54 protein-coding genes, 1 pseudogene and 1 riboswitch are annotated in these 54,967 nt (G+C 73.2%); of the genes and pseudogenes, 23 read left to right on the forward strand and 32 right to left on the reverse strand.

Annotated features, from left to right (window positions below):
* Positions 1-177 precede the first annotated feature (177 nt).
* Together ACGF5U_RS27305 and ACGF5U_RS27310 are read left to right on the forward strand one after the other, a co-directional pair.
* Positions 178-762: a heme-binding protein gene (locus ACGF5U_RS27305; RefSeq protein WP_392716955.1), complete on the forward strand. Its 585-nt coding sequence runs from the start codon at positions 178-180 to the stop codon at positions 760-762.
* 22 nt (positions 763-784) lie between these two features.
* Positions 785-2,179: a M1 family metallopeptidase gene (locus ACGF5U_RS27310; protein WP_392716805.1), complete on the forward strand. Its 1,395-nt coding sequence runs from the start codon at positions 785-787 to the stop codon at positions 2,177-2,179.
* 22 nt (positions 2,180-2,201) lie between these two features.
* Here the strand turns inward: ACGF5U_RS27310 and ACGF5U_RS27315 are convergent, their stop codons facing one another.
* Positions 2,202-2,714: a GNAT family N-acetyltransferase gene (locus tag ACGF5U_RS27315; RefSeq protein ID WP_392716803.1), complete on the reverse strand. Its 513-nt coding sequence runs from the start codon at positions 2,712-2,714 to the stop codon at positions 2,202-2,204.
* A 60-nt stretch (positions 2,715-2,774) separates the two neighbouring features.
* Positions 2,775-3,350 carry a TerD family protein gene (locus ACGF5U_RS27320; RefSeq protein ID WP_392716801.1) on the reverse strand — a complete coding sequence of 192 codons (576 nt, stop codon included), beginning with the start codon at positions 3,348-3,350 and terminating at the stop codon, positions 2,775-2,777.
* Positions 3,351-3,566: 216 nt separating this feature from the next.
* Between ACGF5U_RS27320 and arfB the strand changes: the two genes are divergently transcribed.
* A complete protein-coding gene (gene arfB / locus ACGF5U_RS27325) occupies positions 3,567-3,995 on the forward strand; it encodes an alternative ribosome rescue aminoacyl-tRNA hydrolase ArfB (protein WP_392716799.1) in 429 nt (142 codons plus the stop codon).
* A gap of 77 nt (positions 3,996-4,072) precedes the next feature.
* Here the strand turns inward: arfB and ACGF5U_RS27330 are convergent, their stop codons facing one another.
* Complete coding sequence (locus ACGF5U_RS27330; RefSeq protein WP_392716953.1) at positions 4,073-4,636, reverse strand: flavin reductase family protein; 564 nt, start codon at positions 4,634-4,636, stop codon at positions 4,073-4,075.
* Between the two features lie 436 nt (positions 4,637-5,072).
* On the opposite strand from ACGF5U_RS27330, the gene cdgB reads away from it, so the two are divergent.
* Positions 5,073-6,791, forward strand: coding sequence for a diguanylate cyclase CdgB (gene cdgB / locus ACGF5U_RS27335; protein ID WP_392716797.1), 1,719 nt, complete (start codon positions 5,073-5,075; stop codon positions 6,789-6,791).
* A 66-nt stretch (positions 6,792-6,857) separates the two neighbouring features.
* Positions 6,858-7,808: a CBM35 domain-containing protein gene (locus tag ACGF5U_RS27340; RefSeq protein WP_392716795.1), complete on the forward strand. Its 951-nt coding sequence runs from the start codon at positions 6,858-6,860 to the stop codon at positions 7,806-7,808.
* A 12-nt stretch (positions 7,809-7,820) separates the two neighbouring features.
* Here the strand turns inward: ACGF5U_RS27340 and ACGF5U_RS27345 are convergent, their stop codons facing one another.
* The 5 genes from ACGF5U_RS27345 to ACGF5U_RS27365 all read right to left on the reverse strand — a co-directional run bounded on the left by ACGF5U_RS27345 (position 7,821) and on the right by ACGF5U_RS27365 (position 13,294).
* Positions 7,821-8,681, reverse strand: coding sequence for a ketose-bisphosphate aldolase (locus ACGF5U_RS27345; RefSeq protein ID WP_392716793.1), 861 nt, complete (start codon positions 8,679-8,681; stop codon positions 7,821-7,823).
* A gap of 355 nt (positions 8,682-9,036) precedes the next feature.
* Positions 9,037-9,975 carry a 1-phosphofructokinase family hexose kinase gene (locus ACGF5U_RS27350; RefSeq protein ID WP_392716791.1) on the reverse strand — a complete coding sequence of 313 codons (939 nt, stop codon included), beginning with the start codon at positions 9,973-9,975 and terminating at the stop codon, positions 9,037-9,039.
* A 160-nt stretch (positions 9,976-10,135) separates the two neighbouring features.
* Positions 10,136-11,281 (reverse strand): N-acetylglucosamine-6-phosphate deacetylase, encoded by a 1,146-nt coding sequence (gene nagA / locus ACGF5U_RS27355; protein ID WP_392716789.1) that lies wholly within the window; start codon positions 11,279-11,281, stop codon positions 10,136-10,138.
* Entirely contained in the window at positions 11,281-12,219 is a 939-nt protein-coding gene (locus ACGF5U_RS27360) for an ROK family protein (RefSeq protein WP_392716787.1), read from the reverse strand. The genes nagA and ACGF5U_RS27360 overlap by 1 nt, the downstream gene beginning before the upstream one ends.
* A gap of 112 nt (positions 12,220-12,331) precedes the next feature.
* The gene (locus ACGF5U_RS27365) at positions 12,332-13,294 is read right to left on the reverse strand and encodes an SIS domain-containing protein (RefSeq protein ID WP_392716785.1); all 963 of its coding nucleotides are present in this window, start codon (positions 13,292-13,294) and stop codon (positions 12,332-12,334) included.
* A gap of 203 nt (positions 13,295-13,497) precedes the next feature.
* Between ACGF5U_RS27365 and ACGF5U_RS27370 the strand changes: the two genes are divergently transcribed.
* The 3 genes from ACGF5U_RS27370 to otsB all read left to right on the forward strand — a co-directional run bounded on the left by ACGF5U_RS27370 (position 13,498) and on the right by otsB (position 16,333).
* A complete protein-coding gene (locus tag ACGF5U_RS27370; protein WP_392716783.1) occupies positions 13,498-14,778 on the forward strand; it encodes an ABC transporter substrate-binding protein in 1,281 nt (426 codons plus the stop codon).
* A 341-nt stretch (positions 14,779-15,119) separates the two neighbouring features.
* Entirely contained in the window at positions 15,120-15,407 is a 288-nt protein-coding gene (locus tag ACGF5U_RS27375) for a DUF3263 domain-containing protein (protein WP_392716781.1), read from the forward strand.
* Positions 15,408-15,472: 65 nt separating this feature from the next.
* Entirely contained in the window at positions 15,473-16,333 is an 861-nt protein-coding gene (otsB, locus tag ACGF5U_RS27380; protein ID WP_392716779.1) for a trehalose-phosphatase, read from the forward strand.
* A 50-nt stretch (positions 16,334-16,383) separates the two neighbouring features.
* On the opposite strand, the gene ACGF5U_RS27385 is transcribed toward otsB, so the two are convergent.
* Both ACGF5U_RS27385 and ACGF5U_RS27390 read right to left on the reverse strand, forming a co-directional pair.
* Positions 16,384-17,769: a trehalose-6-phosphate synthase gene (locus ACGF5U_RS27385; RefSeq protein WP_392716777.1), complete on the reverse strand. Its 1,386-nt coding sequence runs from the start codon at positions 17,767-17,769 to the stop codon at positions 16,384-16,386.
* A gap of 44 nt (positions 17,770-17,813) precedes the next feature.
* Positions 17,814-18,779: a glucosyl-3-phosphoglycerate synthase gene (locus ACGF5U_RS27390; RefSeq protein ID WP_392716951.1), complete on the reverse strand. Its 966-nt coding sequence runs from the start codon at positions 18,777-18,779 to the stop codon at positions 17,814-17,816.
* A 131-nt stretch (positions 18,780-18,910) separates the two neighbouring features.
* Positions 18,911-19,054, forward strand: a riboswitch (SAM riboswitch).
* Here ACGF5U_RS27390 and thrC point away from each other — a divergent pair.
* The 5 genes from thrC to ACGF5U_RS27415 all read left to right on the forward strand — a co-directional run bounded on the left by thrC (position 19,039) and on the right by ACGF5U_RS27415 (position 25,175).
* Positions 19,039-20,427 carry a threonine synthase gene (thrC, locus tag ACGF5U_RS27395; RefSeq protein WP_392716775.1) on the forward strand — a complete coding sequence of 463 codons (1,389 nt, stop codon included), beginning with the start codon at positions 19,039-19,041 and terminating at the stop codon, positions 20,425-20,427. (Overlaps the previous riboswitch by 16 nt.)
* 43 nt (positions 20,428-20,470) lie before the next feature.
* Positions 20,471-20,746, forward strand: coding sequence for a MoaD/ThiS family protein (locus ACGF5U_RS27400; protein WP_392716773.1), 276 nt, complete (start codon positions 20,471-20,473; stop codon positions 20,744-20,746).
* A gap of 417 nt (positions 20,747-21,163) precedes the next feature.
* Positions 21,164-21,367: a cold-shock protein gene (locus ACGF5U_RS27405; protein WP_031073244.1), complete on the forward strand. Its 204-nt coding sequence runs from the start codon at positions 21,164-21,166 to the stop codon at positions 21,365-21,367.
* A gap of 525 nt (positions 21,368-21,892) precedes the next feature.
* Entirely contained in the window at positions 21,893-23,515 is a 1,623-nt protein-coding gene (gene groL / locus ACGF5U_RS27410; RefSeq protein WP_392716770.1) for a chaperonin GroEL, read from the forward strand.
* 211 nt (positions 23,516-23,726) lie between these two features.
* Positions 23,727-25,175 carry an alanine/glycine:cation symporter family protein gene (locus tag ACGF5U_RS27415; protein ID WP_392716767.1) on the forward strand — a complete coding sequence of 483 codons (1,449 nt, stop codon included), beginning with the start codon at positions 23,727-23,729 and terminating at the stop codon, positions 25,173-25,175.
* Positions 25,176-25,297: 122 nt separating this feature from the next.
* Here the strand turns inward: ACGF5U_RS27415 and ACGF5U_RS27420 are convergent, their stop codons facing one another.
* From ACGF5U_RS27420 to ACGF5U_RS27430, 3 genes are all read right to left on the reverse strand, one after another.
* Positions 25,298-25,471: a hypothetical protein gene (locus ACGF5U_RS27420; RefSeq protein WP_392716765.1), complete on the reverse strand. Its 174-nt coding sequence runs from the start codon at positions 25,469-25,471 to the stop codon at positions 25,298-25,300.
* 105 nt (positions 25,472-25,576) lie between these two features.
* The gene (locus ACGF5U_RS27425; protein ID WP_392716763.1) at positions 25,577-25,765 is read right to left on the reverse strand and encodes a DUF397 domain-containing protein; all 189 of its coding nucleotides are present in this window, start codon (positions 25,763-25,765) and stop codon (positions 25,577-25,579) included.
* Positions 25,746-26,588, reverse strand: a complete 843-nt coding sequence (locus tag ACGF5U_RS27430) for a Scr1 family TA system antitoxin-like transcriptional regulator (RefSeq protein ID WP_392716761.1) — start codon at positions 26,586-26,588, stop codon at positions 25,746-25,748. The genes ACGF5U_RS27425 and ACGF5U_RS27430 overlap by 20 nt, the downstream gene beginning before the upstream one ends.
* A gap of 118 nt (positions 26,589-26,706) precedes the next feature.
* On the opposite strand from ACGF5U_RS27430, the gene ACGF5U_RS27435 reads away from it, so the two are divergent.
* From ACGF5U_RS27435 to ACGF5U_RS27445, 3 genes are all read left to right on the forward strand, one after another.
* Positions 26,707-26,922, forward strand: coding sequence for a hypothetical protein (locus tag ACGF5U_RS27435; RefSeq protein WP_392716759.1), 216 nt, complete (start codon positions 26,707-26,709; stop codon positions 26,920-26,922).
* A complete protein-coding gene (locus tag ACGF5U_RS27440) occupies positions 26,919-27,143 on the forward strand; it encodes a hypothetical protein (RefSeq protein ID WP_392716757.1) in 225 nt (74 codons plus the stop codon). Before ACGF5U_RS27435 ends, ACGF5U_RS27440 begins: the two co-directional genes overlap by 4 nt.
* A gap of 169 nt (positions 27,144-27,312) precedes the next feature.
* Entirely contained in the window at positions 27,313-27,606 is a 294-nt protein-coding gene (locus tag ACGF5U_RS27445) for a hypothetical protein (RefSeq protein WP_392716755.1), read from the forward strand.
* 66 nt (positions 27,607-27,672) lie between these two features.
* On the opposite strand, the gene ACGF5U_RS27450 is transcribed toward ACGF5U_RS27445, so the two are convergent.
* The 3 genes from ACGF5U_RS27450 to ACGF5U_RS27460 form a co-directional block, all read right to left on the reverse strand.
* Positions 27,673-29,235, reverse strand: a complete 1,563-nt coding sequence (locus ACGF5U_RS27450) for a PTS transporter subunit EIIC (protein ID WP_392818926.1) — start codon at positions 29,233-29,235, stop codon at positions 27,673-27,675.
* 45 nt (positions 29,236-29,280) lie between these two features.
* Positions 29,281-30,225, reverse strand: coding sequence for an N-acetylmuramic acid 6-phosphate etherase (gene murQ, locus ACGF5U_RS27455; protein WP_392716751.1), 945 nt, complete (start codon positions 30,223-30,225; stop codon positions 29,281-29,283).
* A gap of 82 nt (positions 30,226-30,307) precedes the next feature.
* Entirely contained in the window at positions 30,308-31,273 is a 966-nt protein-coding gene (locus ACGF5U_RS27460; protein ID WP_392716749.1) for a MurR/RpiR family transcriptional regulator, read from the reverse strand.
* Between the two features lie 58 nt (positions 31,274-31,331).
* Here ACGF5U_RS27460 and ACGF5U_RS27465 point away from each other — a divergent pair, with 58 nt between their 5' ends.
* Positions 31,332-31,688 carry a hypothetical protein gene (locus ACGF5U_RS27465; RefSeq protein ID WP_392716747.1) on the forward strand — a complete coding sequence of 119 codons (357 nt, stop codon included), beginning with the start codon at positions 31,332-31,334 and terminating at the stop codon, positions 31,686-31,688.
* Positions 31,685-31,963, forward strand: a complete 279-nt coding sequence (locus tag ACGF5U_RS27470) for a DUF4031 domain-containing protein (protein WP_392716744.1) — start codon at positions 31,685-31,687, stop codon at positions 31,961-31,963. The genes ACGF5U_RS27465 and ACGF5U_RS27470 overlap by 4 nt, the downstream gene beginning before the upstream one ends.
* Before the next feature lie 25 nt (positions 31,964-31,988).
* On the opposite strand, the gene ACGF5U_RS27475 is transcribed toward ACGF5U_RS27470, so the two are convergent.
* The 3 genes from ACGF5U_RS27475 to ACGF5U_RS27485 form a co-directional block, all read right to left on the reverse strand.
* Positions 31,989-33,200: a Cmx/CmrA family chloramphenicol efflux MFS transporter gene (locus ACGF5U_RS27475; RefSeq protein ID WP_392716949.1), complete on the reverse strand. Its 1,212-nt coding sequence runs from the start codon at positions 33,198-33,200 to the stop codon at positions 31,989-31,991.
* Between the two features lie 228 nt (positions 33,201-33,428).
* A complete protein-coding gene (locus ACGF5U_RS27480; protein ID WP_392716742.1) occupies positions 33,429-34,088 on the reverse strand; it encodes a hypothetical protein in 660 nt (219 codons plus the stop codon).
* 221 nt (positions 34,089-34,309) lie between these two features.
* Positions 34,310-36,583 carry a heavy metal translocating P-type ATPase gene (locus ACGF5U_RS27485; protein ID WP_392716740.1) on the reverse strand — a complete coding sequence of 758 codons (2,274 nt, stop codon included), beginning with the start codon at positions 36,581-36,583 and terminating at the stop codon, positions 34,310-34,312.
* Positions 36,584-36,768: 185 nt separating this feature from the next.
* Here ACGF5U_RS27485 and ACGF5U_RS27490 point away from each other — a divergent pair, with 185 nt between their 5' ends.
* Complete coding sequence (locus ACGF5U_RS27490; protein ID WP_392716738.1) at positions 36,769-37,461, forward strand: copper homeostasis protein CutC; 693 nt, start codon at positions 36,769-36,771, stop codon at positions 37,459-37,461.
* A 142-nt stretch (positions 37,462-37,603) separates the two neighbouring features.
* Here ACGF5U_RS27490 and ACGF5U_RS27495 read toward each other — a convergent pair whose 3' ends face one another.
* On the reverse strand, positions 37,604-39,634 hold the full coding sequence (locus tag ACGF5U_RS27495; protein ID WP_392716736.1) for a HelD family protein: 2,031 nt from the start codon (positions 39,632-39,634) through the stop codon (positions 37,604-37,606).
* A gap of 303 nt (positions 39,635-39,937) precedes the next feature.
* On the opposite strand from ACGF5U_RS27495, the gene ACGF5U_RS27500 reads away from it, so the two are divergent.
* Complete coding sequence (locus ACGF5U_RS27500) at positions 39,938-40,144, forward strand: hypothetical protein (RefSeq protein WP_392716734.1); 207 nt, start codon at positions 39,938-39,940, stop codon at positions 40,142-40,144.
* Here ACGF5U_RS27500 and ACGF5U_RS27505 read toward each other — a convergent pair.
* From ACGF5U_RS27505 to ACGF5U_RS27520, 4 genes are all read right to left on the reverse strand, one after another.
* Complete coding sequence (locus tag ACGF5U_RS27505) at positions 40,131-41,792, reverse strand: DNA repair helicase XPB (RefSeq protein WP_392716732.1); 1,662 nt, start codon at positions 41,790-41,792, stop codon at positions 40,131-40,133. The genes ACGF5U_RS27500 and ACGF5U_RS27505 overlap by 14 nt on opposite strands.
* A gap of 210 nt (positions 41,793-42,002) precedes the next feature.
* A complete protein-coding gene (locus ACGF5U_RS27510; RefSeq protein ID WP_392716730.1) occupies positions 42,003-42,128 on the reverse strand; it encodes a hypothetical protein in 126 nt (41 codons plus the stop codon).
* A 52-nt stretch (positions 42,129-42,180) separates the two neighbouring features.
* Complete coding sequence (locus tag ACGF5U_RS27515; RefSeq protein ID WP_392716728.1) at positions 42,181-42,303, reverse strand: hypothetical protein; 123 nt, start codon at positions 42,301-42,303, stop codon at positions 42,181-42,183.
* A 107-nt stretch (positions 42,304-42,410) separates the two neighbouring features.
* Positions 42,411-45,254 (reverse strand): helicase-associated domain-containing protein, encoded by a 2,844-nt coding sequence (locus ACGF5U_RS27520; protein ID WP_392716726.1) that lies wholly within the window; start codon positions 45,252-45,254, stop codon positions 42,411-42,413.
* Between the two features lie 68 nt (positions 45,255-45,322).
* Here ACGF5U_RS27520 and ACGF5U_RS27525 point away from each other — a divergent pair, with 68 nt between their 5' ends.
* Positions 45,323-46,291 (forward strand): hypothetical protein, encoded by a 969-nt coding sequence (locus ACGF5U_RS27525; RefSeq protein ID WP_392716724.1) that lies wholly within the window; start codon positions 45,323-45,325, stop codon positions 46,289-46,291.
* A gap of 22 nt (positions 46,292-46,313) precedes the next feature.
* Here the strand turns inward: ACGF5U_RS27525 and ACGF5U_RS27530 are convergent, their stop codons facing one another.
* From ACGF5U_RS27530 to ACGF5U_RS27540, 3 genes are read right to left on the reverse strand one after another with little or no spacing between them, the layout of a single operon-like run.
* The gene (locus tag ACGF5U_RS27530; RefSeq protein ID WP_392716722.1) at positions 46,314-47,153 is read right to left on the reverse strand and encodes an ABC transporter ATP-binding protein; all 840 of its coding nucleotides are present in this window, start codon (positions 47,151-47,153) and stop codon (positions 46,314-46,316) included.
* On the reverse strand, positions 47,150-48,220 hold the full coding sequence (locus ACGF5U_RS27535; protein WP_392716720.1) for a FecCD family ABC transporter permease: 1,071 nt from the start codon (positions 48,218-48,220) through the stop codon (positions 47,150-47,152). The genes ACGF5U_RS27530 and ACGF5U_RS27535 overlap by 4 nt, the downstream gene beginning before the upstream one ends.
* Positions 48,217-49,218, reverse strand: a complete 1,002-nt coding sequence (locus tag ACGF5U_RS27540) for a FecCD family ABC transporter permease (protein WP_392716718.1) — start codon at positions 49,216-49,218, stop codon at positions 48,217-48,219. The genes ACGF5U_RS27535 and ACGF5U_RS27540 overlap by 4 nt, the downstream gene beginning before the upstream one ends.
* A 324-nt stretch (positions 49,219-49,542) precedes the next feature.
* Here ACGF5U_RS27540 and ACGF5U_RS27545 point away from each other — a divergent pair, with 324 nt between their 5' ends.
* Positions 49,543-50,229, forward strand: coding sequence for an HAD family hydrolase (locus tag ACGF5U_RS27545; RefSeq protein WP_392716716.1), 687 nt, complete (start codon positions 49,543-49,545; stop codon positions 50,227-50,229).
* On the opposite strand, the gene ACGF5U_RS27550 is transcribed toward ACGF5U_RS27545, so the two are convergent.
* On the reverse strand, positions 50,163-50,456 hold the full coding sequence (locus ACGF5U_RS27550) for a hypothetical protein (RefSeq protein ID WP_392716713.1): 294 nt from the start codon (positions 50,454-50,456) through the stop codon (positions 50,163-50,165). The two genes, ACGF5U_RS27545 and ACGF5U_RS27550, sit on opposite strands and share 67 nt — an antisense overlap.
* 173 nt (positions 50,457-50,629) lie before the next feature.
* Here ACGF5U_RS27550 and ACGF5U_RS27555 point away from each other — a divergent pair, with 173 nt between their 5' ends.
* The gene (locus ACGF5U_RS27555; protein ID WP_392716710.1) at positions 50,630-51,013 is read left to right on the forward strand and encodes a cold-shock protein; all 384 of its coding nucleotides are present in this window, start codon (positions 50,630-50,632) and stop codon (positions 51,011-51,013) included.
* A 178-nt stretch (positions 51,014-51,191) separates the two neighbouring features.
* Here ACGF5U_RS27555 and ACGF5U_RS27560 read toward each other — a convergent pair whose 3' ends face one another.
* From ACGF5U_RS27560 to ACGF5U_RS27575, 4 genes and pseudogenes are all read right to left on the reverse strand, one after another.
* The gene (locus ACGF5U_RS27560; RefSeq protein WP_392716708.1) at positions 51,192-52,043 is read right to left on the reverse strand and encodes a 1,4-dihydroxy-6-naphthoate synthase; all 852 of its coding nucleotides are present in this window, start codon (positions 52,041-52,043) and stop codon (positions 51,192-51,194) included.
* A 176-nt stretch (positions 52,044-52,219) separates the two neighbouring features.
* A pseudogene (locus ACGF5U_RS27565) lies at positions 52,220-52,867 on the reverse strand (futalosine hydrolase); the annotation flags it as partial.
* Between the two features lie 7 nt (positions 52,868-52,874).
* Positions 52,875-53,351 (reverse strand): DUF2771 domain-containing protein, encoded by a 477-nt coding sequence (locus ACGF5U_RS27570; RefSeq protein WP_392716706.1) that lies wholly within the window; start codon positions 53,349-53,351, stop codon positions 52,875-52,877.
* 46 nt (positions 53,352-53,397) lie between these two features.
* A complete protein-coding gene (locus ACGF5U_RS27575) occupies positions 53,398-54,747 on the reverse strand; it encodes an MFS transporter (protein ID WP_392716704.1) in 1,350 nt (449 codons plus the stop codon).
* Positions 54,748-54,967 lie beyond the last annotated feature (220 nt).

Consider the following 54,967-nt stretch of genomic DNA (forward strand, 5'->3'; position numbering starts at 1 on the left):
ACCCGATCGGCGACGCGAAACCGCAGGTCAGCGCCGGATCATCGCAGTGCGGGGCGAAACGGCGCCCGTCCCCGACCCACGTTCCCGACCCCGGCACCGTCCCCGACCCCGGCACCGTTCCCGGCACCGTCCCCGACCCCGACCCCGACCCAGACCTGGGAGCCATCCGTGAAGACCCTGAAGAACGCCAAGAAGCTGTCGCTGCCCGCCCGTGTCCTGACCGGTGCCGCCGTCGCCGCCGTCCTCGGCGCGGGGACCTTCGGCGCGGTCTCCGCGAGCGCCGCCCCCGCCGCGCCCGCCGCGCCCGCCGCGGCCCCCGCCGCCGCGCCGCAGAGCGCCGTGACCGCCGACCGCCACCTCCGTCAGACCACGCACCTCACCGTCGACGCCGCCACCCGGGCCGCGCGGGCGGCGCTGGACGCGGCGGAGAAGGAGGGGCAGCGCGTCACCGTCGCCGTCGTGGACCGGAACGGCTCCACCGTCGTCACCCTGCGCGGTGACGGCGCGGGCCCGCAGTCGTACGAGTCCGCCGTCCGCAAGGCGTTCACCGCGGTCTCCTGGAACGCGCCGACCTCCGAGCTCGCCAAGCGCCTCCAGAACGCGCCGAACCTGAAGGACATCCCCGGCACCCTCTTCCTCGCGGGCGGTGCCCCGGTCACCGCGCAGGGCGCGCCGATCGCGGGCATCGGCGTGGCCGGCGCCCCCGGTGGCGATCTGGACGAGAAGTACGCACAGGCCGGGGTCGCCGCCCTCGGCCGCTGAGCACCCCGCCTACGATCACCGGGTGAGGTCTCATCTCTCGGCGAAGGCGACCGCGGTGACCGCCGCCCTGCTGCTCGCCGCCACCAGCGGCGGCTGCACGGGCGGCGGGGTGACGGGCACGCCGGGCGCGGCCGGGCTGCGCGATCCGTACTTCCCGAGGCTCGGCAACGGCGGCTACGACGTCGGCCACTACGACCTGACCCTCGCCTACGACCCGGCGAGCGGGCGGCTCGACGGCACCGCCACGATCACCGCCCGCGCCACCCAGGACCTGAGCGCCTTCAACCTGGACCTGGCAGGACTGACCGTGCGCGCCGCGACCGTCGACGGCGCCCCCGCCTCCGTCCGCAGGGCGGGGCACGAGCTGACCCTCCGGCCCCGTGAGGACATCGGCGACGGCGACACCTTCCGTACCGTCGTCCGCTACTCCGGCGAGCCGCGCACCATCACCGACCCGGACGGCTCGGACGAGGGCTGGCTGAAGACCGCCGACGGGGCGGTGGCGCTGGGCGAACCGACCGGTTCCATGGCCTGGTTCCCCGGCAACCACCACCCGTCGGACAAGGCGACGTACGCGGTCACCGTCACTGTCCCGAAGGGCCTCCAGGCGGTGTCCAACGGCGAGTTGCGGGAGCGGCGCACCGACGCCGACGGCCGTACGACGTTCGTGTGGCGGTCCGCCGAGCCGATGGCGAGCTACCTGGCGACGCTCGCCGTCGGCGCGTACGACATACGGACCTCCCGCACCCCGTCCGGCGTGCGCGTCCTGACCGCCACCGACCGCACGGTCACCGAGGACAGCGCGGCGCTCCTCGCCCGGCTGCCGGAGCTCCTGGCCTGGGGCGAGGAGAACTTCGGCCCGTACCCCTTCTCGTCCGCCGGTGCGATCGTCGAGCGTGACGAGGACGCCGGATACGCGCTGGAGACCCAGACCAGGCCGGTCTTCCCACGGCACACGTTCACGCCGTCGATCCTCGTGCACGAGCTGGCCCACCAGTGGTACGGCGACTCCGTCACGCCCGAGTCATGGCGGGACATGTGGCTCAACGAGGGTTTCGCGCAGTACGCGGAGTGGCTGTACGCCGAGGACTTCGAGGACACGCCCGCGCAGGACAGCTTCGACGAGGCGTTCGAGGACGACGCGAACTGGGCGTTCCCGCCCGCCGAGCCGCCGTCCGCCGAGGACATCTCGGGCGACCCCGTGTACTACCGGGGCGCGATGGTGCTGCACCGGATCCGCCTGGCCGTCGGTGACGACGCGTTCTTCGGCCTGCTCCGCGGCTGGCCGGCGAAGTACCGGCACGGCAACGCCTCCACGCGGGACTTCACCAGGTTCGTGGAGGAGGAGACCGGCGAGGACCTGACGGAGCTGTGGGACGTCTGGCTGTACGGGACGGACAGGCCCGACACGCCGTGAGCCGCCTGCCCGCGCGCCGAGCTCAGAGGGCCTTGCGCATGACCAGGCAGTCCCGGCCCAGCCGCAGGTCCCTGCGGCGGTCGAACTCCCGGTAGCCGAGCGTCCGCCAGAAGGCGATCGCCTTGCGGTTGTTGTCCAGCACGGCGAGCTTCACCCCGGTACGGCCGCGTTCCCGGAACCGCTTCTCCACGATCTCGGCCAGCTCCCGCCCGAACCCCATCCGGTGGTCTCGCGCGTGCACCATCAGCAGCCCGATCCACGGGTCCTGGTCGTCCGGGTCGGGGTGGTGCCCCAGGGTCACCGAGATGCCGATCACCCGGCCGGCCGAACGGGCCAGCAGCACTTCCGCGTCGGGCCGCGCCAGCTCGTCGGCGAGCGAGGCGGCGACCTGCTCGGGCCGGATGTCGTCCGGATCCGGGAATTCCCCGCTGAGCTGCTGGAACTCCTGGTTCGACGCGTACAACTCGGTGAGTTCGGTGAGGAGCGGCCCCGGTAGGGCAGCCTCCTCGCCGAGCTCCAGCGGTTCCACGATCATGCGGCCACAGTAGGGCCCCGGCGGGTCGATCGCCGCCGGGGCCACTCCATGCCGGTCGGATCAGACGTTCACGCCGAAGTCGCGGGCGATGCCCTCGAGGCCGGAGGCGTAGCCCTGGCCGACCGCGCGGAACTTCCACTCGGCGCCGTTGCGGTAGAGCTCGCCGAAGACCATGGCGGTCTCGGTGGCGGCGTCCTCGCTCAGGTCGTAGCGCGCGATCTCGGCGCCGCCCGCCTGGTTGACGATGCGGATGTAGGCGTTGCGGACCTGGCCGAAGTTCTGCGAGCGGTTCACCGCGTCGTAGATGGAGACCGGGAAGACGATCTTGTCGACGTTGGCCGGGAGGCCCGCGAGGTTGACGTTGATCTGCTCGTCGTCGCCGCCGCCCTCGCCGGTGCGGTTGTCACCGGTGTGCACGATGGTCTGGTCCGGCGTCGCCTTGTTGTTGAAGAAGACGAAGTGCGCCTCGGAGGCCACCTTGCCCGACTGGTCGACACCGATCGCCGAGGCGTCGAGGTCGAAGTCGGTGCCCGTGGTCGTACGGACGTCCCAGCCGAGGCCCACCGTGACGGCGGTCAGGCCCGGTGCCTCCTTGGTCAGCGAGACGTTGCCGCCCTTGGACAGGCTTACAGCCATGGGAAGTCCCTTTCCTCGTTCATGTCTCATGTCTCATGCGGATGTCACAGCGTCACAGCACTTAACGCGGCAGGGGCCGAGCTGGTTCCAGGCCCCGACAAGAGTGTGGACCGGAGTCCGGACAAGAGTGTGGACCGGAGTCCGGACAAGATTGTGGACCCTCCGGCCCGTAAAAGAGGGTGACGTGACCGGCCGCGTACGGGGAACATGGAACGCATGTCCGGTCCTCATGTCATCCGCGGTTCGGTCGTCCTCCCGGAGTCCGAGCTCATGTGGCGTTTCTCGCGATCGTCCGGGCCGGGCGGACAGCACGTCAACACCAGCGACTCGCAGGTGGAGCTGCGCTTCGACCTGGCGCGCACGGAAGCCCTGCCGCCGGTGTGGAAGGACCGCGCCCTCCAGCGGCTCGCCGGCCGGCTGACGGACGGTGTGGTCACCGTCCGCGCCTCCGAGCACCGCTCGCAGTGGCGCAACCGGGAGACCGCGGCCGTACGGCTCGCTTCGCTGCTCGCCGAGGCGACGGCGCCGCCGCCCAAGCCGAGGCGCGCCACCAAGATCCCGCGCGGCATCAACGAGCGCCGGCTGCGGGAGAAGAAGCAGCGCGGCGAGAAGAAGCGCCTGCGGTCCGACCGCGACTGGGGCTGACACTCCTCCGCCCCTCCGCCCCTCCGCCCCTCCGCCCCTTCGCTCCGCCCGGCCTCGGCCCCAGCCTCTGCCCAGCCTCAGCCCAGGACGCGGTAGCGCCCTCGGAAGTACAGCAGCGGGTTCTCCTCGCCGCTCGGGAAACCGGCTGTCAGCACCCGTCCGACGACCAGCGTGTGGTCGCCCGCCTCGACCCGCTGCTCCGTACGGCACTCCAGGACCGAGAGCGCCCCGTCCAGCAGCGGCGCGCCGCTGACCTCGCCGCGCGTGTACGGGAGGTCGGCGAAGAGCAGCCGGTCGCTGACGCGGCCCTTCATGGCGAACCGCCCCGCGATGTGCCGCTGGCGCTCGGAGAGCAGCGAGACGGCCCACAGCGGCTGTTCCGCCAGGAGGTCGTCCATGCGGGAGCCGTTGCGGAGACTGACCATCACCAACGGCGGCTCCAGCGACACGGACACGAACGCCGTCGCGGTCATGCCGGCGTCCTCGCCGCGCGGGCCGTCCGCGCTGAGCGGCGGTTCGTGCGCCGTGACCAGCACCACCCCGGCGGCCAGCCGGGCCATGGCGGCACGGAACTCGTCGTTGCTCACCCCCTCAGCATGCGGGAGACCGGCGGCGGACGCGGTGGACCGGGTTGTTGGCAGCACGCCGGGAACGCTAGCCGCGCACCTCGCCGGGCCGCATCGGGCCAGGGGACCAGCCCGGTCCTAGGACCAGCGACGGGGGCGGCGACGGGGCGGCGACCGGGCGGCGACCGGGCGGCTGAGGAGGCGGCGACGGGGACGGCCGTTCCCGCGGGTCCGGCGCGTGCTCCCGTACATCTCCGGAGGCGTGCGCGTACGTACCGCGGGTACGCACCGCCGTCCTCCCGTCGAATTTGCGTTCAGTAAGTTCCGGGGAAGGCCATGGCCCGGACATCCCCCCGCCATCACCGCTTGTGACTTGAGTCACAGAGCGCGGTAATTGTTGACCCTGTGTACCGGGTGCACAGCTCGCTGTGATTCAGTGGCCGTGACAGTGCAATACGAGCGTCTATGAGAACCCTGGAGTTGCTGTCGAGGTCTCGGGGAGAGCGAGCACATGGAGACCGAGTCGGAGCCGTACGTCCGTCTTGCGACCCTGCGGCAGCTGCATCAGGTCGTCGCCACCCTGAACACGGCCCGCAGCCTGGCCGACACGCTGCAGACCGTCGCCGACGGCGTCATCAACGGTCTCGGCTACGAGCTGGCCTGCGTGAACCTCGTGCGCCCCGACGGTGACCTGGTCGTCGCCGCGTTCGCGGGCAGCTCCGCCGCGGAAGCCCTGATCACCGGCAGGGTCGGCTCCCGGGTCTCCTGGGAACGCCGCCTCCACATGGGCGAGGCGTGGGGCGACCTGCGGTTCATACCCCACACCGAGGGCTGGGTCCTGATAGAGGACGACGTGCCGCAGTGGCACACCGAGGGCCCCGAGCCGCGCTTCGAGGACGAGTGGCACCCCAGGGACCGGCTCTACGCGCCCATGTACACCTCGGGGCCCAACCGCGAGCTCCTCGGCGTCATCTCCGTCGACCGGCCCCGCAACGGCCGCCGACCCGGCCCCTGGGGGCAGGAGGCGCTCCAGATGTACGCCTCCCAGTCGGCGATTGCGATCAGCAACGCCCGGCTCCGCGCAAACATGCAGCGGGCGCTCGTCCGCCTCGAACGCGAGCAGCAGGCGCTGCGGGCCAGCGAGGAGTCGTTCCGCCAGGCGTTCGAGTACGCCCCGTCCGGTATGGCCATCGCCGAGATGGGCGGCGACCAGCACGGGCGGCTGCTCCGGGCGAACGACGCTCTGTGCCGGCTCCTCGGCCGCCCCGCCGCCGTGATGCGCCGCTACTCGTTCGCGGACCTGGTCCACCCCGAGGACGTCGGGACCCTGCTGCGGACCTCCGCCGAGGGCGGCCGCGCCGAACTGAGACTCGCCCGCCGGGACGGCACGTACGTATGGGTGTCCCTGCGGAACTCCGTCGTCGCCGACACGGCCGACGGCCCGAGGTTCCTGCTCACCCATGTCGAGGACATCGAGGAGCGCAAGCGGCATGAGCTCCAGCTCGCCCACCGCGCCTCGCACGACGCGCTGACGGGGCTGCCCAACAGCGCCGAGCTGCGCTCCCGCCTCAGCGCCCGGCTGTGCTCGCGCCCCGGCGCGGTGCGGGCGACGGCGGGGCAGGACCCCGAGCCGTACGGCAGCACCTACGAGAACACGTACGACAACGGCCACCGCGACCGGTACGACAACGGCTACGACAGTGGTTACGACAACGGGTACGAGCACGGCTACCGGGGTGACGCGTTCGACTTCGACCCGACCGCCGCCGGCCCGTACGACCACCATGTGCACACCGTCGCGCCCAGCGGCGACAGCGATGTCGACGACGGGACGAAGGGGCTCGCCGTCCTCTTCTGCGACCTGGACGGCTTCAAGTCGATCAACGACCGGTTCGGGCACCACACCGGTGACGCCGTCCTCATCGAGGTGGCCCGCCGGCTCACCGCGGGGGTGCGCGACGGGGACACGGTCGCCCGGCTCGGCGGTGACGAGTTCGTCGTCCTCGCGGACGGGCTGGGCGCGGCCGACGCCGCCGATCTCGCCGTCCGGCTGCGTAACGGAATCATCCCGCCGATCCGCGTCGACGGGCGCGCGGTGCGCGTGGGAGCGAGTTTCGGTATCGGATGGGCGGAGTGCGGAATGTCCGTCGAAGAGGTACTGAACTCCGCTGACCAGCGGATGTACATCGAGAAGCGGTCCCGCGCCAAGGTTCACCGCCGGGCGGGGTAGCCCGTTCGGGGTAGGCTCGCCGGGGTCGGTAGACGGCTGGCGAGCACGGATGAGGAGTGACCAGGGATGGCTGCCGGTAACAACGGCAACGGCGCGGGCACGCCCGAGGACGAGGACCCGTTCGGCTACCTGTACGCGGACGGTCAGGCCTCGGCTGCCTCGTCGCAGCGCCAGGGCGGCTACGGCTACCCGGGGCCGGCGGCCCAGCCGGGACGGCCCCGTACGTCGTACAACCAGGTCAGGGCGGTCGGCGAGCGCCAGTACGGCCAGGTGCCCCAGCAGGGCCAGGCCCCGCAGCAGCAGTACGGCCAGCCGCACCCCCAGTACGCCGCGCCCGAGACCTACCCCGGCGGTGCCCCCACCCGTCCGGTGCCCGCGCAGCCGCAGCGCGGCGGCCGGGGCGGCGGGCCCAACACGAAGGGCCTGCTGATCGGCGCGATCACCGTCGTCCTGGTCGTGGTGGCCGGCATCACGGTGGCGCTGCTCAACAAGACCGGCGACGAGAAGGACAAGGCCGGCGGCACGAACCCGTCTCCGGGAGCCACCCAGGTCGAGGAGTCCCCGTCCCCGGACGCCTCGCCGTCCGACGAGGCCCCCGCCGAGCTCCCCAAGCAGGACGCGGCCACGCTCCAGCTGACCCCGCCGGCCGTCCTCGGCACGGAGGTCAAGGGCGCGAAGGGTGCGGGCGGTGCGTATGTGACGGGCTTCAACGCGGTGGGCGCGGCGGTCACCTGGAAGGCGAACGTCGACGTCCCGGGCGAGTTCAAGCTCTACGTGCGCTACGCGATCCCGGCCGTCGAGGCCAACGCCACCCTGACCGTCAACGGCAAGCCGAACTCCAACCCGCTGGGTCTGAAGGACTTCATCAACCAGACCGATCCCGCGTGGGAGAAGGGCTGGCAGACCACCTGGGCGCCCGTCACCCTGCAGAAGGGTGAGAACGAGATCAAGATCTCGTGCGAGGAGGGCAACCAGTGCAACGTCATCCTGGACTGGCTCGAGGTCAAGCCGGCCTGACCCGTCCGGCGATCACGGGGTGCGGAGCAGGCTCAGGAACCGTGTCACCGTCTCCGCCATCGCCTCGCGCGCGGCGGTGAGGTACGTGCGGGGGTCGACCTTCGAGGTGTCGGCCTCCGCCGCCAGGAAGGCGCGGATCGCGCCGGTGTAGGCGGCGTTCAGGGCCGTACCGACATTGATCTTCGTCATGCCGGCGGCGGCCGCCGCCCGTAGTCCCGCGTCCGGGACGCCCGACGAGCCGTGCAGGACCAGCGGTACGGGGACGGCCCCGCGCAGCGCGGCGATCAGGGTGTGATCCAGGGCCGCCGTGCGTTCGGTCATCGCGTGCGTGGAGCCGACCGCGACGGCCAGCGCGTCGACGCCGGTGTCGGCGACGTACGCGGCGGCCTCGGCCGGGTCGGTGCGGACGCCGGGTGCGTGCGCGTCGAGCGGCGGTTCGCCGTCCTTGCCGCCGACGCGGCCGAGTTCCGCCTCGATCCAGATGCCCCGCTCGTGGCCCCAGCGCACCGCCTCGGCGGTGGCCTTGACGTTGTCGCCGTACGGGAGTCCCGACGCGTCGAACATCACCGAGCCGAAGCCGTGCGCGTGCGCGGCGTGCAGCAGCTCCACGGACACCACATGGTCGAGGTGGAGGGCGAGGGGCGCGCCGGACGCGCGGGCGATCGCGGCCGAGGCGGCCGCGACGGCGGACAGGTCGCCGCCGTGGAAGCGCACCGCGTTCTCCGAGACCTGGAGGATCGCGGGGGTCCCGGCCCGTTCGGCGCCGAGGGCGATCGCCTCGGCGTGTTCCAGCGTGATGACGTTGAAGGCGAAGACCGCGTGGTGGGCCGCGCGGGCCCGGGTGACGAGTTCACCGGTGTTCACGAGTGGCATGGCCCCTGCTTTCGGTGCGTCTGCTCAGCGTCGGCCGCTGAGAGGTCTTCGCCCTCCCCACGCCCCTCCGGCCCCGGTCCTCCGGCCCCCCGGTCCTCCGGCCCCCCCGGTCCCCTGGCCCCGGTCCTCCGGGTTCTCGGGGTCCTTCGGGTTCTTCGGGTTCTCGGGGGTCTCGGGGTTCTTCAGGGTCTCGGGGTCCTTCGGGGCCTCCCGGTTCTCCGGGTCCTCCGGGTCCTCGGGGGTCTTGGGGTCCTCCGGGTTCTTCGGGTCCTTCGGGTTCTCGGGGTTCTCCGGGTCCTCCGGGTTCTCGGGGTCCTCCGGGGCGGCGGGGCTCCGCCGGGTCTCCGGGTCGTCGTCAGGCCGCCGCGGCGTGCTCCCTCACCGTGATGCCGTCGAGCAGCCGCCGGTAGTCGCGCGGGTCGAACTCGCCGGCCGTGGGCGCCAGCACGGTCGCCGTGGCGAGGGCGGTGGCGCGGGCCAGCCGCTCCGGCCACGGCAGCCGCTCCACCAGGGCGGAGAGCAGCCCGGCGACCGCCGAGTCGCCCGCCCCCGTGGGGTTGCCCCTGACGGGTGCGGTGGGCGCGGCGTGCCAGGTGCCGTCGGGCGTGACGGCGAGCAGCCCGTCGGCCCCGAGTGAGGTGACCACGGCGTGGGCGCCCCGGCGGCGGGCGTCCCGGGTCGCGCGCAGCGGCTCGCGGGCGCCGGTGAGCGCGGCGAGCTCGTCGGCGTTGGGCTTGACGAGGTCGGGGCGGGCGGCGATGCCGCGGCGCAGCGGTTCGCCGCTGGTGTCGAGGAGGACCGGGACGCCGGCGGCGCGGGCGCGGCGGACGAGATCGGCGTACGCGCCGACGTGGACGCCGGGCGGCAGGCTGCCGCAGAGGGCGACCGCGTCGGCGTCGGTGAGCAGCTCCTCGTACGTCGTCAGGAGCGTCGCCCACTCGGTGGGTGTGACGACCGGGCCGGGTTCGTTGAGCTGGGTGGTGTCGCCGGTGGCGGTGTCCACGACGGCGACCGTACGGCGGGTGTTCCCGCCGACGGGGACGAGCGCGTCGCGCAGCGGGAGCGTCTCCGCCCGCTCGGCGACGAGGCCGCGCAGGAGGTCGCCGGTGGGGCCGCCCGCGAAGCCGGTGACGACCGTGTCGTGGCCGAGGGCGGCGAGGACGCGGGCGACGTTGAGGCCCTTGCCGCCGGGGCGTTCGGCGACGGTGGTGACACGGTGCGCGGTGTGCGGGACGAGCGCGGGCACGGTGTAGGTGACGTCCAGCGCCGTGTTGAGCGTGACCGTCAGGATCACCCGTAACCACACCCCCGAAGTCCCGGTCGCCGCGGCTCCGTCGGTGGTGACGGCCGGGCGACGATGACACAACCGCTTGCTCCGGGCCCCGATCATGCCAAACAGACGGCGGTCGGCCCAGTCCCCGGGGCCGACCGCCGTACGGCAATTCATTCGGAAATCAGCCCAGTTGGGGTTCAATCACCCATTCGCCCTGGCGCATGACACCCTTGAGGGTGAATTCGGCGTCGAGGATCACCAGGTCGGCGTCCTTGCCCGGCTCCAGGGAGCCCACGCGGTCGTCGATGCCGAGCAGCTTCGCCGGGTTGGCGGAGATCGCCTGGACGATCGCGTCGACGGGCAGCCTGTCGATGGTCGCGGCCCGCTTGAACGCGGTGTCCAGGGTGAGCGTGGACCCGGCGATCGAGCCGCCGTCGACCAGCCGCGCGACCCCGTCCCTGACCTCGACCTCCAGCGGCCCCAGGTGGTAGACGCCGTCCCCGAAGCCGGCCGCGTCCATGGCGTCCGTGATGAACGCGACGCGTTCCGCGCCCGCGTGACGGAACGCCAGCTCCAGGGCGGCCGGGTGCAGGTGCGTACCGTCGTTGATCAGCTCGACGGTGATCCGCTCGTCCTCCAGCAGCGCGGCGATCGGGCCGGGGGAGCGGTGGTTCAGGGCGGGCATCGCGTTGTAGAGGTGGGTGGCCACGGTGGCGCCCGCCTCGATGGCCTCCACGGTCTGCTCGTAGGTGGCGTCGGTGTGGCCGATCGCCGCGATGACTCCGTGGTCGGCGAGCAGCCGTACGGAGTCGATGCCGCCGGGCAGTTCGGTGGCGAGGGTGACCATGCGGGAGTGGCCGCGCCCCGCGTCGATCAGCTTCCGTACCTCGGCCGGGTGCGGGTCGCGCAGCAGCGCCTCGCTGTGGGCGCCCTTGCGGCACGGCGAGATGAACGGCCCCTCGAAGTGGATGCCCGCGATGTCGCCCTGCTCGGCGAGCTCGGACAGCTGCCCGGCGCGGTGCGCGAGGAAGTCCATGTCGCCGGTGACGGTGGAGGCGACGAGGGTGGTGGTGCCGTGCAGCCGGTGCGTGTGGACGCCCTTGAGGACCTCCTCGACGGTGCCGGAGGTGAAGGAGGCGCCGCCGCCGCCGTGGTTGTGCATGTCGACGAAGCCGGGCACGATCCAGTGCCCTGTCAGGTCCAGGGCGGGCGTGTCGGCGGGGGCGTCGTCGGTGATCCTCCTGCCTTCGACGGTCACCCGCCCGCTGTCCACGATCCCGGTCGGCAGCACCACGCGGGCGCCGGCGAGAACCTTGTGATCGGCCATCAGGCGTTACCTTCCGAGTCGTTGGCGAGGAGATCCCAGGCGAGGAGTCCCGCGCCCAGGCAGCCGGCGGTGTCCCCGAGGGCCGCCGGGACGATGGCGGGCAGCTTCTGGAACGTGACGCGCTCCTCGACGGCGGCCCTGAGGGGTGTGAACAACGTTTCCCCCGCCTCGGCCAGGCCGCCACCGATGATCAGCGTGCGGGGGTCCAGCAGGGTGAGGGCGGTGACGAGCCCGTCGGCGAGCGCGTCCACGGCGCTCCGCCAGACCCGTACGGCCCGTTCGTCGCCCGACTCGACGGCCTTGGCGCAGTCGGCGGCGTCCGCGTCGGGATCGCCGCTCGCCTCGGCCCAGGCGCGGGTCACCGCGGCGGCCGATGCGAGGGTCTCCAGACAGCCGCGCTGGCCGCAGCCGCAGGAGGGGCCGCCGGGGCGTACGACGATATGGCCGATCTCGCCCGCGCAGCCGTGCGCGCCGGCCTCGATCGCGCCGCCGATGCCGATGGCGCCCGCGATGCCGGTGCCGAGCGGGACGAACAGGAACCGGTCGGCGCCCTTGCCCGCGCCGATCCGGCCCTCGGCGAGGCCGCCGGTGCGGACGTCGTGGCCGAGCGCGACGGGCAGCCCGCCGAGCCGCTCGGCGAGCAGCGCGCGCAGCGGGATGTCGTGCCAGCCGAGGTTGGCGGCGTAGACGGCGATTCCGCGGTCGGCGTCGACGATGCCGGGGACGGCGACACCGGCGGCCGAGGCGCCGACGCCGTACCGCTCGCGGCCGTGGGCGTGCAGCTCGGCCGCGAAGCCGAGGATGGACTCCACGACCGCGTCGGGTCCGCGCTCGCGGCCGGTGGCGCGGCGTGCCTCGTACAGCAGCGTGCCGTCCGCTCCGACCAGGGCGGCTTTCATGCCGGTGCCGCCCACATCGAGGGCGATGACGTGTCTCACGGAAGACAGTGTCGCCCGCGCGGCGTGAAAGGTCTAGTCCACTTGCGAGGATTGTTGCCGCACCATACAAATCAGATGGTCGGACGAACCTCCCTGCGGTCGTGACGGCAGGTCACGAGAGGATGACGCTCCGCGTGAGGTTCCTGGGGCGGTCCGGGTCGTACCCCCTGGCCTCCGCGAGCGCGACGGCGAGCCGCTGCGCCCGCACCAGATCCGCCATCGGGTCCGCCGACGCGTGCGCGTGGAGCGTGCCCCCGACCCGGGCGACGTCCCCGGCCAGGCCCTCCGGAAGGGCGCCGAAGACCCAGGCCACCCGGCCGGGCCCGGTGATCGAGATCGGGCCGTGCCGGTACTCCATCGCGGGGTACGCCTCCGTCCACGCCCCGGCCGCCTCGCGCATCTTCAGGGCCGCCTCCAGGGCGAGACCGTAGGTCCACCCCCGGCCCAGGAACGTCCACTGCTCGGCCGTGAGCACCGCCTCCGGAAGGGGCTCGGTCACGGCGAGCTCCGCGTCCAGCGCCGCCTCCGCGACCGTCTTCAGACCGGCGACGCCGCTCGCGCCCGTGCCGCCGTTCGGGCCGGTGCCGCCGTTCGCGCCGTCGGCGACCGGGCTGTCGTCGAGGCCCGCGCGCAGGAACGCCAGCGCGGTCGTCGCGAACCGCGTCTGGACGACCGACTCCTCGTCCGCCCAGTCCAGCACCGCGACCGTGTCCGCCGCGTCCATGACGGGCGTCTTCGGGTCCGCCGTCAGGGCCAGCGTGGGCGCCCCGCCGGCCATTCGGGCCAGCAGGTCGAGGACCTCGGTGGTCGTACCGGAACGGGTGATCGCGACGACCCGGTCGTACGAGGCGGCGCGCCCCCGCGGGAACTCGGACGCCGCGAACGCGTCGGTCTCGCCCTGCCCGGCCGCCTCGCGCAGGGCCGCGTAGGCGAGGGCCATGAACCAGGAGGTGCCGCAGCCGGTGACGGCGACCCGCTCACCAGGGCGCGGAAGTCCGTCGAAGGCGGCGGCGGCCTCGGCGGCACGGCGCCAGCACGCGGGCTGGGTGGCGATCTCGGCGGTGGTCCGTGACATGTGAGGCAGCTCCCCTGGGAGTCGGGTCCATGCGGTCGGGTGCGTGCGGATCGAACGGGGCGGCGCGTTCGATCTGCATAGCAGTGCCCGTGAGAGCCCGGCAACCGTCCTTGGATGACCAGTGGTTTAGACCTAGGTGTAGACCTCATGGCCGGGAATGAGGCAAAATCGCAGCTCTACGAAGAGCAAGGGTGGTAAGAGCTGTGCAGCGCCGCTACACGAGACTGACCGCGGCGGTGGCCGCACTGGGCATCGCGGCAACGTTGTCGGGCTGCGGCACCGGCGATTCGGGGGACGTCACCCTGAAGCTGGTGGCCGCCGACTACGGCAGCGGCGAGGCGAACAGTTCGAAGAAGTACTGGGACCGGCTCGCCCGCGAGTACGAGGGCAAGAACCCCGGCGTCACGATCGACGTCAACGTCCTGTCCTGGAAGGACGTCGACCGCGAGGTCGCGGAGATGGTCGACCGGGGCGAGGCGCCCGACCTCGCGCAGATCGGCGCGTACGCCGACTTCGCCCAGGCCGACAAGCTGTACCCGGTCGACGACCTGCTCTCCATCCCCACCCAGGCCAACTTCCTGCCGATGCTCAGCCGGGCGGGCGAGGTCGGCCGGACGCAGTACGGCATGCCGTTCGGCGCGAGCACCCGGCTGCTGTTCTTCAACGAGGACCTCTTCGACAAGGCCGGGGCCAAGCCACCGGAGAGCTGGGAGGACATCCAGAAGGCCGCGCAGAAGCTGAAGGCCAAGGACGTCACCTACCCCTTCGCGCTGCCGCTCGGCTCGGAGGAGTCCCAGGCGGAGACCATGATCTGGATGCTCAGCGGAGGCGGCGGCTACCGCGACGCGACCGACACCTCGTACCAGATCGACTCGCCGGAGAACGTCACCACCTTCACCTGGCTCAGGGACAACCTGGTCGGCAAGGGGCTGACCGGGCCCGACGCGCCCGGCGAGCTCGACCGGCAGGAGGCGTTCGACGCGTTCGTCCGCGGCGAGGTCGGCATGCTCAACGGCCACCCGACGCTGATGGAGGCGGCCGAGAAGGCCGGGGTCAAGGTCGGCAAGGTGGCACTGCCCGGCATCGACGGCAGGGCCAAGGGCTCGATGGGCGTCGCCGACTGGATGATGGCCTTCAAGCAGAACGGCCACCGCAAGGAGATCGGCGCGTTCCTCGACTTCGTGTACGAGGACAAGAACGTGGTCGCCTTCTCCGACCAGTACGACCTGCTGCCCGTCACCGTCACCGCCAACACCGCCATGAAGGCCGACCCGGCGCACGCGCCGCTGCGGAAGTTCCTGGAGGAGCTGCCCGGCTCGGAGCTCTACCCGGTCGGCCAGACGTCGTGGGCGCGGGTCAGCGAGAGCGTCAAGAAGAACATCGGCAAGGCGGTAGCGCCCGGCGCCGACCCGAAGTCGGTCCTGGAACAGATCTCCCGCGACGCCCGAGCGGCGGAACAGGCGGCGGCGAAGGCCGCGGAGTAGCGCCCCCGTCCGCGACGCCGCCCGGCAGGCCCGCGTCCACCGGGCCGGCCGGTGCAGTCGGGCCGGCGGGTGCAGGCGGGCCGGCCGGTGCAGTCGGGTCGGCCCGGGGTGGCCTGGGGCGGCCCAGGGAGCGGTGAGTCCCGGAACGCCCGCCCGGTCGGTGCCGGTGCCGGTCGCCGGTGGCGGACGCGGCTCGCACCGGATCCGCCGGTGGCGGGCGCGGCCCGCACCAGGTCCGCCGGAGGTGGCGCAGCCCCGCACCAGGTCCGCCGGTGGTGAGCGGGCTGGCCGGGCCCGCGGTCGGTGGGCGTGGCGGTGGTTGGAGTAGCTAAGTTGCTCATATGACCGCACCCGAATCCCCGCGCCAGGGCCGGACCCCGGGCCCGCTCGGTGAGCGCGAGCGCACCGTCCTCGCCATGGAAGCGCGCTCGTGGCCGGGGCCGGGCGCCAAGGAGCGCGCGATCAGGGAGCGTCTCGGCATCTCGCCGACCCGCTACTACCAGCTGCTCAACGCCCTCCTGGACGACGAACGGGCCCTGGCCCACGACCCGGTCACCGTCAACCGGCTGCGCCGCGTCCGCGCGGAACGCGAGGCTCGCCGCGAGGCCCCCGGGCATTCCGGCATGTGATACGCCCACCCGTGTCGCGAGACGGCCAGGTGTGAGTCATGGGCCGGGTGGATAGATAGGCACACATGTCCACCAACCCGGAGTCCCTGCCGTCCGCGCTGCCCCGGCCCACCACGCCCGCCGGCCGGGACGGCCTGGCGGCGATCCTGGCGCGACCCGGCAAGGCGGTCGTCGCCGTCGACTTCGACGGCACCCTCGCGCCGATCGTCCCCGACCCCGAACAGGCCCGCGCCCACCCCGGCGCCGTGGCCGCGCTCGCCGCGCTCGCGCCCCGGGTGGCGTCCGTCGCCGTGGTCACCGGCCGCCCGGCCGAACTCGCCGTGCGATACGGCGGCTTCGCCGGGGTGCCGGGCCTGGACCACCTGGTGGTCCTCGGGCACTACGGCGCCGAGCGGTGGGACGCGGCGACCGGCGAGTTCACCGCGGCGCCTGAGCACCCGGGTGTCGCGGCGGTCCGGGCGGAACTCCCCGCGGTCCTCGACGCGGCGGGCCCCTGGCCCGGCACCTGGACCGAGGAGAAGGGCCGCGCGGTCGCCGTCCACACCCGCCGCGCCGAGAACCCCCAGGCCGCGTTCGACGCCCTGTCCGGCCCGCTCGCCGACCTGGCGAGCCGCCACGGCCTCGTGGTGGAACCGGGCCGTCTGGTCCTGGAGCTGCGCCCGCCCGGCATGGACAAGGGCCAGGCGCTCACCGACCACGTCCGCGAGACCGGTGCGGAAGCCGTCCTCTACGCGGGCGACGACCTCGGCGACCTCCCGGCCTACGCGGCCGTGGAGAAGCTCCGCTCCGACGGCACCCCGGGGCTCCTGATCTGCAGCGGCAGCGACGAGGTCACCGAACTCGCCGCCCGCGCCGACCTCACCGTCCCGGGTCCGGCGGCGGTCGTCACCTTCCTCGCGGCCCTCGCGGGGGCGCTACGCGAGTGACGAGGCGTCCAGGTCGATGTCGAACGGCTCGCGAAAGGGCGTCCGCCACCTCAGCCCCGTGCCGCCCGCAGGGCTTCCAGCTGGTCCAGGAACCAGCGCTGCGGCGGCAGCGCCGTCGCCGCAGCGGCCAGGCGCTTCGTGCGTTCCGCGCGTTCCGCCTCCGGCATCGTCAGCGCCTGGTGCAGGGCCTCCGCCGTGCCCGTCACGTCGTACGGGTTCACGACGAGCGCGTCCTCCCGCAGCTCCTCGTACGCCCCCGCCTCCCGCGACAGCACCAGCGCGCAGCCCGCGTCGGAGACCACCGGGACCTCCTTCGCGACCAGGTTCATGCCGTCCCGGATCGGGTTGACCAGCGCCACGTCCGCCAGCCGGTACGCCGCCAGGGACCGGGCGAAGTCGTCCTTCACGTGGAGGATGACCGGGGTCCAGCCCTCTGTGCCGTACTCCGCGTTGATCTCCGTCGCCAGCCGGGAGACCTCCGCCGTGTACGCCCGGTACACCTCCAGGTCCTGCCGCGACGGGTACGCGAAGGCGATGTGGACGACCCGCTCGCGCCACTCCGGGTGGTCGGCGAGGAGGGCGCGGTACGCCAGGAGGCCGCGCACGATGTTCTTGGACAGCTCCGTACGGTCCACGCGGATGACCGTCCTGCGGTCGGTGCCGCCGATCTGGTCGCGGAGCAGCGCCATGCGGTCCGCCACGTCCGCCTCGCGCGACCTGGCGCGGAGGAAGTCGCCGTCCGCGCCGAGGCCGTGCACGCCGATCTCCGTGGTGCCCGTGCCGCCCACGAGGCGGGCGCAGCACGCGGCGAACGCCTCCGCCCAGCGGTGGGTGAGGAAGCCGAGGCGGTCCGCGCCGAGCATGCCGCGCAGCAGCTCCTCCGCGATGTCGTCGGGCAGCATGCCGAAGTAGTCCGGCGGCGCCCACGGGGTGTGCGAGAAGTGGCCGATGCGGAGGTCCGGGCGGAGCGCGCGGAGCATGCCCGGCGCCAGCGCCAGGTGGTAGTCCTGGATCAGGACCGCCGCGCCGGGCGCCGCCTCCGCCGCCAGGGCCTCGGCGAACGCGCGGTTGTACGCCCGGTACTCCTCCCACCGGCGGCGGAACTCCGCGTCGAAGACGGGTTCCAGCGGCGTCTGGTAGAGCATGTGGTGCACGAACCACAGCACCGAGTTGGCGATGCCGTTGTACGCCGCCTCCTGCGTCTCGGACGGGATGTCCAGCATGCGGACGCCCGGCTCGCCGATCCCGCGCCGTACCGCCTCACGGTCGCCGTCGCCCAGCGCGGCGCACACCCACAGCGCCCCGGCGTCGGGGCCGATCGCGGACAGGCCCGAGACCAGGCCCCCTCCGCCGCGCCTCGCCTCCAGCGAGCCGTCCTCGCGGAGGGCGTAGCTGACCGGACCGCGGTTCGATGCCACCAGAATCTCGGAGACCATGTGGCGAACCTAGCCCGTACCAGAAACGCTCAAACGTACGGAAATCAAGCCACGCGGCGCTTTCTCGTGTACTCCGTCACCTCTGCCATCGGCGGTCGCTCCTCCGTGTCGACGGGATGCGTGCGCGGCGCGAAGCCGTCCTCCGTACGGTCGAACTGGGTCAGCCTCGGCCGCACCAGGTGCCCCCGCGACAGCCGTAGCTGCGCCGTCCGGTAGATCGCCGCAGCCATCCGCCCCAGCGCCCGGTCGTCCTGGTGCCGGTGCAGCCGCACGCCCACGTCGACCTGGGCCAGCGCGTCCAGGCCGACCGTGTGCAGCGCGTCCACCAGAAGGCCGAGCTCCACGCCGTAGCCGACCGGGAAGGGCAGTCGTTCGAGCAGCGAGCGGCGCGCCGCGTACTCGCCGCCCAGCGGCTGGACGAATCCGGCGAGCAGCGGCCAGTGCAGGTTCAGCAGCGGGCGGGCCACCAGCTCCGTCACCCGGCCACCCTGGCCGCCGACCGGGCCGGTGCCACCGTCCGCGAGCGGGCGGTCGTACATCGCCTTCACGAACTCCACGTCGGGGTCCGTCAGCAGCGGGCCGACGATCCCGGTGACGAAGTCCGCCTTGAACTCCCGCAGGTCGGCGTCGACGAAGCACACGACGTCCCCGCCCGTCACCAGCAGGGAACGCCACAGCACCTCGCCCTTGCCGGGCACGGCGGGGACGCGGGGCAGCACCTCGTCCCGCGCGACCACCCGCGCGCCCGCCGCCGCCGCGACCTCCGCCGTACGGTCGGTGGAGCCCGAGTCGACCACGACTAGCTCGTCGACCAGGGGCACGGCGGCGGACATGAGCTCGCGCCGGATCACGGCCACGATCTCGCCGACCGTGGCCTCCTCGTTCAGCGCGGGCAGGACCACGCTGACCGTCGTCCCGTGCGTCTGTTTGGCGGCGAGCAGCTGGTCGATCGGCCGGTCGGCCACGTTCCAGGACCGCCGGTCCAGCCAGCGCTCCACCTCTTCCAGCACCCGCGCCACTCCTCGTCTGTGATCCATCTCGCGGTTCGGACGACTATCTCAAGCGTCCGGACCTTCGGTTACAGTCTTGAACAACGCGCGAGACCACCGCATGCCGGGGTCCCGCGCCGACAATCACATACCGCTCATCCAGAGGGGCAGAGGGAAACGGCCCGATGAAGCCCCGGCAACCCTCCAGCCGGCACCGCATATCCACCGCGGGGCCCCGGCTAGGGAAGGTGCCAAATCCGTCTCATGGCGAAACGCGCCAATGAGAAAGATGAGGAGAAAGGGCCTCGCCTCCATGGCTGTGCAGACCGCCGCACCCACCACTTCCGGCACTTCCGGCACTCCCGGTACCGCTTCCGCCGACGCCGTCGACCCCGCTGCCGCCTCCGCCGGATCCGTCGACCTCGGGCCCGCCTCCGCGCTTTCCTGCCGTGAATGCGGCGAGCGCTTCCCGCTCGGCCCCGTCTTCGCCTGCGAGCTGTGTTTCGGCCCCCTCGAAATCGCCTACGACCTGCCGTCCGGCGACCCGGAGGCGCTCCGCGCCCGGATCGAGGCCGGCCCCGCCAGCATCTGGCGGTACGCCCCGCTCCTCCCCGTCCCCGCCGACGTGACGGAGAAGCCGAACCTCAACCCCGGCTGGACCCAGCTCGTCCAGGCCGACAACCTCGCCCGTGAGCTGGGCGTCGAGCCGGGCAAGCTGTTCGTCAAGGACGACTCGGGCAACCCGACGCACTCCTTCAAGGACCGGGTCGTCGCCCAGGCCCTCGAGGCCGCCCGCGCCTTCGGCTTCACCACCCTGTCCTGTTCCTCCACCGGAAACCTCGCGGGTGCCGTCGGCGCCGCCGCCGCCCGCGCCGGCTTCCGCTCCTGCGTGTTCATCCCGCACGACCTGGAGCAGGGCAAGGTCGTCATGGCCGCCGTGTACGGCGGTGAGCTCGTCGGCATCGAGGGCAACTACGACGACGTCAACCGCTTCTGCTCGGAGCTCATCGGCGACCCGCTCGGCGAGGGCTGGGGCTTCGTCAACGTCAACCTCCGCCCGTACTACGCCGAGGGTTCCAAGACCCTCGCGTACGAGATCTGCGAGCAGCTCGGCTGGCGGCTGCCCGACCAGCTGGTGATCCCGATCGCCTCGGGCTCGCAGCTCACGAAGATCGACAAGGGGCTGCAGGAGCTCATCAGGCTGGGCCTCGTCGAGGACAGGCCTTACAAGATCTTCGGCGCCCAGGCGGAGGGCTGCTCCCCGGTGTCCACGGCTTTCAAGGCCGGTCACGACGTCGTACGGCCGCAGAAGCCGAACACCATCGCCAAGTCGCTGGCCATCGGCAACCCCGCCGACGGGCCGTACGTCCTGGACATCGCCCGCCGCACCGGTGGCGCGGTGGAGGACGTGAACGACGAGCAGGTCGTGGACGCCATCAAGCTGCTGGCCCGTACCGAGGGCATCTTCGCCGAGACGGCCGGCGGGGTGACGGTGGGGGTGACCCGCAAGCTGATCGAGAACGGCGTACTCGACCCGTCCCTCACCACCGTCGTCCTCAACACCGGCGACGGCCTCAAGACCCTCGACGCGGTCGCCCCGACCACCGGCCCCACCGCGACCATCCGCCCCAGCCTGGACGCGTTCCGCGACGCCGGCCTGGCCCGCTGAGCTGCCGCCGAGCCATCGCCGAGACCCTGAGGAGAGCAACCGCATGAGCGTCAACGTCCGCATCCCCACCATCCTCCGCACGTACACCGGCGGCAAGGCCGAGGTGCCCGCCGAGGGATCGACCCTCTCCGAGGTCATCGCGTCCCTGGAGCGGAGCCACCCCGGCATCGCCGCGCGCGTCCTGGACGACCAGGGGCAGCTGCGCCGCTTCGTCAACGTGTACGTCAACGACGACGACGTCCGCTTCGAGGGCGGCCTCGCGACCGCCACGCCGGACGGTGCGGGCGTCTCGATCATCCCCGCGGTCGCCGGCGGCTGATCGCCTCATCGCCTCGCAGAACGACCCCTGCCCCCTCCGCGAGTAAAAGCGGAGGGGGCAATTCTGCATGGTTGAGCGCGGTAGAGTTGGGGAAGTCCCCACCGCTGCTCTTGCCCGCCGCATATGAGAATGCGCCCCGTCACGACGAGATGCAGCCAAAGTGTCCGAGCGTTATGCGCCATTTGTGCGCTTTGCCGGGCCCGACTTGCCCTGGGATCGGGTAAATTCCAGCGGTTTCTCCGTTCACGCCTGCTCGGAATTCTCGTCCGATTGACCTGTTGCAGAGGGCAGTTGGGCAGATACATTCAGCCGCGGTCGACGCGTTCCGGCGCACGTTCCCGCCTGTCAGGGAGCGAGGTCTGACCCGGGTCCGCGAAGTGCGGTCCTGTGCAAGGGCCAGTAATAGGGGAGTTAGGCATGGCTCAGGGCACCGTCAAGTGGTTCAACGCGGAGAAGGGGTACGGCTTCATCGCGGTCGACGGTGGTGCGGATGTTTTCGTCCACTACAGCGCGATCCAGATGGACGGGTACCGCACCCTTGAAGAAGGTCAGCGAGTCGAGTTCGAGATCTCGCAGGGCCAGAAGGGTCCGCAGGCGGACATGGTCAAGCTCGCCGGCTGAGAACGGCGCGATTCGGCCATCGACTTCACGCGCGGCCAGCCGCCGTGGCGTGCTGAGGGGCTCGTATCCCGGAGGGGGATACGAGCCCCTCATGCGTACCCGCGTGCGGGATCGGGATCGCGTGGGGGGCCGCGTGCGGGGTCGCGTCATGCCCGCGTACGGGGCCTCGTCCCGCCCGTGCGCGGGATCCCGCCCTGGCGCGCGTACGGGGTCGCGCGGCGGCCCGGCGCACGGCCGCGCGGCGGCCTGGACGCACGGCCGCGCGGCCGCCCGGAGGCGCGGCCGGGCGCCCGGGGCGCTTGCACTCGCAGGGGTCGAGTGCTAATCATTGGCGTTAGCACTCTGAAGGTGAGAGTGACAACGAAGGACCTCGTCGGTGAGGCCCGCAGGCCGCGTGGGGCAAGGAACCACACGGCACGCAGGCCGTCCGTCGCGGGCGCCAGCGCGGTCCGGAGCAATCCTTCCCCAAGCTCTCAACTGCGTTCGAGCAGGGGAGACCCCATAAGTCCGGGAGGACCACTTCACATGGCCAAGATCATCGCGTTCGACGAGGAGGCACGGCGCGGTCTCGAGCGCGGGATGAACCAGCTCGCCGACGCCGTCAAGGTCACCCTTGGCCCCAAGGGTCGCAACGTCGTCCTCGAGAAGAAGTGGGGCGCCCCCACGATCACCAACGATGGTGTGTCCATCGCCAAGGAGATCGAGCTCGAGGACCCGTACGAGAAGATCGGCGCCGAGCTGGTCAAGGAAGTCGCCAAGAAGACGGACGACGTCGCCGGTGACGGTACGACCACCGCGACCGTCCTCGCCCAGGCGCTCGTCCGTGAGGGTCTGCGCAACGTCGCCGCGGGTGCCAACCCGATGGCGCTGAAGCGCGGCATCGAGAAGGCCGTCGAGGCCGTCTCCGGCGCCCTGCTCGAGCAGGCCAAGGACGTGGAGACCAAGGAGCAGATCGCCTCCACCGCCTCCATCTCCGCCGCCGACACCCAGATCGGCGAGCTCATCGCCGAGGCGATGGACAAGGTCGGCAAGGAAGGCGTCATCACCGTCGAGGAGTCCAACACCTTCGGGCTCGAGCTCGAGCTCACCGAGGGTATGCGCTTCGACAAGGGCTACATCTCGGCGTACTTCGCGACCGACATGGAGCGCATGGAGGCCGTCCTCGAGGACCCCTACATCCTCATCGTCAACTCCAAGGTCAGCAACGTGAAGGACCTCCTTCCGCTGCTGGAGAAGGTCATGCAGTCGGGCAAGCCGCTGCTGATCATCGCCGAGGATGTCGAGGGCGAGGCCCTGTCGACCCTGGTCGTCAACAAGATCCGCGGCACCTTCAAGTCCGTCGCCGTCAAGGCCCCGGGCTTCGGCGACCGCCGCAAGGCCATGCTCGGCGACATCGCCATCCTCACCGGTGGCCAGGTCATCTCCGAGGAGGTCGGCCTCAAGCTGGAGAACGCCGGTCTCGACCTGCTGGGCCGCGCCCGCAAGGTCGTCATCACCAAGGACGAGACCACGATCGTCGACGGCTCCGGCGACAGCGACCAGGTTCAGGGTCGCGTCAACCAGATCCGTGCCGAGATCGAGAACTCCGACTCGGACTACGACCGCGAGAAGCTCCAGGAGCGCCTCGCGAAGCTGGCCGGCGGCGTGGCCGTCATCAAGGCCGGCGCCGCCACCGAGGTGGAGCTCAAGGAGCGCAAGCACCGCATCGAGGACGCGGTGCGCAACGCCAAGGCCGCCGTCGAGGAGGGCATCGTCGCCGGTGGTGGCGTGGCCCTGCTGCAGGCGACCAGCGTCTTCGAGAAGCTGGACCTGGACGGCGACGAGGCCACCGGTGCCGCCGCCGTGAAGGCCGCCCTGGAGGCTCCGCTCAAGCAGATCGCCGTCAACGCCGGCCTTGAGGGCGGCGTCGTGGTGGAGAAGGTGCGCAACCTCACCCCGGGCCACGGCCTGAACGCCGCGACCGGCGAGTACGTCGACCTGGTCGCCGAGGGCATCATCGACCCGGCCAAGGTGACGCGCTCCGCGCTGCAGAACGCCGCGTCGATCGCCGCGCTGTTCCTCACCACCGAGGCCGTCATCGCCGACAAGCCGGAGAAGGCCGCCGCGGCCGCTCCGGGCGGCATGCCGGGCGGTGACATGGACTTCTGATCCGCCCGGCCGTCAGGCCACGGATCGGACCCGTCCGACACACCGAGGGCGGCACCCCTTCTCCAGGGGTGCCGCCCTCGGGCGCGTCCGGAACGCGGTCGTGTGATTTTTTACGTAATGCCTGGTTGGCGGCCGTATGTGAAGATGGCTCGGGCCCCGCGACGACCCGCGCCGCCCCCTGCCCGCCAGTCGTCCCCCCACAAGGATCCCTGTGCAAAGCCTCGATGCCCTGATCGTCGACATCAACGACGTCTTCTGGACCTATCTGCTCATCCCGGTCGTCGTGATCGCGGGCCTGTACTTCACCCTCCGCTCCAAGGGGGTGCAGCTGCGGCTCTTCCCCGAGATGCTGCGCGTCCTGAAGGAGCCCGGCCCGCGGGGGACCGGGGGCCGCAAGCCGGTCTCGTCCTTCGGGGCGTTCACGATCTCCGCCGCCGCCCGTGTCGGCACCGGCAACATCGCCGGTGTCGCCACCGCGATCACGCTCGGCGGCGCGGGCGCGGTCTTCTGGATGTGGGTCATGGCGCTCGTCGGCGCGGCCTCCGCGTTCGTGGAGTCCACGCTGGCCCAGCTGTACAAGGTCCGCGGCGACGACGGCACGTACCGGGGCGGCCCGGCGTACTACATGCGGCGCGCGCTCGGTAAGCCGTGGCTCGGCTTCGTCTTCGCCGTCACCATCACGGTGACCTTCGGCTTCGTCTTCAACGCCGTCCAGTCCAACACGATCACCGCCGTCGCCGGCGGCTCGTTCGCGGCCGGCGGCGAGGAGTGGTTCGCGCCGGCCATGGGTCTCGGCGTCGCCCTGCTGCTCGGCCTGGTGATCTTCGGCGGGGTCCGCCGGATCGCCTCCGTCACCCAGCTGCTCGTGCCGGTCATGGCGATCGTCTACCTGCTGCTCGGTATCGCCGTCGTCCTGCTGAACATCGGCGACGTCCCGCGCGTCTTCGCCGACATCGTCGGCGGCGCCTTCGGCTTCCGCGAGGTCGCGGGCGGCGCGATCGGCGCGGCCATCCAGAACGGCATCCGCCGCGGCATGTTCTCCAACGAGGCCGGGCTCGGCTCGGCCCCGAACGCCAGCGCCACCGCCGAGGTCTCCCACCCGGTCAAGCAGGGCCTCGTGCAGTCCCTGGGCGTCTTCTTCGACACGCTGCTGATCTGCTCGATGACGGCGTTCATCATCCTCACCACGAACCCGTCGCTCGCCGGCCGCCAGGGCGCCGACCTGACGCAGTCCGCTCTCCAGTCGACGCTCGGCGCGTGGGCCGGGCACGTGCTGACCGCCGTCGTCTTCATGCTGTGCTTCTCGACGCTGATCGGGAACTACTACTACGGCGAGTCCAACATCGAGTTCATGACCCGCAAGCGGTGGGTCCTGCCGTCCTACCGGATCCTGGTCCTCGTGACCGTCTTCCTGGGCGCGCTCGGCTCGGTGAGCGTGGTGTGGAACCTCGCGGACGTCTTCATGGGCTTCATGGCCCTGGTCAACCTGGTGGCGATCGTCCCGCTGTCCGTGATCGCCTTCCGGCTGCTGGACGACTACCAGGCCCAGCGCCGCGCGGGCCTCGACCCGGTCTTCACCGCCGACCGGCTCCCGGACCTGCGGAACGTCGAGTGCTGGGACGCCCCCCAGGAGGACGTCCGCGCCCCCGTCGCCTCCTGACGGCCCGTACGTACGCCGAGGGCGGCACCCCGCGCGGGGGGTGCCGCCCTCGTTCGTGCCCGGGTTCCGGCTCGGGCTCCGGCGACGCGGATCAGCCCGCCGCGTCGCTCCGGCGACGCGGATCAGCCCGCCGCGTGCTCCTCGGCCACGACCACCTCGCGCAGCTCCAGCAGCGCCCGCAGAGCGGTGCTGTACATGTGGACACTCTTCTCGCTGTGCGTGGTGACCGCGCTCTTGACCTCGTTGTAGGTCTTGGCGATGACCGCGTCCAGGTCCTTCTTGTCGATGCCGTCCATGGCGGAACTCCCCGTGTACTCGTACCTGTTCGTTCGCGCGTGGGTCAGACGCGCGGAACGATCAGCATAGAGGGCCGGTCGGTGGGCGTACGCGCGTCGTGCGGGTCAGCGGTGCTTCAGCCCCGCGACGAACGCCGACCATGCCGGGGCGCGGAACACCAGCCGCGGGCCATGAGGGTCCTTGGAGTCCCGGACCGGGACGATGCCAGGTCCGCCGTCGGCCACTTCGAGGCAGTCGGCGCCGTCCCCGCCGCTGTGAGTCGACTTGCGCCACTCAAGGCCGGTGATCCTCATGGGCGCGATCCTCCGCCACTGATTCGATCAGGGCCAAGGAGTCCCGGGGTGGCAGCGCACCGGCTCGGAGCAGGTCGTAGGTGTACTGGTGGCGCTTGACGGCGGCCGGGTCGTCCTCCAGCCGGCCGGACGCCAGGCCCTCCAGGTAGGCGAGCGGGGGCCCGTCCTCGAACGTCATCAGCTTCAGGGAGCCGCTCATGCCCGCGTGTTCGCCCACGCGGAACGGCAGCACCTGCACGATGATCCGGTGGCGGCGGATCATCGCGGCGATATGGCGGAGGGCCTCCGCCATCACCGCCGGGCCGCCGACCCCGCGGCGCAGCACCGCCTCGTCGAGGACCGCCCAGTACAGCGGCCTGTCCGGGTCGTGGAAGATACGGGCCCGGGAGAGCCGTGCCGCCACCAGCGTGTCGATGACGTCCTCCGCCGCCGTCGGCCGGTACGCGCGGAACACCGCCCGCGCGTACCCCTCCGTCTGCAGCAGGCCCGGGATCAGCAGCGGCGCGTACTCCTTGATGGTCGCCGCGACCGCCTCGGCCTCCGCCGCCTCCGCGAAGTGGTCCGGGTACTCGGACTTGTTGGCCGCCTTGCAGTTCCGCTCGAAGAACCCGTTGGTCTCCAGCAGCTCGTCCAGCTTCACGGCCATGTCGGGCTGTATCCGCCGGGTACCCGCCTCCAGCTGGCCGATGAAGGAGCCGCTCACGAAGAGCGGACGGCCCAGTGCGTCCTGGCTGAGGCCCGCGTTCTCCCGGGCGAAACGCAGCTCCGCGCCGAGCAGCGCCCTGGGGGACGAGGAGGGATCGAGATCCTTGGGTCCGGGCACAGTGCAACTCCCGTTAGCCAGATGGGGTTGTTGGGATGCCGACACCGTTCAGGCTAGCCATCGAGTGACCACGCTGTGTAGGGAAGGCGAATACTCAGCGTGCGTGGAGGTGCGGGTCATGGAGGCGCGAGCTGCGGATCGGTTGCGGATGGCGGAGGAGACGGTGGCACGACTGCGGGGCGAGCTGGGCGCCGCGGGGGTCGTCCTGCCTTCGCTGCGCGTGGACCCGGTGACGGCCACGGGCGAGGAGCCGTACCCGCTGGTGGAGCTGGGGCGGTGCAACCTGGACACGGCGCTGCGTCTGGCGGCCGTGCTGCACGAGGCGAGGCGGTGAGGGTGGAGGTCGCCGTCGAGGTCGGGACGTACGCCGTCGACGCGCGGGACGGCCGGGTGGGGGAGGTCGTGGGCCATGTCGGCGGGTGCGTGCGGCTGCGCCCGCCGGGCGGGGGCCGTGAGTGGGACGTACCGTGGCCGGTGGTGACGCCGGCCCCGCCGGGCGTGGCCCTGCGGGCGCGGGTCCGGGCGCTGAACCGCGCGGCGCGGCGAGGGGTGTGACCGGGCGGGAAGGCGCGCGCTGGATCCGGGGGCGCGGAGGGCGCGGAGAGGGAACGGGGGAGCGGAGAGGGGCGGTCACCCTGTTGGCTGGCGCCTTGTCGCGGGGGAGTGGGACGCGGAGGAGGGTGAGAAGCGGGCCAGGCGCCCCGACCCGTGAGGAGAACGCACGATGCGCATGATGCTGCAGGCCACGATGGACACCGAGAAGGGCAACGAACTCATCAGGAGCGGCAGGATGCCCGAACTGCTCGGCGAGATGATGCGGCGGCTCCAGCCCGAGGCGGCGTACTTCACGGCGGAGCACGGCTGCCGTAGCTGCCTGATGGTGTTCGACATGGAGGACCCGTCGCAGTTGGTGACCATCTCGGAGCCGCTGTTCATGGAGCTGGGCGCGGAGGTGGTGATCCAGCCGACGATGAACGTGGACGACGTCGAGCGGGGACTGGCCGCGTTCCAGGGCTGACCCGCGCCTCCTGCCCGGCCGGGGCGGTCAGGTCCGGCGGGAGGGGGCGGCGGCCCGTCGGGGTTCTCACGCGGGGCTGATCGGGGGCTCCCTCCTGAGTTCGCCCAGACCGAAGAAGTACGTGAGGAGAAAGCCGGCGACGTAGCCGGTGAGCAGCCCGCCCGCGTAGACGGCGACCGTGGTGCCCAGGCCCCGGTCGCCGGCCAGCAGCGGGAACAGCGCCCACCCCGAAGGGCCGATCGCCGTCGAGCCGACGGTGTCGCCGAGCATGCCGAACAGGCCGACGAACCCGCCGCCGAACGCCCCGCCGACGCACGCCGTGACGAACGGCCGCCCCAGCGGCAGCGAGACGCCGTAGATGAGCGGCTCGCCGACGCCGAGGAGCCCGGCGGGCAGCGCCGACCTGATGGTGCGGCGCAGCGCCGTGTCGTGGCGGAGCCGTACGAACACCGCGAGCGCCGCGCCGACCTGGCCCGCGCCCGCCATGGCGAGGATCGGCAGCAGCACCGTGTAGCCGGACTGCTCGATGAGCGTGGCGTGGATGGGGATCAGCGCCTGGTGCAGGCCCAGCATGACCAGCGGCAGGAACAGGCCGCCCAGGACGAAGCCGGCGGCGGCGCCGCCGTGCGCGAGCAGCCGGTCCGCGCCCGCGCCGATCGCGGTGGACACCTCACCGGCCACGAACATCAGGCCGTAGACCGTGGCCAGGCCCGACACGAGGACGGTGACGGTCGGCGTCACGAGCACGTCCAGCGCCTCCGGGACCCGGCGCCGGCACGCCTTCTCCACCTGGACCGCCAGCGCCGCCGCCGCGAGCGCGCCCAGCACGCCGCCCTGTCCGGGGGCCAGCTGCTGTCCGAACGCGGTGATGTGCGTGACGCCGGGGAACACGACGACCGCCGCCGCCGCGCCGCCGAGGATCGGTGTTCCGCCGAACTCCTTCGCCGTGTTGTAGCCGACGAACACCGCGATCAGCGCCATGAAACCGGAGGCGATCGCGGTCAGGGCCGGGGTGAGGGCGGGCAGCAGACGCAGGTTGACCAGCAGGCCGTTCAGGCCCGCGATCACCCCGCAGCCGATGAGCGCGGGGATGAGCGGGACGAAGATGTTCGCAAGGCGCCGCAGGAACCGTTTCGCGGGTGTGGCGTTGCGGGTCTTCCGGGCGGCCTTGATGGCGGCGCCCCTGGCGGCCAGCCCGGCGGGAGTCAGGTCGTCCGTGGCGCCTGTGGCGTCTGCGGCGCCGGTGGTGTCCGTGGCGTCTGCGGTGTCCGTGGCGTCTGCGGTGTCCGTGGTGTGCGTGGTGTGCGTGGTGTGCGTATTCGTGGTGTCCGGGCCGGTGGCGGCCTGGCCTCCGGTGGTCGTCGCGTGCTCCGCGACCAGCGCCGCGAACAGGGGCGTCACCCGCGCGACCGTCCCCGGGCCCAGGACGATCTGGTACGTCGTGTCGTCGTCGACGACCCCGAGGACGGCGGGGAGCGCCCGGAGCGGGGCGTCCTGGACCAGGGACGGGTCACGGAGGGTCAGGCGGAGCCTGGTCATGCAGTGGGCGACCGCCGTGACGTTGCCGGGCCCGCCGACGAGCGGGAGGAGGGCGGCCGCGGTCGCCTGGTCCTTCGAGTGCGGGGTCATGGGCGTCATCGGGCACATGGGGGCCTTGCCGGGGAAGGGGGAGGATCAGCGGTGGGGGGTCCCCTCGGTGGGGGTGCGCAGGGCCGCCCGCAGGTGGCCCCGGTGGGTCTCCAGCAGGTGCGTCGCCGTCTCGGCGTCCACTCCCGCCAGGACCGTCAGGATGGCGGCCTTCACCTCGCCGCCGGTCGCCCGGAGCGCCTCCGCTATCTCCTCGTCCTGCGCGCCCGTGGCCAGCGCGACGATCCGGTGCGACCGGGCGCGGAGCTTGTCGTTGGTGGCGCGCACGTCCACCATCAGGTTCCCGTACGTCTTGCCGAGCCGGATCATCGTGATGGTCGAGATCATGTTGAGGACCAGCTTCTGGGCCGTGCCCGCCTTCAGGCGCGTCGAGCCCATGATGAGCTCGGGGCCGACCACCACCTCGATGGCGTGCTCGGCCGTCGCCGCGAGTTCGCTGCCCGTGTTGCAGGCGAGGCCGATCGTCAGCGCGCCCACCTCGCGGGCGTACGCGACGGCGCCGACCGCGTAGGGGGTGCGGCCCGACGCCGACACGCCCACCACCGTGTCGTCGGCGGTGAGCTTCAGCTCCGTCAGGTCGGCGCGGGCCAGGGGCGCGTCGTCCTCCGCGCCCTCCGCCGACCGGACGAGGGCGGAGGGGCCGCCCGCGATGAGGCCGACGACGTCGCCGCGGGCCGTGTTGAACGTCGGCGGGCACTCGCTGGCGTCCAGCACCCCCAGCCGTCCCGCCGTGCCGGCGCCCGCGTAGACCAGCCGTCCGCCGCGCTCCATCCGGGCGGCGGTCGCGTCGATCGCGGCGGCGATACGGGGCAGTTGCTCCGCCACGGCCGTGGGTACGCCCTGGTCGCCCTCGTTCATGACCCGCGCGATGTCGAGGGTCGGCAGCGTGTCGATGTCCGCGAGCTCCGGGCGGAACGCCTCCGTGGTGAGCGTCTCCAACCGGGCCCGGAGGGCGGGGTCTTCGTGCGTCATGTGCGGCTCTTTCCGGGTGGTGCCGGCGGGGTGGTCGGGCCCGCGCGGTGCTGCTCTCGTCCTGCGTTGCGGACGGGACGGCCTAACGGCCGGTGCGTGGCGCGTGGCGGTGGGCCAGGGCCTCGTACGAGGCGGCCAGCGCGGGCGCCGCCGTGTCGTACGTACGCTGGGTGACGCCGGTGAACAGGCAGTCCACGACGAGGAGTTGGCTTGTACGGGAGGACATCGCCGCCGGGCGCAACTCCGTCTCGCGGGCGGTCGACGTCGTGAGTATGTGGTCCGCGTACTGGGTCACGGGGCCGTCGGGACGGCCGGTGATCGCGACCGTCGTCGCCCCGTGGTCGAACGCGACCCGCAGCGGTTCTATGACGTCCCCGGTGGAGCCCGAATGGGTGATGGCGATGGCCACGTCCCCCGAGCGGAGCTGTACGGCGTTGGTGACGGCGAGGTGCGGGTCGCTGTGCGCCTGCGCGATCAGCCCGATCCTGAGCAGCTTCTGCGCCAGGTCCTGCGCGACCAGACCGGACGCGCCGACGCCGTAGACGTCCGTGCGGCGGGCGGCCGCGAGTGCGGTGACGGCGGCCGCGAGCTGGACCGTGTCGAGCGCGGCGGCCGTGTCCGCGAGGGTCTGCTGCTCGTCGTACGCCAGCTTCGCCACGACCTCCTCGATCGGGTCGTCCACCGCGATGTCGGCGGTCACGGACGGGGAGCGGCCCGACTGCTGCTGCGCGGCGAGCCCCGCCAGCGCCAGGCGCAGGTCCCGGTAGCCGGGGTAGCCCAGGAGGCGGGCGGTGCGGACGACGGTGGCCTCGCTGGTGCCGGTCAGCTCGGCGAGGCCGGTGACGGTGAGCGCCGCGCAGCCGGCGGGGTCGCCCGCGACGGCCTCGGCGACCCGCTGCATGGAGCGGGTCATGGACGGCGCGAGGGTGCGCACCTTGGCCGCGAGAGCGGCGGGCGCGGCATGCGCGGCGTGCGCCGCGTGCGGTGTGCCTCCGCCCGGAGCGGCGCCCACCGGCGGGCTGAAAGTTTCCTTCACCTCGTTCGTCACGTATGAAACGTATTTTCAGCGATGGTGGCCGTCAACCCCCCGGGTCACAATGGGGTCCATGAGCACCCTCGACCCCTTGGAGCAGGCCCTGCACGCCGCGCGGGCCCTGGTCCTCGCCGACCTCGTGGCCCGGGACGTCGCCGAGGCCGAGGTCGTCTCGCTGGTCGAGGAGGCGGTGAGCCACCGGCGCTGGTGGGTCGAGCAGTGGCCGGACGGTACGGCGTACGTGGCCGGGCTCGTCGCCCAGGACGTCCAGGACGCGCTGCTGGAGCGGTACGGCCGCTGGCCCCTGTGCCCGGTGTGCGACGCGGGCGACCCGCACGCCCTGGACGTCGAACCGGAACTCGGCCCGGACCCGCACTGGGTGTGCGGCAAGGCGGGCGTGGTCGTCGCCCCGGTGGGCGGCCTCGCGTGACGCTGTACATCGACCCGCCGAACTGGCCGGGGCACGGCCGTATGTGGTCCCACCTGATCAGTGACGTGTCGTTCGACGAACTGCACGCGGCGGCCGCGGCGATCGGCGCCCCCGCCCGCGCCTTCGACGGCGACCACTACGACATCCCGGCGGAGCGGTACGCCGACGCGGTCGCCGCCGGTGCGGTGGAGATCGGCTCCAAGGAACTGGTGCGCCGTCTCACGGCGGCGGGCCTGCGCCGCCCGAAGCGGCGCCCGGCGCCGTACCCGAGATGAGTGCTCCCGGGTGTCCGCAGCGTGATCAGGTCCGTACGGAGTCGCTCGCGACGCGCGCCGACGCGCCCATGACCACCCGGCTCGGCGCCGCGTCCCGGCGGTGCAGCCGCAGCGCCACGGCGACCGAGGCCAGCGCCAGCACCGTCATCGCGGCGCCCGCCCACGCCGTCGACGGGAACCCGAGGCCCGCGTCGATGACCGTGCCGCCGAGCCACGGCCCGCCCGTGTTGCCCAGGTTGAACGCGGCCGTCGTGGTGGCGCCCGCCAGCGTCGGGGCGGCGCCCGCGACGTTGAACATCCGGGCGTTCAGGGCCGGTGCGGTGAAGAACGCCGAGACCCCCAGCAGGAACGACAGCCCGATCGCCGCCGCCGGCACGGACGCGAAGACGGCGAGCGCCACCAGCAGCACCGTCGACGCGGCGATACCGGTCAGCATCACCCCGAACAGATGGGCGTCCGCGATCCGGCCGCCGACCGTCGTACCGATCAGCGCGCCGATCCCGAACAGCCCCAGCACGGTCGGCACCCAGCCCGCGTCGAGCCCGGCCACGTCCGTCAGCAGCGGCGCCAGATACGAGAACGCGCAGAAGACACCGCCGGCGGCGAGCGCGGTGACGACCACGGCCAGCCACACCTGCCGGTCGCCGTAGACGCTCAGCTCGCGGCGCAGACGGGGCCGTTCGGCCGGCAGCGGGATACGGGGGATCAGCGCGAGGACGCCGACGAGGGCCACCGCGGACGCCGCGCCCACGGCCCAGAACGCCGAGCGCCAGCCCAGGTGTTCGCCGAGGAACGCCCCGGCGGGGACACCGAGGACGTTCGCGATGGACAGCCCGCCGATCATCACGGCCATCGCGCGGGCCCGCGCCCCGGCCGGGACCATGGCGATGGCGACGGCCGCGCCGACCGCCCAGAACCCGGCACAGGCGAGCGCGCTCACGACCCGGGAAGCGAACAGGATCCCGTACGAGGGCGCGAGGGCGCCCGCGACCTGTCCGAGCCCGAAGGTGGCGAGCAGCGCGACGAGCGTCGTCTTGCGCGGCAGCCGCAGGGTGGCGATGGCGAGCAGGGGCGCGCCGACGACCATGCCGACCGCGAAGGCGGAGATGAGCAGCCCGGCCCTGGGGATGGACACGCCCATGTCGTCGGCGATGGGCGGCAGCAGCCCGGAGAGCATGAACTCGCTCGTGCCGAGCGCGAAGACCGAGAGGCCGAGGATGTAGACGGCCAGCGGCATCCCGGTGGAGGCGGTCCCGGGGGCAGCGGTCGCGGTGGAGGCGGTCGCGGTGGAGGCGGCGGGGGCAGCGGTCGCGGTGGAGGCGGTCCCGGGGGCAGCGGTCGTGGGGGAGGCGGCCCCGGCGGGCGCGGAGGGGGCCGGGCCGGAGCCGGAGGGCGTGGCCGGGCGCGGGTCGGGGGAGTGATCGTCGGAGGGCGGCATGACAGGTGTGAACACACCCGGCACGCCTTACATTCCCGCGAGTTCCGCCGTGAGGTTCGCCCGCGCCCGCTCCTCCCACTCCCACGCGCCGTGCGGCGTGCGGAACAGCCGGGGCAGTGCCAGCAGTTGGCGCAGCACCGCCGCGCGGCCCGCACGGAACGCGTCGTCCGGGACGAACCCGTACTCCTCGCGCACCGCCACCGCGTACGCGGCGTACTCCTCGGGCGCGGCGGCCAGGATCGCGAGGTCCGCGTCGCACAGCACCTCGCCGTTGCGGTCGCCGTCCGCCGGGTCGTGCGTGATGGTGAGCCGCACGAGCCGGGCGACCTCTCCCGTACGGGCGGAGTCGACGCCGAGTTCCGGCAGGGCCCGTTCGGCGAGCCGGGCGCTGCGCTCCTCGTTCTCGGACCGCTCGGGCAGGTACACGGCGTCGTGGAACCAGGCGGCGAGCCGGACCAGGGCGGGGTCGTCGGCGTACGCGGCCAGTTCGTCGACCCGGTCCAGGACCGCGACCAGGTGGTCGGTGGTGTGGTAGCGGCGCTGGGGTTCCGCCCAGCGGCCGAGCAGGTCGTCGGCGTACCGGGACGGGGCCGGCAGTCCCGTGAACGTGGCGCGGACGGCGGTCACGTCCTCGGCCCAGCGGTGGCGCAGCGCGTCATGGGCGGGGTGCGGGGGAAACGCGGGCATGCGGGCAGCGTAACGGGCCCCGGTGAGGGGGCCCGCCACGTCGCCCGTACCCGCGCGCTGCGCGGCGGCCGGTACCGGCGCCCCGTGCGGCGCCCCGCGGGACCGCCCCCGCGCGGCACGTTTCCCGGCCTCCCCCGCGCGGCACGTTTCCCGGCCGCCCCGCGCGGGCCCCGCGGGCCCTGTAGGTGCGCCGCCGCGCGCCGCCGCCCGCCGCCGTCGTCCTACACGGCCGCCTTGAAGCCGCGCAGCCGGAGGCTGTTGCCGACCACGAACACCGACGAGAACGCCATCGCCGCGCCCGCGATCATCGGGGTGAGCAGGCCCGCCGCCGCGAGCGGCAGCGCCGCCACGTTGTAGGCGAACGCCCAGAAGAGGTTGCCCTTGATCGTGGCGAGGGTGCGGCGGGACAGCCGGATCGCGTCCGCCGCCGCGCGCAGGTCTCCCCGTACGAGGGTGAGGTCACCGGCCTCGATCGCGGCGTCGGTGCCGGTGCCCATGGCCAGGCCCAGGTCGGCCTGGGCGAGCGCGGCGGCGTCGTTGACGCCGTCACCGACCATGGCGACGCTGCGGCCCTCGTCCTGGAGGCGCTTGACGACATCGACCTTGTCCTCGGGCATGACCTCGGCGTACACCTCGGTGATGCCGACCTCGGCCGCGACCGCGTCGGCGACGGCCCTGTTGTCGCCGGTGAGCAGGATCGGGGTGAGGCCGAGGGCGCGCAGGCGGCGGATCGCCTCCGGGCTGGTCTCCTTCACCGCGTCGGCGACCTCCAGGACCGCCCGCGCCTCCCCGTCCCAGGCGACGACGATGGCGGTACGGCCGGCCGCCTCCGCCTGCCGCTTGGCGTCGGCCAGCCCGTCCGGCAGCTCGATCGCCCACTCCTGGAGCAGCCGCTCCCGGCCCACCAGCACCGCGTGGCCCTCGACCACGCCCTGGACGCCGAGGCCCGCGACGTTGGCGAAGTCCTCGGGGGCGGGCAGCACGCCGGCCCTGGCGGCGGCGCCGGCCGCGACGGCCTGGGCGATCGGGTGCTCGGAGGAGTGCTCCAGGGCGCCGGCCAGGCGGAGGACCTCGGCCTCGTCCGTGGAGCCGGCGGCGTGCACCGCGAGCAGGGTCATCCGGCCGGTGGTGACCGTGCCGGTCTTGTCGAGGACGATGGTGTCGACCTTGCGGGTGGTCTCCAGGACCTCGGGGCCCTTGATCAGGATGCCGAGCTGGGCGCCCCTGCCGGTGCCCACCATGAGGGCCGTCGGCGTGGCCAGGCCCAGGGCGCACGGGCAGGCGATGATCAGTACGGCGACCGCCGCCGTGAACGCCGCCGCCGCCCCCGCCCCGCTGAGCAGCCAGAACCCGAGCGTGCCGAGGGCGAGCAGGATCACGACCGGGACGAAGACGCCGGAGATCCGGTCCGCGAGGCGCTGTGCGGCGGCCTTGCCGTTCTGCGCGTCCTCGACCAGCCTGGCCATCCGGGCCAGCTGGGTGTCGGCGCCGATCCGGGTCGCCTCGACCACCAGCCGGCCGCCCGCGTTGAGGGTGGCGCCGGTGACGGAGTCGCCGACGGACACCTCGACCGGCACGGACTCACCGGTGAGCATCGACGCGTCGACGGCCGACGAGCCCTCCACGACGGTGCCGTCCGTGGCGATCTTCTCGCCGGGGCGGACGAGGAAACGGTCGCCGACCCGCAGGTCGGCGGTGGGCACCCGCACCTCGTGGCCGTCGCGGAGGACGGTGACCTCCTTCGCGCCCAGCTCCAGCAGTGCCCGCAGGGCCGCGCCCGCCTTGCGCTTGCTGCGCGCCTCGAAGTAGCGCCCGGCCAGGATGAACGCGGTCACACCGGCGGCGGCCTCCAGGTAGATGTTCCCGGCGCCGTCGGTGCGGCTGATGGTCAGCTCGAACGCGTGGGTCATCCCGGGCATGCCCGCGTGGCCGAAGAACAGGGCCCACAGCGACCAGAGGAACGCCGCCGACGTGCCGACCGAGACGAGGGTGTCCATCGTGGCGGCGCCGTGCCGGGCGTTGGTCCAGGCGGCGCGGTGGAACGGCCAGCCCGCGTAGGTGACGACGGGCGCGGCCAGCGTGAGCGAGAGCCACTGCCAGTTCGTGAACTGGAGCGGCGGGATCATGGCCATCGCGATGACCGGGACGGAGAGCACGACGGCGGTGATCAGGCGCTGGCGCAGGGGCCGCATCCCGTCGTCGGGCTCGGCGGCGCCGCCCTCGTCGGCCGTCGGCGCCGCCGGTGCCGGGGGTTCCGGCTCTTGCGCGGTGTAGCCGGTCGCCTCGACGGTGGCGATCAGGTCGCGTACGGAGACGTCGTCGTCGCGGTAGCTGACCTTGGCCTTCTCGGTGGCGTAGTTCACGGTCGCCGTGACGCCGTCCATCCGGTTGAGCTTCTTCTCGATCCGGGCCGCGCAGGACGCGCAGGTCATGCCGCCGATGGAGAGCTCGACCTCGGCGGTGCCTGCGGCGGTCGTGGGCGTGCTGCTGCTCATACGGGCTGCTCCTCGTCCTGTGCGTGGGCCCAGTGTACCTGGGGCTACCCCTAGGGGGTATCTCGGATCGACGGCTCATGTATACCCCCTGGGGGTATAAACGCGCAAGAGGCGACCGGCTCTCCGTGGGGGTACGCTGGACATTGGACTAGACCTGTAGTCGCCCGTCGAAGAAAAGGGGTCTCATGAGCGACCGTGCAGTCCTGGAGGTGATCGCCCTCGACACCGAGGACGCGATCGCGGCCCAGGCGGGAGGGGCCGACCGGCTGGAGCTGGTCACCGACATGGCCGCGGACGGACTCACCCCGTCCCGCGAGACCTTCGCCGGGATCCGCGCCGCCGTCGACATCCCGCTGCGCGTGATGCTGCGACTGGCCGACGGATTCGCGGCGGGCGACGTCGACGCGCTCGTACGGGCCGCCCGGGACCTCCGCTCCGAAGGCGCGGACGAGTTCGTGCTCGGCTTCCTCGACGCCGAAGGCCACCCCGACAGCGCCGCCGTGGAAGCGCTGGTCGCGGAGCTGGACGGCTGCCGGTGGACGTTCCACCGCGCCATCGACAGGGCCGCCGACCGGGACACCCTCCGCAAGCAGCTCGCCGACCTCCCCGGCCTCGACACCTACCTCACGGCAGGCTCCGCCGCCGGGGTCGACGAGGGCATCGGCGTCCTCGTCGCCGAAGCCGCCCGGCGCGGTGAACCCGGCTACGAGCAGCGGATCCTGGTCGGCGGCGGCCTCCGCCTCGACCACCTGCCCCGGCTCAAGGCGGCGGGCCTCGACGCGTTCCACATCGGCGGCGCCGCCCGCCCGGCCGGCTGGACGTCGCCGGTCGCCCAGGGCGCGGTACGGGCCTGGCGGCGCGCCCTGGACGAGGAGTAACCCGGCTCGACCGGGAGGCCCGGCGGCCGGGCGGTCCCCAGGACGACACCGGGCGGCCGGGCGGGCCCCAGGGGGCGGGACCCCGGCGCGGCCGGGCGGACCCCCAGGGGGCGGGACCCCGGCGGCCGGGCCCCATTCGCCGTCAGGCGCCGAGCTGGGGCGGCAGCGGCGCCGCGTGCACGACCGTCAGGCCCGACACCGCACGGGTCAGCGCCACGTACAGCCGGCGCAGACCCGTGCGCTCGTCGGGCTCGCCGTCGACCACCGCCGCCGGCTCGTCCAGGACCACGTAGTCGTACTCCAGGCCCTTCGCCAGCGACGCCGGGACGAGCGTGAGCCGCGAGGCGGCCGTCGTCTCCTCACCCGGCGCCAGACACGCCAGACCCGCCGCCCCCAGCGCCTCCGCCAGCGCCGGAACCCGCGCGTCCGCCGCGATCAGACCGATCGAGCCCTCCCGCTCCAGCGACGCCACACACGCCGCGACCACCGACGCGTCCAGGTCGCCCACCGCGACCTCCCGCACCGCGAGCGAGCCCGGGTTCTCCCGTACCGACCGCACCGCCGCCAGCCCCGGCGACATGTGCGGCAGCAGCCGCGACGCGTACGCGATCACCTCGCGCGGCACCCGGAAACCGGCCGTCAGCTCCTCCACCACCGCGTCCGGCTTGCCCAGGTGCCGCAGCGCGTCCGCCCAACTCGCCGTCGCCCACGGCGTCGTGCCCTGCGCCAGGTCGCCCAGCACCGTCGCCGACCCGGTGGTGCAGCGGCGCCCCACCGCCCGGTACTGCATCGGCGACAGGTCCTGCGCCTCGTCCAGCACGACATGGCCCAGCGAGTGCGTACGGGACACCAGGTCCGTCGCCTCGTCGATCAGCACCGCGTCCGCCGCCGACCACCTCGCCGACCGCACGCTCCTCGGCGGCCTCGCCCACTGGACCGCCTTCCGCTCGTCCGCCGTCAGCAGCCCCTCCGCGTGCTCCGCCAGGAACTCCGGGTCGGACAGCAGCCGCAGCACCAGCTTCGCCGGATCGACCGGCGGCCAGATCGCCTTCACCGCCGCCTTCACCGCGGCGTTCCGCGCCACCGCGTCCTGCACCCGGTCGTCGGGCGCCTCGCCCGCCTGCTCCATCCGTACGAGCACCGCGTGCGCGATCCGCTGCGGCAGTGCGTCACGAGCCGCCCCGTACCGGATGTCCCGGTCCAGCAACTCCCGTACGATCGCCCCCAGTTCGTACGCCGGGATCCGCCAGCGCCGCGAGCCCCGCACCACCACCAGCGGCTCCGACGGCAGCGTGACATGCGACCGCACCGCCCGCCGCAGCACCTCCGCCATCCGGGCGTCGCCCTTCACCACCGCCGCCGGCGCCTCGTCCTCGCCCCGCACCTCCACATGCGCGACCAGGTCGTCCACCGTCGCCTGCCGCACCTCCAGCTCACCGAGCGCGGGCAGCACCTGCTCGATGTAGTGGAGGAACGAACGGTTCGGCCCGATGACCAGCGTGCCGGTCCGCGCCAGCCGCTCCCGGTGCGCGTACAGCAGATACGCCACCCGGTGCAGGCCCACCGCCGTCTTCCCGGTGCCGGGCCCGCCCTGCACGCACACCGTGCCGCCGAGCCCGGACCGCACGATCTCGTCCTGCTCGGGCTGGATCGTCGCCACGATGTCCCGCATCGGCCCCACCCGAGGCCGCTCGATCTCCGCCTGGAGCAGCCGGCTCGTCCGCTCCTCCTCCGCCGGGTCGGAGAGGTGCTCGTCCTCGTACGCGGTGAGCTCGCCGCCCGTGTACCCGAACCGGCGCCGCAGCCGTACGTCCTGCGGATCCTTCCTCGACGCCCGGTAGAACGGCTGCGACACGGGCGCCCGCCAGTCGATCACCATCGGGTCGCCGTCCGCGTCATGGACGTGCCGCCGCCCGATGTAGAACCTCTTCCCCTCCTGCGTGGTGCGCAGGTAGTCGAGGCGCCCGAAGAACAGCGGCGTGTGGGAGAGATCGGCCAGCGCCTTGATCCGGTCCTCGATCTGCCGCTCCAGGACCGCCGCGTTCACCCAGTTCGCGGTGACGTCCCGGATGTCCAGCGCCTCCACGTCCTCCCGCATGGCCCGCAGCGCGGCCCTGGACGCGGTGAGGTGCGCGCGCTCCCGCGCGAGCGGATCGGAGCCGGGTGCGGACATGGGAGTGCCTCCAGGGATCGTGCGGGCGGTCTGCGGGCCGTCCGGTTTCCGAGCGGACGGCGGCGCTCCCGAGGAGGGGAGGCGGGGAAGGACGGGATCCTAGCCACGCGCCGGGGTCGGGGCGAATGAATTTCGCCGCGGGGTGCCGACAGGGCGGGGTGCCGACAGGGCGGGGTGCCGACAGGAGGAGACGACGCCTACGACCCGTAGGGGATGCCGTATGCCTGGAGTCGTACAGGCGCAGGACCGGGGTTCAGCCTGCCGACCGATGGAACCGGGCGCCCCGGAACCCACCATGGATACATGAGCGCAGCGACCTTCACCCCCGTCACCCGCCCCTCCGGACCCCGCCCCTCCGGACCCCGCCCCGCCACCCACTCCACCCACTCCACCCACTCCGCCCACCGCGTCGGCAACGCCCTGCGCGCGGTCAGGGTCTTCGCCGGTGCGGCGTTCGGAGTGGCCGTCCTCGGTGAGTACGCCCAGGAAGCCGGCGTCAGGCGCCGCTGAACCCCGGCTCCCCACTGAGCAGTTCGTCCGCGTCCACGATCCGGTACGCGTAACCCTGCTCGGCCAGGAACCGCTGGCGGTGCGCCGCGAAGTCCTGGTCGATCGTGTCCCGCGCGACCACCGAGTAGAAGTGCGCCTGGTGCCCGTCCGCCTTCGGCCGCAGGACCCGGCCCAGACGCTGCGCCTCCTCCTGGCGCGACCCGAACGTGCCCGACACCTGGATCGCGACCGTCGCCTCCGGCAGGTCGATCGAGAAGTTGGCCACCTTCGACACCACCAGCACGCTGATCTCACCGTTCCGGAACGCGTCGAAGAGCTCCTCACGCCGGGCGTTCGGCGTCTCCCCCTTGATCACCGGCGCGTCAAGGTGTTCACCCAGCTCATCGAGTTGATCGATGTACTGGCCGATCACCAGGATCTGCTGCCCGGCGAACTTCCGCACCAGCGCCTCCGTCACCTTCCGCTTCGTGGCGGTCGTGGCACAGAACCGGTACTTCTCCTCCGTCTCGGCCGTCGCGTACGCGAGCCGCTCCGAATCCGTCAGATTGACCCGCACCTCCACGCAGTCGGCGGGCGCGATGTACCCCTGCGCCTCGATCTCCTTCCACGGCGCGTCGAACCGCTTCGGCCCGATCAGCGAGAACACGTCCGACTCGCGGCCGTCCTCGCGCACGAGCGTCGCGGTCAGCCCCAGACGGCGGCGCGCCTGGAGATCGGCCGTGAACTTGAACACCGGCGCGGGCAGGAGGTGCACCTCGTCGTAGACGATCAGGCCCCAGTCCCGCGAGTCGAACAGCTCCAGATGCGGATAGACGCCCTTGCGGCGGGTCGTCAGCACCTGGTACGTGGCGATCGTGACCGGGCGGATCTCCTTCTTCGTACCGCTGTACTCGCCGATCTCGTCCTCGGTCAGCGACGTCCGCCTCACCAGCTCGTGCTTCCACTGCCTGGCCGACACCGTGTTCGTGACGAGGATCAGCGTCGTCGCCTTCGCCTGCGCCATCGCACCGGCCCCGACCAGCGTCTTCCCGGCCCCGCACGGCAGCACGACGACACCCGAGCCGCCGTGCCAGAACCCCTCGACGGCCTGCTTCTGATACGGGCGCAGCGCCCAGCCGGACTCGTCCAGGTCGATCCGGTGCGCCTCGCCGTCCACGTAACCGGCCATGTCCTCGGCCGGCCAGCCCAGCTTCAGCAGCGTCTGCTTGATCTGGCCCCGCTCGGAGGGGTGCACGGCGACGGTGTCCGCGTCGAGGCGCGCGCCGACCAGCGGCTGGACCTTCCGCGACCGGAGGATCTCCTCCAGGACCGGCCGGTCGGTGGTCGTGAGCACCAGTCCGTGCGTCGGGTGCTTCACCAGCGTGAGCCGTCCGTACCGGGCCATCGTCTCGGCGACGTCGACCAGCAGTGCGTGCGGCACGGGGTAGCGCGAGAACTCCACCAGCGCGTCCACGACCTGCTCCGCGTCATGCCCGGCGGCGCGGGCGTTCCACAGGCCGAGCGGGGTGACCCGGTAGGTGTGGATGTGCTCGGGCGCCCGCTCCAGCTCCGCGAACGGAGCGATGGCACGGCGGCACGCGTCCGCCTGCTCGTGGTCGACTTCGAGCAGGAGTGTCTTGTCGCTCTGGACGATCAGTGGTCCGTTCACGCCTCACCCTTTCCGTACGCCAAACGTCCAGTGTCCCGCATAACGGGCGTTCGGTGCGGTGTGAGCGCGCTCACCGGCCGTGCGCGGGCACGGCCGGTGAGGTTTCCGGTGCTGCTTCGGTGGTGTTGTGGGTGGGGTGGTGGGTGGGTGGCCGGTGTTGTGGCCGGTGTTGTGGGTGGGGTGGTGTCGTGGGTGGTGTGCCGGCGGTGGTCAGAGGGCGATGTTGTTCACCAGGGGGCCCTCGAACAGCTGGAACTCCAGGGGGATGGGCAGTGCGGCGGCCAGCGCCAGCGCGGCGCAGACGACGGTCAGCGTGATGGCGATACGACGGGTCATACGGTCGGTCCTCTCGATGACGTACGGATCACGCTCGGTGGTGCCGGACGCCTCAGAAGACGAGCCCGCCGCCGAGCGCTCCGGACAGGTCGATGCCGACGGCGGCGGCGGGCGCGGCGAGGACGGTCAGGAGCGCGGTGGCGGTGAGGAGGAGAACGGTCGGGACACGGCGCATGGCGGATCCTCTTTCCTGCGTGCGATGTTGGCCGGGACGGCTCGTGGCTGCCCACGGCACGCCGGAGGGATGCGGGACGAGGTGACACGTCCCTCCAAGGTGGTACATCACGCCGGATCGTCGGCGAGTTCGGCCACTCCTGTGATCCGGTGCAGCGGGTACGTACGGACCTCGTCGGCCGTGTGGTCGTACGCCGTGACGAAGCCGCCCTCGACCCGTACGGGGGCGATGACCCGCTGGCTGGCGGCGCCGTCCGCGTTGACGTAGCCGATCCACACCGCCGAGCCGGTCATGGCCGCCGCCTGGACGGTGGCGAGCGTCTCGGCGGCCGAGGTGCGCGGTAGCTCGCCGCGCCCGCGCGTCGACGGCTCCTCCGCGCGGGTCTCCGCGCGGTCCTCCTTGCGGACGACCGTCGCGGCCAGGTCACCGGCGCGGATGGCGCGGACGGCCGCCCCGAGGAGTGTGGGGTCCGGGGTGGGCGGGCCCCCGGGGACGGGGGCCGGGGCGGTACGGGGCGGGGTGCGGTACGCGTGGGCGCGGGTCACCAGGACGTCGCCCTCGGCGGACTCGCCGGCCGGGGCGAGCCCCATGGACCGCAGCCCGTCCAGGAGGGCTGCCGGGTCCGCCTGCGCGGCCAGCACGGTCGGGGCGAGGCGGCGCAGCCGCAGCGGCGCGGAGCGCTTGTCGGCGAGGATCTCGCCGAGGAGGGTGTCGTCGTCGCAGCGTACGTAGGCGGAGGCAGCGCCCACACGGAGGTGGCCGTGCTTCCGCGCCACGTCGTCGACGAGGTAGGCGAGCGGCTGAGGGACGGGCGTGCTGGAGTGCGCGGCGAGGAACGCGTGCAGGTCGGCGGCGGTCTGCCCGGCGTCGAGCGCACGGCGTACGGAGCCGGGCGTGAAGCGGTAGACGGTGGCACCGCCCTTGGACTCGACGTCCGCCAGTACGGACAGCATGTCGGCGAGCGGCCGCCGCAGCGGGCCCGGGGCGACGGCCGTCAGGTCGGCCTGGAGCAGGACGTGGTCCACCGGCTGGGGCAGCAGGGGTGCCAGGAGCTTCGCCGCCCGCGCGATCGCCTCCTGGAGCGTGGGTGGGGTCGGCTCTGTGGGTGGGGTGGGTGCGGTGGGTGGGGTGGGTGCGGTGAGGTCGGTGGGTTGGGTGGGTTCGGTGGGTTCGGTGGGTGCGGTGGGTTCGGTGAGGCCGGTGGGTTCGGTGGGTGCGGTGAGGCCGGTGGGTTCGGTCGGTTCGGTGGGCTTGGTGGCTTCGGTGTTTTGGGTCGGGGGCTCTCCGGGCTCACCTCCTCGGGGTCGGAGGCCTTGGCCGCCGGTCTGGGGAGCCGTTTCCGGGCCTCCGATCCCCTGCGGGGGCGACCCTCCGAGCCCCCTTCCGTGTCGGGCCAGCGCGCGGGCCGGGGTGGACAGGGCGCCTCGGCCGGTGATGCCGAGCAGTTCCGCTTCCGCCAGGGTCCAGCGGGCGAGGCGGGCGCGGAGTTCGGCGCCCGTCGGCGCGGCGCCGCGCAGGGGGCGCTCCCAGCGGAGCCTGGCCAGGAGGGCCTCCGGCTCGGGGGCGGCGCCGTCGGGGAGGTCGGCCAGCAGGGCGAGTACCCGGCGGCGCACCTCCGGGGCGGCGCCCCGGTCGAGGTCGGGGCCGAGCGCGGCCAGGGTGCGGCCCTTCGTGTCCTGTTCGCCGACCAGGCCGGGCGTCCGCGTCGCGGTGAGCCACGCCCCGGCGAGGCGGGCCCAGCGGTCGGCCGGGGGGAGGTCGAGCCACTCGTCGTACCGGGGGGTCGGCGCGTACCGTTCGTCGGCCTCGCCGTCCGATGCGATGAGCCCCGCCGCGTACGCGAGCTCAAGCCAGAACGCGGCCGTCTGCTCGGGCACGTCCAGGGCGGTCGCCGTGCGCCGCAGGTCCCGTACCGAGAGGCCGCCGGCGCGCAGCACGCCGGGGCCGCCCTCGTTCCACTCGCGCATCAGCTCCTCGACGGTCGCGAGCGCCGTGTACGCCTGGCCCGCCGCCGTGTTGTCCACAACCTGTGGACGGTACTCGCGGGCGGGAGGGACGACCGGCGGCAGCGGCTCCGGCGTACGGTGCGCCCGCCCGGCGCGCAGATGCAGCGCCACCTCACGGGGCAGCACCACGGTGCGCGCCGACACCGGCAGCAGCAGTCCGTGGTCGCGCAGCCAGCGCACCGGCGGCGCCGGGTTCGCGGTCACCTCGCCGTACGGCGGGCCCCACACCAGCCGGTCCAGGACGGCCAGCGCGTCCGCCGGGGCCTCGTCCAGCAGTGCGTTCATCCGGCCCCGGTCGGTGAACAGGGAGTTGAGCGCCGCGACGGCCGACACCGGGTCGTGGGTGGTGGGCAGGCCCGCGTGCGCCAGGATCTCCTGCAGCCGGCCGGGCGACATGCCGGCCGTGGCCTCCGCGACCGTCGGTCCGAGCCCCGTGGGGGACGGGTGCTGGGGTGACGGTACGAGCAGTTCGCGCGCCGTCCGCACCAGCCGCAGCCGGTCGTCGTCGCCCCACACCAGTGCCTGGTCGCGCAGGACGCGCACGGCGTGCGGGAGCGCGGCGGCCACGTCGGGGTCGCCCTCGTCGCCCGCCATCAGCGCCAGCAGTACCGCGTACGGTGCCGGGTCCGGGGCCACCGCCAGTGCCTCGGCGGTCTGCAGCGTGAACCGGTCCAGGTGCTCCAGGGCCCGTACGACGGAGGCGCGGGTGCCGGCCCGGGTGGCGAGCTGCGTGAGGTCGGTGGGGACGGGCGCCAGCAGGTCGGGCCGGGCGCGCAGCAGCGCCGCCAGGCCCGCGTCGCCGCGGGCCCGCAGGGCCTCCGCGAGGGTGCGCGGAGCCGTGCCCGCGGCGGGGTCGTCGCCGCCGGGGCGGGCTTCCGCGGGTCCTCCGGATACTTCGGCTGTGTCGCGCACGTGCGCCTCCCGATCGAGCTCACCGGTCCCCATCCGGACCACGTTAGCCCCCGCCCGTGGCGCAGACGCTAACGTCGGGATGTCGGCCGTGGAGGGGCACTGTGGGGATCGAGAGCGACCAGCTGGTCTTCGACTATCTGAGCCGGGTCGGAGACCTGGCCCAGCAGCGGCAGTTGTCCTCGCAGGCGCGGATGAACCTGGTCGCGTCGCTGCGCGGCGAGATCGAGCGGCAGCGCGCGGGTGGCGGCGCCGACACCCCGGGCGCGGTACGCCGCATCCTCGCGTCGCTCGGCGAGCCGGACGCGGTCGTGGCGGCGGCGGCCGACGGCGGGGTGACCGTGCCGGAACAGCGCACCGCCCGCACGCCGAAGCCGGGCGGGGCGGCGGTCGCCGACGCGGTGAACGCCGCGTCCCTGTGGATCCCGGGCCCGCACACGGCGGGGACGGACGAGGCCGGGACGCCGGACACCCAGCCCGACTGGTGGCGGGTCGACGAGGGGCCGTTCGGCGGCGGCGACATCGTGCCGGGCTTCACGGGCGGCGTGGAGTTGCCCGAACTCCTCAAGCCCCCGCCGAAGAAGGAGCCCGCTCCCGACACGGACCCGGCGGCCGACGCGAAGACGGACGCCGACGCCCCGCGCCGGCTCCTGCCGCGCCTGCGGCGCCGCAAGCGCGAGGAGAGCCCCGCGGGCGCGGCGGCGGAGACGACGGCGGTTCCGGCTCCGGCGCGTACCGTCTCGCACCCGCTGCTGCTGGTCGCGGCCGCTCTGCTGGTCGCCGGAGCCGTGCTCGGCTCCTGGCTGGCGCTCGCGGGCGGCTGGCTCCTCGCGTACGCGTCCCGCCGGCTGAGCCGGGCCGAGGCGAAATGGGCGGTGCTCGGCCTGCCGGGCGTGGCGGCGGTCGGCGGGGCCGTCTGGCTGTGGGGCAGGATCGACGGCCGGTGGGGCGACCCGATAGCGGCGGGCGGCGACGCGATGGGCGAGGCGATCTCCGGCACCTGGCCCTGGGTCGTACGGGCGGCCGCGCTGGCGTCCGCGTTGTACCTGGCCTGGCGGTCGCGCCGGCCGTGACCGGGGCGCTCGCCCGGCCGCGTCAGCGCGCGCCGTCCCGCACCGCCGTGTCCGTGTCCGGCGACGGGGTGTCGGCCGCCCAGGGCGTGCCGGGGACCACCAGCGGGGAGCCGGTCACCGGGTCCGGGACCACCACCGCGTCCAGCCCGAAGACCTCGCGGACGAGGCCGGCCGTCACGATGTCGGCCGGCCGGCCCTCGGCGACCACCCGGCCCGCCTTCATCGCGACCAGGTGATCCGCGTAGCGCGCCGCCTGGTTGAGGTCGTGCAGGACGACGACCACGGTCCGGCCGCGCGTCCGGTTCAGGCGGCGCACCAGGTCCAGGACCTCCACCTGGTGCGCGATGTCCAGATACGTCGTCGGCTCGTCGAGCAGCAGCAGGTCCGTCTCCTGGGCCAGCGCCATCGCGATCCAGACGCGCTGCCGCTGCCCGCCCGACAGCTCGTCCACCGACCGGTCGGCGAGCTCGCTCACGTTCGTACGGGCCATCGCGTCCACGACCGCCCGCTCGTCCTCGTCCGACCACTGCCGCCACCACGCCTGGTGCGGCTGGCGGCCGCGCGACACCAGGTCGGCGACCGTGATCGCCTCCGGCGCCACCGGGGTCTGCGGCAGCAGCCCGATGGACCGGGCGATGCGCTTCGTCGGGATCGACGCCAGCTCCCGCCCGTCCAGCAGCACCGAACCGCCCCGGGGCTTCAGCAGCCGGCCGAGCGCCCGCAGGGTGGTCGACTTGCCGCACGCGTTCGGCCCGACGATCATCGTCACCCGCCCGTCGGGTATCGCGAGGTCGAGCCCGTCCACGACGGTCCGGTCCTCGTACGCGAGGGTCAGCTCCCGCGCGCTCAGCCTGCTCGTCACGCCTTACCTCCCGTACGGCCGCGCATGATCAGCCAGATCAGATACGGCGCGCCGACGGCCGCCGTCATGACACCCACCGGCAGCTCGGTCGGCGACAGCAGCCGCCGTGCCAGCAGGTCCGCCGACACCACGATCACCGCGCCGGACAGCGCCGAGCACAGCAGCGGGATCTGCGCCGTCCGGGTCAGCCTGCGGGCGATCTGCGGCGCCAGCAGCGCCACGAAGTCGACCGGGCCCGCGGCGCCCGTCGCCAGCGACGCGAGGACGACGCCGAGCCCGACGAGCCCCAGCCGCACCCGGCCGAGCCGCACCCCGAGCGCGGTCGCCGTGTCGTCGTCAAGCGACACCGTCCGCTGTGCCCGCGCCGCCCACAGCACACAGGGCAGCAGCGCGAGCAGCGTCCAGCCGAGCGGCGCCGCCTCGTCCCAGCCGCGCCCGTTGAGGGAGCCCGTCATCCAGATCTGGGCCTGCTGGGCGACCAGGTAGTCGCCCTTCGTCATGAACAGCGTCGTCACGGACCGCAGCGCGATCGCGAACCCGATCCCGATCAGGACGAACCGGGTGGCGTGCAGCCCGCCGCGCCACGCGAACACGTACACGAGCAGCGCCGCGATGATGCCGCCTGCCACCGACAGGTACGGCAGCACGGTGAACGACGTGACGCCGAACGTCATCGCCGCGACGGTCACCGCGCCGGCGCCCTGGCTGATGCCGATGATGTCGGGGCTGGCGAGCGGATTGCGGGCGACCGTCTGGATCAGCGCCCCCGCCACGCCGAACGCCGCGCCCACCAGGAGACCGATGACCAGCCGGGGCAGCCGCAGCGTGCCCACGACGAGCTCCGCCGACGACGGCCGCCCGGTCAGCACCCGCAGCACATCGCCGGGCGCGACGAACCGCTCGCCGACGCACAGGTACGCCACCGACACCGCCGCCAGCACCGCGGCGAGCGCCACCGCGACCGCCAGGGCCCGCCGGTGCAGCAGGAACGACCCGTGCCCGCGCCCCCCGGCCCGTACGACCGTGTAGCCCGCCGGGCGCACCCGGGGCCCCGCTGTCGCCGTCATGCCGGGACCGCCTTCCGCCGCACCAGCGCCACCAGGAACGGCACCCCGATCAGCGCCGTCATCACGCCCGCCGGGACCTCGCCGGGCGGGAACACGATCCGGCCCACGACATCCGAGACCAGCAGCATCACGGGCCCCACGAGCGCCGCCAGGGGCAGCACCCACCGGTGGTCGGAGCCCACGATCGCCCGGACCATGTGCGGCACGGCGAGACCCACGAACGCGATCGGCCCGGCCGCCGCCACGCCCGCGCCCGTCAGCACCGTCGCGCCCGCACCGGCCACGATCCGTACCGTCGCGACCCGCTGACCGAGCCCCTGCGCCACGTCCTCGCCCAGCGCCAGCGCGTCCATGCCGCGCGCCACCGACACCACCAGCACCGCCCCGAGCAGCAGGAACGGCCACAGCTGCGCCACGATCGCGGCGTCGCGCCCGGCCACGGACCCGATCTGCCAGAACCGGAACTCGTCCAGCGCCGACGCCTTCGTCGTCAGGACGCCCGTCGTCACCGACAGCAGCAGCGCGTTCACCGCCGCACCGCCCAGCGCGAGCTTCACCGGCGTCGCCCCGCCCCGGCCGCTGGAGGCCACGGCGTACACCGCGACCGACGCGAGCGCCGCGCCGACGAACGCGAACCACACGTATCCGCTCAGCGTGTGCACCCCGGCGAACGCGATCGCCAGCACCACGCCCACCGACGCGCCCTGGCTGATGCCGAGGATCCCCGGATCGGCGATCGGGTTGCGGGTGATGCCCTGGAGTGCCGTGCCGGCGACCGCCAGCGCCGCGCCCACCATCAGCGCGACCAGCGTCCGGGGGACCCGCAGCTCCCGTACGACGTCGGCCTCGCCGCCCCCGCCGCCCAGCAGGGCGTCCAGGACGACGGACGGCGCGATGGGCCGGGCGCCGACGGCGAGACTCAGCAGGACCGCGAGCAGCAGCGCGGCGACGGCCGCCGCTGTCGCGAGGACACGTCTGGAACGCAATGCGGCAGCCATTCGGAGGAGTGCGGAGCACGGACGGGCGGGGCCGGGGACCCCTGGTAAGGCTTGGCTAAGTCTGGCTCATGCCCGCCCACGGCCGGAAACCGCCCCCCGCCCACCCCGGAGACCCGCCCCGGGAACCCGCCCGGGTGCCGCGTCCTGGGATCCTGGCCCGGTGGTCCGGTCTGGGGGAGCAGGCCCGGTGTCGTGCCCTGGGGTCCTGGCCCGGTGGCCTGGTCTGGGGGAACCCGCCCCGCCCCGGTGTACCCGCCCCGGCTCCGGACCCGCGCGGGCCGCCGGTTCGGCCGGCGCGCCGTGGCCCCTGGCGGTCCCGGCACAATGGCCGGCATGGCTGCCTCCGTCTCCGCACCGCTCACCGTCGGCTTCGACCTCGACATGACGCTCATCGACACCCGCCCCGGCATTCACGCCGCGTATCGGGCGCTCTCCGCCGAGACCGGGGTGTGGATCGACGCCGACCTGGCCGTGACCCGGCTCGGGCCTCCGCTCGAGCACGAGCTCGCCCACTGGTTCCCGGCCGATCGGGTGGACGCCGTGGCGGCCCACTACCGCGAGCTCTACCCCACCCACGCGATAGCCCCGAGCATCCCGCTGCCCGGGGCGAGGGGTGCGATTCAAGCCGTTCGCGCGGCGGGCGGGCGTGCCGTCGTCGTCACCGCCAAGAACCGTCCCCACGCCGAGCTGCACCTCGCCCACCTGGGCATCGAACCGGACGCGGTGATCGGCAGGCTGTGGGCCGAGGCCAAGGCGGAGGCGCTGCGCGAGTACGGCGCGAGCGTCTACGTCGGCGACCACACCGGCGACATCCGGGGCGCCCGCGCGGCGGGCGCGCTGGCCGTGTCCGTGGCCACGGGACCGTTCGCCGCGGACGAGCTGCGGCACGCGGGCGCGGATGTCGTCCTGGGGGACCTGACGGCGTTTCCCACCTGGTGGGACGCCTATCGGGCGGAGGCCGCCGGGCTTCCCGACGCGGCCGACGCGGCCGGGGCGGCCGACCGCGCCTGACGGCGCTGCGCCGCGATCGACCGCAGGACGCCGGCCCCGGCGATCAGGAAGCCGACGCCCATGAGCATGGACACGGCGTAGGCGATCGTCGGGAACGGGTCCGTGCCGAGGAAGAGCGGGGCCACGGTGACCAGAGTGGCCACCGCGCCGACGATGAAGACGATGGCGCCGGCACGGACCAGACCGTCACCGGGCGCGGCGCTGCTCGAAGGGGTTTCACTACGCATTCGGCCAGGGTAGTTCCCAGGCCGGAGGAACAAACCAGTTACGTCTTGTCACCAGCCCGTGGACCATTAGCCTTGGCGGGGGCTTCCCTGGGGAGGGCCGGGGCGCCCCCTGCAGTGCTATCCATCGCCGATTCCTTTGGCGTCACCCATCGAGTACGAGGACGAGGACGGACGTGCCTACCGGCAAGGTCAAGTGGTTCAACAGTGAGAAGGGCTTCGGCTTTCTCTCCCGCGACGACGGCGGCGATGTCTTCGTCCACTCATCGGTGCTCCCTGCCGGGGTCGACAGCCTGAAGCCCGGCCAGCGCGTCGAGTTCGGCGTGGTCGCCGGGCAGCGCGGTGACCAGGCGCTGTCGGTGACGGTCCTCGACCCGACTCCCTCGGTGGCGGCGGCGCAGCGGCGCAAGCCGGACGAGCTGGCGTCGATCGTGCAGGATCTGACGACGCTCCTGGAGAACATCACGCCGATGCTGGAGCGGGGCCGCTACCCCGACAAGACGCACGGCAAGAAGATCGCCGGCCTGCTCCGCGCGGTCGCCGACCAGCTCGACGTCTGACGGCGTCCGGGCCCGGCGGCGCCCAGGTCTGGTGACGCCCAGGTCTGGCGCGCTCAGGATCTGGTGACGCTCAGGGCTGGTGACGTCCCGCCCTGACGGCCGCGCCCTGACGGCCGCGCCCTGACGGCCGCGCCCTGACGGCCGCGATCGGGCGGCGCGATCGGGCGGCGCGCGGGCGTCAGACGAACGACAGCGCGTCGGGGCCGAGGGGCGGTACGAGCCCCTCGGCCGCCGCGCGGGTCAGCAGGCCGCGCACGGCGGCGTAGCCGGCCTCGCCCAGGTCGGCGGTGAACTCGTTGACGTAGAGCCCGATGTGCTGATCGGCCACAGCCGGGTCCATCTCCTGGGCGTGGGCGCGTACGTACGGGCGGGACGCCTCCGGGTCGTCCCAGGCCATCCGGACCGACGCCCGCGCCGACTCGGCGAGCAGCTTCAGCGTCGGCGCGCCGAGCGAGCGCTTCGCGATGATCGCGCCGAGCGGAATCGGCAGCCCCGTCGTGGACTCCCAGTGCTCGCCCATGTCGGCGAGGCGGTGCAGCCCGTACCGCTCGTAGGTGAACCGGGCCTCGTGGATGACGAGGCCCGCGTCGACCCTGCCGTCCCGTACGGCGGGCATGATCTCGTGGAAGGGGAGGACGACCACCTTCCCCACACCCTCGGGGACGACGTCCGCCGCCCACAGCCGGAACAGCAGGTACGCCGTCGACCGCTCGCTCGGTACGGCGACTGTCTTCCCGGTGATGTCGAGTCCGGGCTCCGCGGCCAGCACGAGGGGCCCGCAGCCCCGGCCGAGCGCGCCGCCGCAGGGCAGCAGGGCGTACTCGTCCAGGACCCAGGGCAGGACCGCGTACGACACCTTCAGGATGTCCAGCTCGCCGCGCTCGGCCATGCCGTTGGTGAGGTCGATGTCGGCGAACGTGACGTCGAGCTCCGGCGCGCCGGGTACGCGGCCGTGCGCCCACGCGTCGAAGACGAACGTGTCGTTGGGGCAGGGGGAGTAGGCGATGCGCAGCGGCGACGGCGGGGTCACAGGTCCTCCAGGTCGGGCGCCGGCCGGCGCTTCAGGTCCGTGCGCTTCAGGTCCGCGTGCTCCAGGATCGTGCGCTCCGGGATCGTGCGCTCCTGGTCCGCGTGCTCCAGGATCGTGCGCTCCTGGTCCGCGCGCTCCAGGCCCGCGTGCTTCAGGTCCGTGAACACGGTGGTGCCGAGCAGCCGGAACGTCTCGCCCAGGGCGCTCAGCGCGGGGCCGATGCGCCAGGCGGCGCGGTCGCGGGGGCCGACGGTGTTGGAGAGGGCCCGTAGCTCGGTGACGGGCAGGCCGTGCGCGGCGGCGGCCTCGGCGACACCGAAGCCCTCCATCGCCTCCGCGGCGGCCCGGGGGTGGCGGGCGGCCAGCGCTGAGGTACGGGCGGCGGTGCCGGTGACCGTGGACACGGTCAGGACGGGCGCGACGATGTGCGGGAAGCCGAGCCCGGCGGTGCTCAGGGCGTCGGCGATCCGGCCGGTCAGCGCGGCCGGCGGATGGTGGACGGAGCGGCCGAAGCCGAGTTCTTCGACGGCGAGGTAGCCGTCGGGCGTGTCGGCGCCCAGGTCGGCGGCGACGATCGCGTCGGCGACGACGAGGCTGCCCAGCGGCGCGTGCGGGGCGAAACCGCCCCCGATGCCGGCGGACACGACCAGGTCGTAGGGGGAGGGCGCGGTGGCGAGCACGGTCGCCGTGCGCGCCGCGGCGGCCGCCGGGCCCACACCGGCGGCGACGACGTCCACGTGGACGTCCGCGGCCGGGTCCAGGGCGGCGGTGACGGCATCCGCCTCCGCCGCCACCGCGGTCACGACCAGGACGCGTGGGGCCACCCCTCGGTCACACCTTCTTGAGCTCGAAGTGCCAGATGCCGACCAGCTTGCGGCCCTTGGTCTCGACGACGCTGATCTGCACCTTGTTCGTCTCCTCGCCCATCTGGCTGGCGAAGAACGCGTTGGCCGGGATGGTCCGGTACGTCTTCTTGTAGGGCTCCTGCTCGGCCTGCTGACCGTTGATGAACAGCGTCCAGCCGTTCTCGGCCATCTCCGGTTCGACACCGAACCGGATCTTGTCGTCCATGGAGACCTCGATGGTCTTCCCGGACTTCTTGTTCAGGCACTTCTGCTGCTCGGACTCCTTGATGGCCTCGCCGTCGTTGTAGCAGAGGGCCTCGGAGCTGAGGGATTCCGAGCCGACCGTCACGGTCGCGAGCGGCGTCGGCTTTTCGCAGGCGGAGAGGACGAGGAGCCCGGCGGATACGGCGCCGAGGGCGGCACCGGCCCGGCGGGCCCTGCCGGAGAAGAACGCAACGGTCATGGGGCGAAGGCTATCGGGCCTGACCCCGTGTACCGCATGCGGGGCCTCATGCGACGCGCGGGCGCGGCGTGCCGCCGCGCCGGGCCGCCGTCAGCAGCCCCCGTACGGTGACGCCCACGCCCAGCGCGAGGATGGCGGACGCGACGGACATGCCGACCGTGCCGTTCAGCGGCAGGGAGATGCCGATCGCGCCGCCCACCACCCACGACATCTGGAGCAGCGTCTCGGAGCGTGCGAACGCGGACGTGCGGACGACCTCCGGCACGTCCCGCTGGATCAGCGCGTCCAGCGACAGTTTCGACAGGGCCTGGGACAGCCCGGCCACCGCGCCCAGGATCGCCACCGCGAGCCCGCCGAAGAACACGGCGGCGCCGATCGCCGCCGTCAGCGCCAGGCCCAGCATGGTGGCGATGATCGCCTCGGGCCCCCGGGCCCGCAGCCAGGCCCCGATGGCCGTGCCGCACGCGTTGCCGACCCCGGCGGCGACGCCGACGATGCCCAGCGACACGGCGGCGCTCTGCCCCTCCAGGGGATGCTCCCGCAGCAGGAACGCCAGGAAGAAGATCAGGAAGCCGGAGAGGATCCGGTGTGTCGCGTTCGCCTGGAGACCGTGCAGCACGGACGGCCCCACGGTGCGCAGGCTCGGCTTCTGCTCGCCGTGCGTCAGCATGTGCGCCTTGCGCTCGCCCTTCGCCGAGTCCACCTTGTGCGGCAGGGTCAGCGCGAGTGCCGTACCGGTGACGAAGAGGGCGCACGCCCCGTACAGCGGCCACTGCGGCCCGATCCGCTGCAGTCCGATCGCCACGGGCGCGGCGATGCCCGTCGCGAGCAGGCCCGCGAGGGTCACCCGCGAGTTCGCCTTCACCAGGGAGAAGCGCGGCGGCAGCAGCCGGGGCACGACGGCGGATCTGATCACCCCGTACGCCTTCGACGCGACCAGCACGCCGAGCGCCTCCGGGTACAGCTCCAGGCCGCCCGTGGCGACCGCGCCGGACAGGGCGATCGCGAGCAGCGCCCGGGTCAACATCGCGCCCGCCATGGCGGCGCGCCGGCCGTGCGGGATGTGGTCGAGGAGCGGGCCGATGACGGGGGCCAGGAGGGTGAAGGGCGCCATGGTGATCGCCAGGTACAGCGCGACCCGGCCGCGTGCCTCGTCCGTCGGCACGGAGAAGAACACGGTGGACGCCAGCGCGACGGTGATCATGACGTCGCCGGCGCCGTTCACGGCGTGCAGCTCGATCAGTTTCCCGAGGCCCGACTCGCCCGCGCCGTGCGCGTGCGTGGCCTTCCGGATGCCGCGCGCGGTGCTCGTGAACGGCAGGTGCAAGGCACGGCCCAGCCGCCGGCCCGCCCTCCGGAACGGCCCGGCACCCTGGGACGACCTCACGGTTGCCACCCCGTCATAGTGCCCCAGCCGCTCACCGGGCGAACCGTGAAGCGGGCTAGTTGGGGCAGGCAGGTGGGCGGCGGGCTGCGGAGGGGGTAGCGTGCGTAGCGCGCCACCGGCGGAAAAGTCTCGGCCGCGCGCCTCTTCGGCATCCCGCAGAATGGATGACAAGAGGTGTGCCCGAGACACGACGGGCGCGGACGTCGATGCGGCCCACTGGTCCGCTCCG

Source organism: Streptomyces sp. NPDC047886 (assembly GCF_043204435.1).
GTDB lineage: Bacteria > Actinomycetota > Actinomycetes > Streptomycetales > Streptomycetaceae > Streptomyces.

Bases quoted from the DNA above. Each gene is read 5' to 3' on its own strand.
- otsB (WP_392716779.1), top strand. From the start codon at position 15,473: ATGTCCACCAACCCGGAGTCCCTGCCGTCCGCGCTGCCCCGGCCCACC.
- nagA (WP_392716789.1), bottom strand. From the start codon at position 11,281: ATGGCCGATCACAAGGTTCTCGCCGGCGCCCGCGTGGTGCTGCCGACC.
- ACGF5U_RS27405 (WP_031073244.1), top strand. From the start codon at position 21,164: ATGGCTCAGGGCACCGTCAAGTGGTTCAACGCGGAGAAGGGGTACGGC.
- ACGF5U_RS27535 (WP_392716720.1), bottom strand. From the start codon at position 48,220: ATGACGGCGACAGCGGGGCCCCGGGTGCGCCCGGCGGGCTACACGGTC.
- ACGF5U_RS27320 (WP_392716801.1), bottom strand. From the start codon at position 3,350: ATGGCTGTAAGCCTGTCCAAGGGCGGCAACGTCTCGCTGACCAAGGAG.
- ACGF5U_RS27345 (WP_392716793.1), bottom strand. From the start codon at position 8,681: ATGCCACTCGTGAACACCGGTGAACTCGTCACCCGGGCCCGCGCGGCC.
- ACGF5U_RS27315 (WP_392716803.1), bottom strand. From the start codon at position 2,714: ATGATCGTGGAACCGCTGGAGCTCGGCGAGGAGGCTGCCCTACCGGGG.
- ACGF5U_RS27495 (WP_392716736.1), bottom strand. From the start codon at position 39,634: ATGTCCGCACCCGGCTCCGATCCGCTCGCGCGGGAGCGCGCGCACCTC.
- ACGF5U_RS27450 (WP_392818926.1), bottom strand. From the start codon at position 29,235: ATGACCCCGCACTCGAAGGACCAGGCGACCGCGGCCGCCCTCCTCCCG.
- ACGF5U_RS27420 (WP_392716765.1), bottom strand. From the start codon at position 25,471: ATGGACGGCATCGACAAGAAGGACCTGGACGCGGTCATCGCCAAGACC.
- ACGF5U_RS27550 (WP_392716713.1), bottom strand. From the start codon at position 50,456: ATGCGTAGTGAAACCCCTTCGAGCAGCGCCGCGCCCGGTGACGGTCTG.
- ACGF5U_RS27500 (WP_392716734.1), top strand. From the start codon at position 39,938: ATGAGCGCAGCGACCTTCACCCCCGTCACCCGCCCCTCCGGACCCCGC.
- ACGF5U_RS27400 (WP_392716773.1), top strand. From the start codon at position 20,471: ATGAGCGTCAACGTCCGCATCCCCACCATCCTCCGCACGTACACCGGC.
- ACGF5U_RS27540 (WP_392716718.1), bottom strand. From the start codon at position 49,218: ATGGCTGCCGCATTGCGTTCCAGACGTGTCCTCGCGACAGCGGCGGCC.
- ACGF5U_RS27425 (WP_392716763.1), bottom strand. From the start codon at position 25,765: ATGAGGATCACCGGCCTTGAGTGGCGCAAGTCGACTCACAGCGGCGGG.
- ACGF5U_RS27340 (WP_392716795.1), top strand. From the start codon at position 6,858: ATGGCTGCCGGTAACAACGGCAACGGCGCGGGCACGCCCGAGGACGAG.
- ACGF5U_RS27475 (WP_392716949.1), bottom strand. From the start codon at position 33,200: ATGCCGCTGGCCGTCTACATCCTCGGCCTCTCGGTCTTCGCGCTCGGC.
- ACGF5U_RS27520 (WP_392716726.1), bottom strand. From the start codon at position 45,254: ATGGGGACCGGTGAGCTCGATCGGGAGGCGCACGTGCGCGACACAGCC.
- ACGF5U_RS27490 (WP_392716738.1), top strand. From the start codon at position 36,769: ATGAGCGACCGTGCAGTCCTGGAGGTGATCGCCCTCGACACCGAGGAC.
- murQ (WP_392716751.1), bottom strand. From the start codon at position 30,225: ATGACGCACGAAGACCCCGCCCTCCGGGCCCGGTTGGAGACGCTCACC.
- ACGF5U_RS27465 (WP_392716747.1), top strand. From the start codon at position 31,332: ATGAGCACCCTCGACCCCTTGGAGCAGGCCCTGCACGCCGCGCGGGCC.
- ACGF5U_RS27385 (WP_392716777.1), bottom strand. From the start codon at position 17,769: ATGGTCTCCGAGATTCTGGTGGCATCGAACCGCGGTCCGGTCAGCTAC.
- groL (WP_392716770.1), top strand. From the start codon at position 21,893: ATGGCCAAGATCATCGCGTTCGACGAGGAGGCACGGCGCGGTCTCGAG.
- cdgB (WP_392716797.1), top strand. From the start codon at position 5,073: ATGGAGACCGAGTCGGAGCCGTACGTCCGTCTTGCGACCCTGCGGCAG.
- ACGF5U_RS27485 (WP_392716740.1), bottom strand. From the start codon at position 36,583: ATGAGCAGCAGCACGCCCACGACCGCCGCAGGCACCGCCGAGGTCGAG.
- ACGF5U_RS27545 (WP_392716716.1), top strand. From the start codon at position 49,543: ATGGCCGGCATGGCTGCCTCCGTCTCCGCACCGCTCACCGTCGGCTTC.
- ACGF5U_RS27365 (WP_392716785.1), bottom strand. From the start codon at position 13,294: ATGTCACGGACCACCGCCGAGATCGCCACCCAGCCCGCGTGCTGGCGC.
- ACGF5U_RS27515 (WP_392716728.1), bottom strand. From the start codon at position 42,303: ATGCGCCGTGTCCCGACCGTTCTCCTCCTCACCGCCACCGCGCTCCTG.
- ACGF5U_RS27510 (WP_392716730.1), bottom strand. From the start codon at position 42,128: ATGACCCGTCGTATCGCCATCACGCTGACCGTCGTCTGCGCCGCGCTG.
- ACGF5U_RS27480 (WP_392716742.1), bottom strand. From the start codon at position 34,088: ATGCCCGCGTTTCCCCCGCACCCCGCCCATGACGCGCTGCGCCACCGC.
- arfB (WP_392716799.1), top strand. From the start codon at position 3,567: ATGTCCGGTCCTCATGTCATCCGCGGTTCGGTCGTCCTCCCGGAGTCC.
- ACGF5U_RS27445 (WP_392716755.1), top strand. From the start codon at position 27,313: ATGCGCATGATGCTGCAGGCCACGATGGACACCGAGAAGGGCAACGAA.
- ACGF5U_RS27375 (WP_392716781.1), top strand. From the start codon at position 15,120: ATGACCGCACCCGAATCCCCGCGCCAGGGCCGGACCCCGGGCCCGCTC.
- ACGF5U_RS27435 (WP_392716759.1), top strand. From the start codon at position 26,707: ATGGAGGCGCGAGCTGCGGATCGGTTGCGGATGGCGGAGGAGACGGTG.
- thrC (WP_392716775.1), top strand. From the start codon at position 19,039: ATGAGAAAGATGAGGAGAAAGGGCCTCGCCTCCATGGCTGTGCAGACC.
- ACGF5U_RS27570 (WP_392716706.1), bottom strand. From the start codon at position 53,351: ATGACCGTTGCGTTCTTCTCCGGCAGGGCCCGCCGGGCCGGTGCCGCC.